Origin of the sequence: Sphingobacterium sp. BIGb0165, assembly GCF_024810095.1 — a bacterium.
Lineage (GTDB): Bacteria > Bacteroidota > Bacteroidia > Sphingobacteriales > Sphingobacteriaceae > Sphingobacterium > Sphingobacterium detergens.
This window is the reverse complement of the sequence record NZ_JANUEB010000001.1, coordinates 519045-576715: the sequence shown is the minus strand read 5'-3', so window position 1 is coordinate 576715 and position 57671 is coordinate 519045. Positions and strand designations below refer to the sequence as shown.

Annotated in this window: 45 protein-coding genes (1 of these 45 only partly in view); 24 read left to right on the top strand and 21 right to left on the bottom strand. The window is 40.1% G+C overall.

The window, feature by feature from the left end:
• Positions 1 to 205 precede the first annotated feature (205 nt).
• A complete protein-coding gene (locus M2408_RS02470) occupies positions 206 to 784 on the bottom strand; it encodes a hypothetical protein (protein WP_259178940.1) in 579 nt (192 codons plus the stop codon).
• 176 nt (positions 785 to 960) lie between these two features.
• Between M2408_RS02470 and M2408_RS02465 the strand changes: the two genes are divergently transcribed.
• On the top strand, positions 961 to 1311 hold the full coding sequence (locus M2408_RS02465; RefSeq protein ID WP_259178938.1) for a hypothetical protein: 351 nt from the start codon (positions 961 to 963) through the stop codon (positions 1309 to 1311).
• A gap of 136 nt (positions 1312 to 1447) precedes the next feature.
• Here the strand turns inward: M2408_RS02465 and M2408_RS02460 are convergent, their stop codons facing one another.
• The gene (locus tag M2408_RS02460; protein WP_259178936.1) at positions 1448 to 1693 is read right to left on the bottom strand and encodes a hypothetical protein; all 246 of its coding nucleotides are present in this window, start codon (positions 1691 to 1693) and stop codon (positions 1448 to 1450) included.
• A gap of 401 nt (positions 1694 to 2094) precedes the next feature.
• On the opposite strand from M2408_RS02460, the gene M2408_RS02455 reads away from it, so the two are divergent.
• From M2408_RS02455 to M2408_RS02440, 4 genes are all read left to right on the top strand, one after another.
• On the top strand, positions 2095 to 2595 hold the full coding sequence (locus M2408_RS02455; protein ID WP_223580154.1) for an RNA polymerase sigma factor: 501 nt from the start codon (positions 2095 to 2097) through the stop codon (positions 2593 to 2595).
• A gap of 77 nt (positions 2596 to 2672) precedes the next feature.
• Positions 2673 to 2864 (top strand): hypothetical protein, encoded by a 192-nt coding sequence (locus M2408_RS02450; protein ID WP_259178934.1) that lies wholly within the window; start codon positions 2673 to 2675, stop codon positions 2862 to 2864.
• Positions 2865 to 3074: 210 nt separating this feature from the next.
• Positions 3075 to 3542, top strand: coding sequence for a PA2169 family four-helix-bundle protein (locus tag M2408_RS02445; RefSeq protein ID WP_259178932.1), 468 nt, complete (start codon positions 3075 to 3077; stop codon positions 3540 to 3542).
• A 111-nt stretch (positions 3543 to 3653) separates the two neighbouring features.
• Positions 3654 to 4619 (top strand): DNA topoisomerase IB, encoded by a 966-nt coding sequence (locus tag M2408_RS02440; protein WP_259178930.1) that lies wholly within the window; start codon positions 3654 to 3656, stop codon positions 4617 to 4619.
• Between the two features lie 4 nt (positions 4620 to 4623).
• Here M2408_RS02440 and M2408_RS02435 read toward each other — a convergent pair whose 3' ends face one another.
• Entirely contained in the window at positions 4624 to 5826 is a 1203-nt protein-coding gene (locus M2408_RS02435) for an FAD-binding oxidoreductase (RefSeq protein WP_259178927.1), read from the bottom strand.
• 217 nt (positions 5827 to 6043) lie between these two features.
• Between M2408_RS02435 and M2408_RS02430 the strand changes: the two genes are divergently transcribed.
• The 3 genes from M2408_RS02430 (at position 6044) to M2408_RS02420 (ending at position 9754) form a co-directional block, all read left to right on the top strand.
• Positions 6044 to 6661 carry a hypothetical protein gene (locus M2408_RS02430; RefSeq protein ID WP_259178925.1) on the top strand — a complete coding sequence of 206 codons (618 nt, stop codon included), beginning with the start codon at positions 6044 to 6046 and terminating at the stop codon, positions 6659 to 6661.
• A gap of 165 nt (positions 6662 to 6826) precedes the next feature.
• Positions 6827 to 9001 (top strand): ATP-binding protein, encoded by a 2175-nt coding sequence (locus tag M2408_RS02425; protein ID WP_259178924.1) that lies wholly within the window; start codon positions 6827 to 6829, stop codon positions 8999 to 9001.
• A 447-nt stretch (positions 9002 to 9448) separates the two neighbouring features.
• Positions 9449 to 9754 (top strand): hypothetical protein, encoded by a 306-nt coding sequence (locus M2408_RS02420; RefSeq protein ID WP_259178923.1) that lies wholly within the window; start codon positions 9449 to 9451, stop codon positions 9752 to 9754.
• A 9-nt stretch (positions 9755 to 9763) separates the two neighbouring features.
• On the opposite strand, the gene M2408_RS02415 is transcribed toward M2408_RS02420, so the two are convergent.
• The 3 genes from M2408_RS02415 to M2408_RS02405 all read right to left on the bottom strand — a co-directional run bounded on the left by M2408_RS02415 (position 9764) and on the right by M2408_RS02405 (position 13268).
• A complete protein-coding gene (locus M2408_RS02415; RefSeq protein ID WP_259179412.1) occupies positions 9764 to 11782 on the bottom strand; it encodes a glycoside hydrolase family 43 protein in 2019 nt (672 codons plus the stop codon).
• Positions 11783 to 11897: 115 nt separating this feature from the next.
• The gene (locus tag M2408_RS02410) at positions 11898 to 12560 is read right to left on the bottom strand and encodes a response regulator transcription factor (RefSeq protein ID WP_259178922.1); all 663 of its coding nucleotides are present in this window, start codon (positions 12558 to 12560) and stop codon (positions 11898 to 11900) included.
• Between the two features lie 9 nt (positions 12561 to 12569).
• On the bottom strand, positions 12570 to 13268 hold the full coding sequence (locus M2408_RS02405; protein ID WP_147420332.1) for a hypothetical protein: 699 nt from the start codon (positions 13266 to 13268) through the stop codon (positions 12570 to 12572).
• 372 nt (positions 13269 to 13640) lie between these two features.
• Here M2408_RS02405 and M2408_RS02400 point away from each other — a divergent pair, with 372 nt between their 5' ends.
• Positions 13641 to 14147 (top strand): RNA polymerase sigma factor, encoded by a 507-nt coding sequence (locus tag M2408_RS02400; protein ID WP_259178920.1) that lies wholly within the window; start codon positions 13641 to 13643, stop codon positions 14145 to 14147.
• Between the two features lie 156 nt (positions 14148 to 14303).
• Entirely contained in the window at positions 14304 to 15026 is a 723-nt protein-coding gene (locus M2408_RS02395; protein ID WP_259178918.1) for an SIMPL domain-containing protein, read from the top strand.
• Between the two features lie 107 nt (positions 15027 to 15133).
• Here the strand turns inward: M2408_RS02395 and M2408_RS02390 are convergent, their stop codons facing one another.
• Together M2408_RS02390 and M2408_RS02385 are read right to left on the bottom strand one after the other, a co-directional pair.
• On the bottom strand, positions 15134 to 17542 hold the full coding sequence (locus M2408_RS02390) for a TonB-dependent receptor (RefSeq protein ID WP_259178916.1): 2409 nt from the start codon (positions 17540 to 17542) through the stop codon (positions 15134 to 15136).
• A gap of 355 nt (positions 17543 to 17897) precedes the next feature.
• Positions 17898 to 23786 carry an MG2 domain-containing protein gene (locus M2408_RS02385; RefSeq protein WP_259178915.1) on the bottom strand — a complete coding sequence of 1963 codons (5889 nt, stop codon included), beginning with the start codon at positions 23784 to 23786 and terminating at the stop codon, positions 17898 to 17900.
• A 167-nt stretch (positions 23787 to 23953) separates the two neighbouring features.
• Here M2408_RS02385 and M2408_RS02380 point away from each other — a divergent pair, with 167 nt between their 5' ends.
• The gene (locus M2408_RS02380) at positions 23954 to 24754 is read left to right on the top strand and encodes a hypothetical protein (RefSeq protein WP_259178913.1); all 801 of its coding nucleotides are present in this window, start codon (positions 23954 to 23956) and stop codon (positions 24752 to 24754) included.
• A gap of 6 nt (positions 24755 to 24760) precedes the next feature.
• Here the strand turns inward: M2408_RS02380 and M2408_RS02375 are convergent, their stop codons facing one another.
• Positions 24761 to 25750, bottom strand: a complete 990-nt coding sequence (locus M2408_RS02375; RefSeq protein ID WP_259178912.1) for a hypothetical protein — start codon at positions 25748 to 25750, stop codon at positions 24761 to 24763.
• Positions 25751 to 26126: 376 nt separating this feature from the next.
• On the opposite strand from M2408_RS02375, the gene M2408_RS02370 reads away from it, so the two are divergent.
• A complete protein-coding gene (locus M2408_RS02370) occupies positions 26127 to 27461 on the top strand; it encodes a GH1 family beta-glucosidase (protein WP_259178911.1) in 1335 nt (444 codons plus the stop codon).
• Between the two features lie 3 nt (positions 27462 to 27464).
• On the opposite strand, the gene M2408_RS02365 is transcribed toward M2408_RS02370, so the two are convergent.
• Positions 27465 to 28286, bottom strand: a complete 822-nt coding sequence (locus M2408_RS02365) for a hypothetical protein (protein ID WP_259178910.1) — start codon at positions 28284 to 28286, stop codon at positions 27465 to 27467.
• Between the two features lie 127 nt (positions 28287 to 28413).
• Between M2408_RS02365 and M2408_RS02360 the strand changes: the two genes are divergently transcribed.
• Complete coding sequence (locus M2408_RS02360) at positions 28414 to 28932, top strand: hypothetical protein (protein WP_259178909.1); 519 nt, start codon at positions 28414 to 28416, stop codon at positions 28930 to 28932.
• Positions 28933 to 29004: 72 nt separating this feature from the next.
• The gene (locus M2408_RS02355; protein ID WP_259178908.1) at positions 29005 to 29529 is read left to right on the top strand and encodes a hypothetical protein; all 525 of its coding nucleotides are present in this window, start codon (positions 29005 to 29007) and stop codon (positions 29527 to 29529) included.
• A gap of 32 nt (positions 29530 to 29561) precedes the next feature.
• Here the strand turns inward: M2408_RS02355 and M2408_RS02350 are convergent, their stop codons facing one another.
• On the bottom strand, positions 29562 to 30617 hold the full coding sequence (locus tag M2408_RS02350; RefSeq protein ID WP_259178906.1) for a carboxypeptidase-like regulatory domain-containing protein: 1056 nt from the start codon (positions 30615 to 30617) through the stop codon (positions 29562 to 29564).
• A gap of 240 nt (positions 30618 to 30857) precedes the next feature.
• On the opposite strand from M2408_RS02350, the gene M2408_RS02345 reads away from it, so the two are divergent.
• Positions 30858 to 31517, top strand: coding sequence for an Imm19 family immunity protein (locus tag M2408_RS02345; protein WP_259178905.1), 660 nt, complete (start codon positions 30858 to 30860; stop codon positions 31515 to 31517).
• A gap of 34 nt (positions 31518 to 31551) precedes the next feature.
• On the top strand, positions 31552 to 31929 hold the full coding sequence (locus M2408_RS26325) for a DUF2809 domain-containing protein (protein ID WP_409049479.1): 378 nt from the start codon (positions 31552 to 31554) through the stop codon (positions 31927 to 31929).
• 33 nt (positions 31930 to 31962) lie between these two features.
• On the opposite strand, the gene M2408_RS02340 is transcribed toward M2408_RS26325, so the two are convergent.
• Together M2408_RS02340 and M2408_RS02335 are read right to left on the bottom strand one after the other, a co-directional pair.
• Positions 31963 to 32481, bottom strand: a complete 519-nt coding sequence (locus M2408_RS02340; protein ID WP_259178903.1) for a VOC family protein — start codon at positions 32479 to 32481, stop codon at positions 31963 to 31965.
• 89 nt (positions 32482 to 32570) lie between these two features.
• Complete coding sequence (locus M2408_RS02335) at positions 32571 to 35465, bottom strand: triple tyrosine motif-containing protein (protein WP_259178901.1); 2895 nt, start codon at positions 35463 to 35465, stop codon at positions 32571 to 32573.
• Between the two features lie 178 nt (positions 35466 to 35643).
• Between M2408_RS02335 and M2408_RS02330 the strand changes: the two genes are divergently transcribed.
• The 4 genes from M2408_RS02330 (at position 35644) to M2408_RS02315 (ending at position 43640) form a co-directional block, all read left to right on the top strand.
• The gene (locus tag M2408_RS02330) at positions 35644 to 38697 is read left to right on the top strand and encodes a TonB-dependent receptor (protein WP_259178900.1); all 3054 of its coding nucleotides are present in this window, start codon (positions 35644 to 35646) and stop codon (positions 38695 to 38697) included.
• 25 nt (positions 38698 to 38722) lie between these two features.
• Positions 38723 to 40273 (top strand): RagB/SusD family nutrient uptake outer membrane protein, encoded by a 1551-nt coding sequence (locus tag M2408_RS02325; protein WP_259178899.1) that lies wholly within the window; start codon positions 38723 to 38725, stop codon positions 40271 to 40273.
• A complete protein-coding gene (locus M2408_RS02320) occupies positions 40274 to 42325 on the top strand; it encodes a family 16 glycosylhydrolase (RefSeq protein ID WP_259178897.1) in 2052 nt (683 codons plus the stop codon).
• Between the two features lie 289 nt (positions 42326 to 42614).
• Complete coding sequence (locus M2408_RS02315) at positions 42615 to 43640, top strand: low specificity L-threonine aldolase (RefSeq protein ID WP_259178894.1); 1026 nt, start codon at positions 42615 to 42617, stop codon at positions 43638 to 43640.
• 104 nt (positions 43641 to 43744) lie between these two features.
• On the opposite strand, the gene M2408_RS02310 is transcribed toward M2408_RS02315, so the two are convergent.
• A complete protein-coding gene (locus tag M2408_RS02310) occupies positions 43745 to 44461 on the bottom strand; it encodes an MIP family channel protein (RefSeq protein ID WP_223580086.1) in 717 nt (238 codons plus the stop codon).
• Positions 44462 to 44617: 156 nt separating this feature from the next.
• Entirely contained in the window at positions 44618 to 45685 is a 1068-nt protein-coding gene (locus M2408_RS02305; protein WP_259178892.1) for a nitronate monooxygenase family protein, read from the bottom strand.
• A gap of 168 nt (positions 45686 to 45853) precedes the next feature.
• Between M2408_RS02305 and M2408_RS02300 the strand changes: the two genes are divergently transcribed.
• Complete coding sequence (locus M2408_RS02300) at positions 45854 to 46846, top strand: 2-hydroxyacid dehydrogenase (RefSeq protein WP_259178890.1); 993 nt, start codon at positions 45854 to 45856, stop codon at positions 46844 to 46846.
• Between the two features lie 30 nt (positions 46847 to 46876).
• Positions 46877 to 47797, top strand: a complete 921-nt coding sequence (locus M2408_RS02295; RefSeq protein ID WP_259178888.1) for a DMT family transporter — start codon at positions 46877 to 46879, stop codon at positions 47795 to 47797.
• 31 nt (positions 47798 to 47828) lie between these two features.
• On the opposite strand, the gene M2408_RS02290 is transcribed toward M2408_RS02295, so the two are convergent.
• Entirely contained in the window at positions 47829 to 48167 is a 339-nt protein-coding gene (locus M2408_RS02290; protein ID WP_259178886.1) for a helix-turn-helix domain-containing protein, read from the bottom strand.
• Between the two features lie 118 nt (positions 48168 to 48285).
• Here M2408_RS02290 and M2408_RS02285 point away from each other — a divergent pair, with 118 nt between their 5' ends.
• Complete coding sequence (locus M2408_RS02285) at positions 48286 to 49734, top strand: MFS transporter (protein ID WP_259178884.1); 1449 nt, start codon at positions 48286 to 48288, stop codon at positions 49732 to 49734.
• Positions 49735 to 49770: 36 nt separating this feature from the next.
• On the opposite strand, the gene M2408_RS02280 is transcribed toward M2408_RS02285, so the two are convergent.
• Positions 49771 to 50904, bottom strand: coding sequence for a 2-isopropylmalate synthase (locus tag M2408_RS02280; RefSeq protein WP_259178882.1), 1134 nt, complete (start codon positions 50902 to 50904; stop codon positions 49771 to 49773).
• 187 nt (positions 50905 to 51091) lie between these two features.
• On the opposite strand from M2408_RS02280, the gene M2408_RS02275 reads away from it, so the two are divergent.
• Entirely contained in the window at positions 51092 to 51868 is a 777-nt protein-coding gene (locus M2408_RS02275) for an AraC family transcriptional regulator (protein ID WP_259178881.1), read from the top strand.
• 22 nt (positions 51869 to 51890) lie between these two features.
• Here M2408_RS02275 and M2408_RS02270 read toward each other — a convergent pair whose 3' ends face one another.
• From M2408_RS02270 to M2408_RS02255, 4 genes are all read right to left on the bottom strand, one after another.
• A complete protein-coding gene (locus M2408_RS02270) occupies positions 51891 to 52835 on the bottom strand; it encodes a hypothetical protein (RefSeq protein WP_259178879.1) in 945 nt (314 codons plus the stop codon).
• Between the two features lie 80 nt (positions 52836 to 52915).
• The gene (locus M2408_RS02265; RefSeq protein ID WP_310446156.1) at positions 52916 to 56059 is read right to left on the bottom strand and encodes an error-prone DNA polymerase; all 3144 of its coding nucleotides are present in this window, start codon (positions 56057 to 56059) and stop codon (positions 52916 to 52918) included.
• The gene (locus M2408_RS02260; protein WP_259178876.1) at positions 56059 to 57561 is read right to left on the bottom strand and encodes a DNA polymerase Y family protein; all 1503 of its coding nucleotides are present in this window, start codon (positions 57559 to 57561) and stop codon (positions 56059 to 56061) included. Before M2408_RS02260 ends, M2408_RS02265 begins: the two co-directional genes overlap by 1 nt.
• Positions 57558 to 57671: the 3' portion of an ImuA family protein gene (locus M2408_RS02255; protein WP_259178874.1), read on the bottom strand. 633 nt of this gene lie beyond the right edge of the window; only the last 114 of its 747 coding nucleotides appear in the window; its start codon lies off the right edge, out of view; the stop codon is at positions 57558 to 57560. The genes M2408_RS02260 and M2408_RS02255 overlap by 4 nt, the downstream gene beginning before the upstream one ends.

Below are 57671 nucleotides of genomic sequence, written 5' to 3'. Positions count from 1 at the left end.
TATTTATACGTCCGCTTATCTTTCCACTACTTAGCCCAACTATTGGTCAAGACAGGAGTCAGGCTATTATTCCCGGCCTACCTAGCGTTTCCGATTCCCTAATTTCATTGAGAATACCCCTGAGAAACATGGTCCGCTGAAAAAAAAAGTTTCCAAACCTTTCGGAATGGAAACTTGATGTTAAAGGTCTCCCATGGAGTAAGTTTTATTTTTTCCCTGGTAAGTAGATCTGGAACCCAACGCCGACACCCAAACCACTCGCTCCAGTACCGGTATTAATGCTGGCCTTGCTATAGTTGTAACCGAAAGTTGCTTCCAAGGCTACAGTTCTGGTAATAAAATGTGCATAACCAACATTTGCTCCTAATGCCAATGCAGCACTTTTTCCAACCGAGCTCCCAGAGATACCGACGTCACCCTGACCGAAAAACCGTCCTGTGGACGAGCCACCTTGAGGAAAATAGTATCGAACAAAGGGTGCTATACCATAGGTCCATTCGTTATCCGCGTCCTTCTTTGTTCGCAATCCAAGATTAGCCTGTGCGCCGATTGCTAAACCGTCTGACACAAAATAACCTGCGCGCGGTTGCAGTGCCGCATTAAATGACTTTCCTTCGAAACTATAACCCAAACTACCGATTGATCCGCCGACCATCCAGTTGCCTTGGCGGATAGGCTCAACGCCGACATCGGACGACATCTGTGGTGTAGTTTCGATCTTCTGCGCGTTTGCCTGTAAACAAATACCGCCTGTAACCAATAAAAGTAGTGCAAATTTTCTCATAGTATCTTTTTTAATAAATTACTTTAGTTTAATAACAAGCTCTATCGTTGAAAAGTTTTGTATTTATTATTAATTTCATTTTTATTGCAGAAACTATCTTATCCCATCCAATAGCAGACCCATCGCACAAAAAGACAACGATTCGATGCTGACAGCTGTTTAACCTATAAAAAGGAATGATGAGAACAACAATTCAATTTCGTAGTGGTGCGCCGATGACATTTGAAGATGCTTTTACACTACTAAACGAAATAGACCCGATCGGCAATAGTTCAGGTACAGATAATGGCACGCCCGTACGCAAAGCTCCAAAGGTTCCTGACTTGAAGGAAATAACACCGGATAACTATGATCCGGAAAGTGCTAAAGGCCCCGATCCGACAGAGGAAGAGCAACGTGACAGAGATGATCTGGACCATATCGATCCAGAACATGACAAACATCCGCAGAAACCGGATCATGAAGAAGAGGATATCTATACGCCCGATACTGACCAGGAGGAGGATGTGGAGGAAAAAGGCTTATAATGAATTAAAAATAAAACGATATGACTAAAAACCATGAAAAACAGATCTAAGATGATACAAACCGTTAATCAAAAAACTCTCTTCGTAAAGAGAGTTTTTTGATTAACGGTTCCCTATTGACGCGCTGATAACACGTCTAATGTTTGACATCCGTTGAACTATCCTTTTGTGTGGAGTCCAGTAAGGTCGTATCCTTCTGCATACTCATCTTTTGCTGCTCACTCAAGTTGTACCTTGTTTCATCGGCATCACTCGGGGCAATATTATCCGATTGTCCGCTTCCCTCCTTATTATTTTTGGAGGAATTTTTACAGGAAAATATGGTTGTACTACATAATAGCACAATTGCAATCATAGGTATTAATTTCTTAAATTCTTTCATATGTAATTATTTATGTTTGCTAATCTTTATAAAATAACCCTGTTCAAGAATCTTTAGTTCAATAAAAAATAAAAAACTGTTCCAATTGGCTACAAAGGCAGACAGTTTACCGGATAAATTTTCATTACCGAGACCCGTAATTAGGACATTTTTTAAGGGAATAAATACCCTATTGAACTGAGAGAAAAAAGTTTGGGCAGACATTCATTAAGACTTTATTTTTCGAATAAACTAGCCTCAATTGTAGCTTTTCGGCTACAATGTATCAAAATGCGGCTATACGTATTTTCCGCAGTTAGCTGTTTAAACAAACATTAACAGCTCAATTATAGCAAAACCTAGCACTCTAATTGTACCTGTTTGGCCAAGAAAATCAATCATTTTAATAAACGAAAGATATCATGAACAATTCCAATTTAAACTTGCTGGTCGAAGAAAAAAGAAGCTTATTGAAACATTTCGCGGGAAAATTCACCACCGATCCTGACGAAAAGGAGGACTTGATTCAGGAAACACTTATTCGCGCATTGAAGTCGATCGATGACTTTATTAAGCATCCCAAATTAATGTCCTGGCTGTACGTGATCATGAAGAATGTTTACATTAATCAGTATCGCAAAGCCAAGCGAACGAACGACATTCATGAAACCTACATTGGCCTCGAGGCTTACAATACAACTGAATCGAATAAAGGTGAAAACAAGTTCGTATCAGATGATATCGAAAAGGCAATGTGTAACCTTTCGGAGGAAAATTACCAAATTTTCCAGTTATTCCTCGAAGGTTACAAATATCACGAAATTGCCTCCTATTTTGGGATGCCAGAAGGAACAATAAAAACGCGAATACATATGACACGTAAGAAATTACAAAAGCAGCTAAAGGTATATCAACTTAAATAAAACCAAATATCATTTTTGCTGTTAACATAGTATAAGTCCGTTATAGAGATTTGTCAGTACACTAAAAAAATAGCCATATGAATCCTAAAATCATTAAATTCGATCGGCACTATATGTCGGTTTTGCTGATTATTTGTGGTGGTCCTATCGGAAAGGGAAATAATAAGACAATTGTTCTGTCAGCTACAACCACTCCAACAAATAAAAAACAAACTAAGGAGAATATTGAAGAGGAAAAGAAACCTGCTTCTTTAAATAAAACAAAGTAAAATACATACAAATAAAGAGATCACTTTATTTAGTTAAAGTGATCTCTTTTTGTCTGTGCAATAACCCAACCGACTGATAGATCTTAGCTCCGCATTTTACCCATTGATCAACAGGGTAGAAATACGTGTCCTTCTTTTTTTCTCAACCGAACAGTTTCCGCATCAGTTCTTAGATTGAGAAATAATTTAATCACATAAAAATCATACGACATGGAAACGATAACAATCAATGATAGTACATTAATCAATGACTTGATACAAATCAATAATGATCGTATTGCCGGGTATAAAAAAGCAATTGAAATCGCAACACGACTCCATATCGATAGTTTAAATGGCATCTTTGTTGAATATATGAGTCAATCTGAGTTATTTATTGAGGAGCTCAAACCGTATTTAGAGCAACAAGCTAAGGCGGCTACTGATGGCACAATGGTCAGTGGCAAACTCTTTAGGATATGGATGGATATCAAATCTGTCGTTTCAGGAAACGATGAAAAAAGTTTATTATCAAGTTGTGAACAAGGCGAAGATGCCTTTAAAAAGACCTATAAAGATGTTGTTGACAATCAAGATTGGGAAATTACACACGATCTATTACTTCTGATTGAAAAACAGCTCGCCATACAAATTGAAGCGCATGGATACATCAAAACATTACGGGATAATGCATCTTAATTAATCTTGCTTTTATCCGAAGACCTAAGATCCTTATTATCTCAATAAATGAGGGTCTTTTTTATGCCATTAAAAATAAAGTACAGCATATTAAGCTCTAAAGCAACCTTTATGAAGATAATAAATACCAAAGGATACAGCAGACGTAAAGTTAAACAGAACTTTAAATACTTTGATGGCTCAGGTAAAGAGATTACCGATACAAAGGTATTGGACAGAATAAATCATTTGGTTATTCCGCCAAATTGGAAAGCTGTTTGGATTTCAAAAAATGCGGGGAGTGATCTACAGGCTTATGGTTTTGACCAGAAGAACCGTAAACAATACATCTATCATCGCAAATTTGTTCAGCAAAAACAAACAGAGAAATTTAGACATATTCTTTATATGGGACAGTATCTGCAAGATCTCAGAAAAATAACCTCCCGTCATTTGAAACATCGGGACTGGGACATGGAAAAACTATGTGCAATTGCTTTTAAGATAATGGATAGTACGCTTGTACGGATTGGAAACAAACGTTATACATTAGAAAATAAGTCTTATGGGCTCAGCACACTAGAAAAAAGGCATGTAAAAATAGCAGATAATACGATCACATTAGCCTATAAGGGTAAAAAGGGTGTCTTTCAAGAAAAATCATGGAAAGACAAACAGCAAGCGAAATTACTTAGCGAACTACTCCAGTTTAAGGGAAAAAGCCTTTTCCAGCTTGATAAAACATCATGTGAAGGTATATTTTGCGGACGTATATTCAATGCTTATCTACGTGATCATTGTCCAGGCCAAATTAGTTGCAAAGATATCCGTATTTGGGGAGCCAGCCGGGAAGCTTTCAATCTATTATCCAAAACAAAGCAAGAGGAAGATTTAAATACGCGAAAAAAACAGCTCAATGCGGTTATAAAGACCGTCGCCAAGCAGCTGGGCAATACCAAAACAGTTTCTCAAAATTATTATATACATCCAGCTATACAGATAACATTTATGGAAGGAAGATTTCCATTTATCAAAGAAAAACTAACTCTCAACAAGTTAGAAAACAAACTGTTTCGTTTCCTGTTAAAATATAGCTGATCTATTATCGTCCAAACTTAAACCATTTGGACAGGGGGTGCTTTCTATTTTCTAACCAATAGGCCACCATTTCCATTGCCGTAACCGAAAATGTAATCCCATTGCCGCCAAAACCACAGACAAAATAACTGTCTTTAAACGCTTTATGTTCACCAATATAGGGCAGTCCATCTTTGGTTACCCCAAAAGTTCCAGCCCAGCTGAAATCTGTAAAAAAAGGTCTATTGAAAATATTCTGGAAAGACTTTCCTAGCTTATCCGACTTTTTGGCAATTAAGGCATCTCGCTTCTTTGGGTCGCGAAATTCCTCATCCTCCCCCCCGATCAAAAATCGACCGTCATCGGTCGTTCGCATATAAAGGTAAGGGTCGGAAGTGTTCCACATCAATAGGTCTTTGTACTGTTGATACAATGCAGAATCCACTTCGGAGACAATCGCGAATGTACTTAACAAGTCCACAAACTTATCGGGAATGACCGAAACGGTCTCATAGCCCATGCAATATATAATTTTTTTCGTTCGGATCATTGCGCCTGTAGATACTGTGACCACAGTGCTCTGCCCATCCCTTTTTACAGAGACAAGTTCTGTCTTATCAAATACCTCCAATCCCGCTTTCACATTATAAACCAATAGTTCATGAGTAAAGCAAAAAGCATCTATACTAGCGCCCTGTCTAGAAAGTATCCCACCATATGCATTCGCTAGCCCATATTGAGCTTGAATTTCGTCCGCAGATAGCCAGCTGACCACAAACCCTGCAGATTCCCGCGCATTAAATTCCTGTTTTAGCCATGGAATATCCTTTTTACGTGCGGCATAATATAAGGATTCCTTCGTACGAAAACCGGCTTTAGATTTGATTTTCCGCGTAAGTAAACCAATGTCGTCTATTGCTTTGCTACAGGCCTTATAACTAGCAATAGCGCCCTCTTCACCGATTAGTTTCTTTAATTCATAGAGTGGTGTATCAATCTCATATTGCAACATGGAAGTTGTTGCTGCTGAGCTTCCATTAGCGATCTCCCGTTTATCAATAAGCACACAGTTCTTTCCCATCGCCATACATTGATGAGCAATAAGTGCGCCGGTGATTCCGCCACCAACAATTAAAATATCACAGGTTTTATCCTGATGCAGGGAGGGGTAAGTCGCCAAAAGCCCATTTTTTATCAACCAAAAAGGTTCGTTAGATTTTATATCCATAATAAGTGACAAGCAAATGCCTTTATAACCAACTACGAAAGGAAAAGTTTGGTTTACTGTTTCCTGAAGTTCCATTTAGCTTACTCCAACGCGTCATTGCATACCTTAGGCATTTCGCAGATTTGGCCATGTCAGAAGAAGATCTTACCAATAGATAAATTTACAATTGTTGGCATCAAACCAAATTGAATCGAATAATGTTCTTTATTAAAAAGGCATGAAAAATATTATTCCTGAACAGAAAGAAGGAAAGAAACTGGATTGCTTCGAATCCATTGATTTTGAGAGTACGATAATGGCTGACCTGGCCTTTGATTCAGCATGTTCCAGTCTCTCGCATGTCAATCACTGGTATGAGCTAGCCACAATTCCAGCGACCACGTTTCAATTAACGGACAGTGTTGGGCTACCTATTGACCGTCCATTGATGCTACATGACTATATTAGGCTGAATATCCCTGGCCCTGGCCTTCCCAGTAGTGCCGGATATGATTGGGTCAATGTTGTTAACATCATCCAGGATTCAACGGCCGAATATAAATTATATGCCTTAACCCTAAAACCTTGCCCAGACCCGCAACATCCCGAAAATAAAGATACCGCCCATTTTTTTGAAGGGGTCTCCTCCTCTACCTTTCTTTTAGAACAACGACGCAACAGCATTTTAATTCAGTATGCCGGACGGAACGAGATTATCAATGTGGAAAACCATAGTCTTGGGGACAATATCAGAAACTTAATCATTGGGATGGCTGCTAAAATAGGTGCATCCTATCCGCAGTGGAAACTGCTCGTCAAAGGTCTTGCAAACCATATCCGCAGGGAGCAAAAATGAATATAGCAACGAACTGTCAGCCAGAACATGGTTTATTTAAAAGAAAATAGTTTTAAATATTGAAATCTAACCAATAAAAACATCCGATTTGCCACATATTACCATTCAAATTGTGTTAATTTTTCGTATATTTAAGCTATATCATAAGGAGTTTTTGGGTTACGTATGAATACTGCTTTTCAATCTAACAATCAAAATACGATCAATCTTCAGCATTTTGGTAGTCTTGTTGTTTTGGACGAACAATTTACTATTGTGGCTTTGAGCGAGTTTGCAGCTGAAAAAGCTGCCCTTTCTACTGCCACACTATTGGGAACTAACTTTTTCGAAAGTTTTGTTGTAGCTTTTGGTGATGCTATTCAAAAAATAGCGACTGCCTTGAGTGAGTTGCGGGAAAATGGACAATCACGTCATATTCTACCTATTAAAATATTCCAGGAACGTGTCTATTTTAAACTTAAAATATACAAGGGCCATTTTTATATTGAATGGGAGCAACAACACAAAAAATATATATCCGCAAGAAAGATAAATGAGTTCAACTTCTTACTTGATACCATCCAACCTAATAACTGGGATCGGGTCTGTTTGGCCATCAACAAGTTATTGAATTACGATCGTGTTTTTGTTCTTCAGGTTCAAGAAACAGGATATAGTGAAGTGATTGCCGAACATACTTCTGATGGCAAACCTTATTTTAAAGGGAAAGAATTTTCTAAAGACTTCATGCCTAAAGAGGCAATGGAATATTACAGTAACTATTCGTATCGTTATATTCCCAATGTTAAAAAAAATGACCAGAATTTTGTTTATATAGAAGACAGCATTGATACACTCTCCAGTTTGCTCTGCCCACTTCCCCATCTCCATCGTCTTTTTCTGGAAAAGATCAATGTTCAAAGTGCCTTATTTTTCCGCATTTGTATAGATGACGAATTTTGGGGGCTGGTTGTAGCCCAACACGCGGAAGAAAAAGTGATAGATCTGCAACAACGGAAGCTTTGTACTTTTGCTATTCAGGCCGCTACCAACAAATATGAAAGCCATGTTAAACAGAACCTACTTGAAAGAACAGAACTCCTTAATACCGCAGAAGTAGAACTAAAAAAAAGTCTATCTGAGAATAAAATGGTCAATTGTGCTTTGGTTCAGCACATAGATACCCTAACGCAATTGGTCAATGCGGACGGTCTGTCTATATTTAATCAGGGCGATGTATTTAACCATGGGCATACACCACATAAAACATTGTTTTATGAAATCATTCAATTCCTGCAAAAGCATAGTGATAAAGCTTTATTCAAGGATTACAATTTTACATTAAATCATCAGAATCATTTTAAAGAAAAATTGAATTTTGCGGGTCTGATGTACCTCAAGGTCGGCATAGAAAGTGATTATTACCTTGTATGGTTTAGAAAAGCAAGCCAAAGTCGTCTCATGCAAATCCGACAAGATCAAAATCACCGTCGAAAGCCTGATTATTTGGAGGTCTGGGAGGATGTTCGTTATGATGTTGCAAAACCATGGAATGATGCTGAAATCAATTTTGTCCTGCGATTGAACCAGATTATCAAAGAATCTATATTTAGAAAGCTCAAAGAAAGACAGTTACTCAACGAAGAACTGCTGAGCCTGAACAATGAATTAGAAATGTTTACTTATACCCTATCTCACGATCTGAAAAACCCCTTGTCAATCTTAAAAATGGGTATACAATTTCTACAGCAGCATTCCGACGACATTGATCTTTCAAAAACTAACAAATGGTATCAAAATTTCAGCAGGAGTATTTCCAATATTGAAGACATCATCAACAATATGGTTCAATTGAGTCAACACCGTGCGAGCGTTTTGGACAAAGAACCACTTCCCATGGCTTACACATTGCAGCGTATTTTCCAGGAAAACAAAACCCTTTATAATACACCTGATTGTCAGTCATATTTCGGACAACTACTACCGATCTGGGGCGAAAAGAGTGCCGTCTACCAGATCTTTACGAATCTTATTGTTAACGCGATCAAATATTCCGCTCAATCAGACAAACCTGCGATTAAAATTGAGAGTACAAATCAGGACGATATGACTTATTATTGCATCAAAGATAATGGCATAGGTATCCCTGAGGAGCATCTGCCACATATCTATGAAATGTTTTCCCGTGCTGACAACGTCTCTGGGATTCCAGGAACGGGGATCGGACTATCGCTTGTTAAACGCGTCATGGAACGTTTAGGAGGTACAATTGAGATCGAATCCAGAGTTGGTCTAGGAACAACAGTCCACCTATATTTCCCTATTGTGGCACCTTTTCCAGATCATATGCTCAATGATTGAATTATGTAGCTACCAGAGACTATGACTGATACAAACATCTCCCGATCTATTCATATCGCTGATGATTGAGGTTTCAGTTTCGCCCAAAAAGATCAATGCTAGTTCTTCTTCGTTAATTTTCGGTAAACAACCAGGGCTATCACAAAAATAAAAATGAGGATAAAGAGCCAAATGCCTGGTTCGGCATACCATTCATTTGAATTCCCCATATTTAACGCTTCCGTTTGTTCCGATGGTTGTGTTACTAGAGCTATTATTATAAAATTTAAAACATAAGGTACCTTCATCATAATTTGTTTCGTTGATCCAACATCTATAGAACCCTCGTCATGCAGAAGTCGTTTGAATTGCATTAGTTTAAACCAATTGCCCTTTGTAATTGTTCCTTTAATAAAGCTATAGTTATAGTTATAAATGATATAGCAATTGTATTCAATCATCAAAACAATGGAAAAGACATTACAGCATTCGATAGTGAAACAAGGTTTGATTATTTTATATTATTTCAGCAATAGATGGTATCGTAAATGTCTCTTTACGGAAAGCCATATTCCCGCTCTAAATGCTACTAGCACCATGAAAACGTCAGTACAGGACCTCGATAAAACGAATACACTTACCGAAGCAGAACTCAGTTGCAATCATAAAGATGAAAACAATGACGGCAGTGGCATGCTGCATCAAATTAGTAAAAAATCAGGTCAAGATAAGGATTTGAAAAAAACAGTTAACCCAAAAAAAAACACAGATTAACCTTAGCGGTTAATCTGTAAGAACTCGTAACTGATTGTTTTGGCTAAAATCGATGTCACGTATAAATACCATCCGTTTATCTCCGGTTTTTGTTGTTCGTCCATGGTAAACACATCGGAGTTTCCCCTCGCGGTCTCTAAAAATGCTGTTGTGTCCTGTACCTGACACGATCCCCCCTCTATCCGTATTTTTTTCAATAATCGGATTCGTTTGTGATTTTTCATAGCTTCCCAACGGAGATTTAGCGGTAGCATAACCAACGGCATAATTCGCACCCGCAAAGTAATTTGCAGAATACATCATATAATACTGTCCTTTTGCGTGGAGTAAGAAGGATCCTTCTGTCCACCTTCTGTTAATTTCGCCAGAAGACACCGACCGACTTTCCCATTCCGATTGTGCATCACTCATGCGCGCGGGAGGACGTATTAAAAGTACCGGTTGCCCAATAACGTGCTGCATACTACTGTCTAGCTCGATGCCATAAACCCAGCTTTCCTCAATAGCATTGTACCCCCATTTAGACTTGGCCCAATCGGCAATTTCGGAAGCAACTGGATGTTCATAGCAGCAACGCGAATAAAATAAATAATTTCTATTGTCGACATCCCGAAAGACATTCGCATCAATAATAGGATATCCAGGGTCAAATAATGGTTTACCTGTCAAATCTATAAATGGCCCCAAAGGATTATCAGCCACAGCGACACCAATACGATAATTCTCCAGCTTATTTCCAGGGTTTTCCTTCCAGTGCGCACTATAATACATATAGTATTTATTATTGATGGCGTACACCTCTGGCGCCCAAAAGTCTTTGATGCCCCATCCTTTGACTTGTTTGCCATCGTACACTTGCCCAGCTTTCTTCCAATGCCTTAGATCTTTAGAACTGTATGCTATAAACCCATTTTCTGTGCCTCCCGTTCCATACAGATAGTATAGGTCAGTAACTTGATCATACAGAATAAACGGGTCGCCAAAAGCGACATCAATAGGCTCGTCAGGTTTGTTGACAAGTTCAAGCAACCTGAACTTGGAACCGTCAAATTTGGGAATTGCAATACCACTTTGTCTAGCAGAAGCAAGATCAACAGGTACAATAGCTGTACGTCTTGGAGCAACTTGAGTGTCAGAATAATGTGTATGACATATGTAATACCATTGTTGTCCTTTTTGGAATAAATCACCATGGCCAGTACCTGCAAACCCACTTGTATGCTGGCTCAATAACGGATTTGTTTCAATTTTTTCCCAGGGACCATATACATTGTCCGCCACCGCAACACCTACGGCATAGTCTTTATTTCTAAAATCATTGGCTGAATAAAACATATAATAATGACTGCCTTGCTTTACAACAGTAGGTCCCTCACTGACTGACCATGTTGAACCGGCAGTATTCTCCCAAGCTTGTTCAGCATGAAGACATTCTTTTAATGTTTCTTTTTTGATTCCCGAATAGTCATCTTTTAATTCAGCAACGAAGATGCGATTTCCTTCAACCAGTCTTACATGAAACAAATATTTTTTACCATCGCTGTCCTTAAAAACATAGGGATCAATCTGCTTTCCATCATCAATAAGCGTTCTGGCAATGTCCTGTTTAAAAGGCCCAATCGGAGAATCACTGATAGCGATGGCAATTTGCTCATCAGCCGTATAAGCCATATAAAATTTGCCTTGCTCCGACCAGACTTGAGGTGCCCAAAAGCCTTTGGTTCCAAATACATCTTCTTTTACCAATGCAAATCCGGCTTTTGCACCAATGGGACCCTCCCATTGTTTCAAGTCCTCAGACCGATATACTTTAAAGCCTAACTGTTTATCGCCATCACCATTGGTACCATATAAATAGTAATAACCGTTATCGTAGAAAATGGTGGGATCCGCCTGAAAAAGACCATTTTCTAATATCAGTGACCTGGCCATGGAATCGGTTGGAGATGGTGTAAAAATACCATGCCCTGTTGCGTAGCTCAACGAATCTATCGCACTGAGAATAAAAAGCAATACATAAAATTTCATCTGTTTCACCTGAATACAATTTAAGTCCACACTAAAATTGAACAAATAATTTTTATATCACAGGTGTTATCGTATCAATGAAAGATCAATTTGTATCTTTTTCTTATTATCAGGGTTAATTCAATATCCCATTTTCGAAGGCAAACTTCACTAAATGTGCTGTATTTTTCACACCCGCTTTATCAATTAAATTTTGACGGTGGCCTTCCACTGTACGTTTACTCAAAAAGATCTTATCGGCAATTTCAATATTTGTATACCCTTCAGCGATAAGCCCCAAGACTTCAAGTTCACGTTCGGAAATTTCAAAATCCGCCCGTAACCCTATCGGATGCTGCGCGTAACGTTGTCCCGAACGTATATGCTCCAAAAGCAACATGGAGATCTCTTCACTCATATATCGGCCACCAGCTGCAATGTGGTTGAGCGCAAAAAGTAATTCGTTATACCCAATGTTTTTCACCAAATATCCCATAAGTCCATACTCAAACCCCTCGATGACATAATTAATCTGGTTCAACATCGACAGGATGACGACTTTTATATTTCCATATTGCTTATATAAGACCCGCAAAAGCGCTATACCATCCATTTCCTCCATGCTGATATCCGTCAAAATAATATCTGGAACTGAATCTGGATTCGATTGCAGGTAATCTAGCGCTTCCTTACCATTGGAAGCCTCCCCAACAACTTCAAAACTATCCTGGGATTCTAAAAGCAATTTAATACCATTGCGCACTACCATATGGTCTTCTACCAATAGGATTTTTATCATATCGTCTTTTTAAATAGTTAATTTAAGAATTATACCCTCTTCGAGGGTGTCACTAACAATTTGAGCACTGTAAAGCTCTGTTATTTTTATTAAACGCAATGGGCTATCCACACGTTTGGGTGTCTGTAATGAATTATCTTCTTTAAAATAAGGTAACACCTTAATAAAGATCGCAAAATCGATGAGCTGCACAGATATCGAAATTGCCTGAATAGGCATTTCCTCCTTCAAATATTCAAATAGTGCCGTAAGCAACTTAAAAAGGCGAACTTGAATATGACGCTGAAGTTCCTTTAAATTTGGATCGAGAATAATATCTATGGTAAAACTCAGCTTTTGTTTATAGGAAGCCACTACTTCATCAATCGCATGGAAAATCCCGAGATCATTCAAAATAGGGTTATAGAGCAAGGTCGCTTTATTACGCAACTCGATTACTAGAGAAGTCAATGAATCACGTAAACAACGTAGCTCTTCAAAATCACCGTGTCTATTGGTGAAATTCTGGAGCGAAATACGCATACCATACACTTCTTGCGCAAGTTCATCTCTAAAGTAACGCCCAATACGCCCGAAATCTTCTTGTTGACTCCGGATAATGGATTTGTAAAATTCTTCTTGGTTCCCACCCCAAATCTGATTTAGATCATGCCCCCCTTCGTTTCGCTGTGATTGATCTATATATAAATTTTCGTCTTCGTTCCCCATAGTATTCTCCTTTTTGTACCTATGATTAATAACCATTATCAAACTCGAACAGTTTTTAAAAACTGATAAAACGTTAAAAGATGGCTGTATAGTTTATAGTACTACGTATAAATACGTAGTACTACGGGATAAAGAATGGATTTAAACAAGGTAAACACTTGTTGTTAAAGTAAAAAACACCTTAATTTTCACTCCGAATCTGACAGTACAATCATTGAAATAAATGATAATTAACACTGATTTACAGCTAATTACAGTAGAAAGTAAATTACTCAACGCGATTTTAAATTTAAAAACGTTGACTTTTATCTTTTTTTTCTAGCACCCTAATTGCAGTAACCTTGGCACTGATAGACACTTAAAATTGATAATATGGAAAATACAACAATCGATCAACTGTTTAAGGAAAAGAGACCTACATTAAAATATTTGGCTGCTCAATTTACAAGTGATCCAGATGAAAGAGAAGACTTGGTGCAAGAAACTATGGTTAGATCATTGTCTTCCATAGAAAAGTTTATAAAGCATCCTAAGCTCATGTCCTGGTTATATATCATTATGAAGAATACGTATATTAATCAGTATACACGGAATAAGAGACTGGAAAATTACCGCAATGAATATATAAGCACCGGTTATGTCAATGAAATTACACGTAACCGTGGCGAAAATAACTTTGTGGCATCGGATATTCAGCAGGCGCTCAATAATTTACCCAAAGATTATTACAATGCTTTTGCGCTATTTTTGGAAGGGTTCAAATATTATGAAATTGCGGAACACTTGCAAATACCTGAAGGAACTGTAAAGACGCGTATCCATATGGCACGCAAGTCCTTACAAAAGCAACTTAAAACCTACTCGAAGACTATTTATTAAAAATAGCAATCCTTTATATAGTGAAGCAGGCGCTCATCGTGCCTGCTTTTTTGTTTGCTATTTCCGATTTGATTTTTTGGGTCAACAGCAGCTCTCCCATTAATTTAGTATATTAGACTAGGTACTAACTAAATACAGATTAATAATTATAGATATATGAGAAATAAAATAAAGTTATTGTCGCTATTTATCAGTAGTGGTTTCCTATTGATGATATCCTGCCAGTCTGTCTCCAATGACAATCAAAACCGGATACGGGTCAGCGGTGAAGGAAAAATTAGGATAATGCCGGACCAAGTTACACTCACCATAAATACGGCATTTACAAAACCCAGGATGGTGGATGCTGTAAGGGAAACACAAAATACCGTAGATAGTGTCATTGCTATACTTGGAAAATACGGGAATAAAAAGGAAGATATAAAGACAAGCAGTGTATCAGCCAATAAAGACTATCAATATATTGGAAATACGACTAAATTTGTCGGCTACCAAGCACAGCAGACTATCGATTTTGTCCTACATGATCTATCCAAATTCACTGAATTAACGGGAAAATTACTCGAGACAAAAATAAGCGGAATTGGTTCCATTTCATTTGCCCACTCCAAAGCCGACAGTATTCTACGGGAAGCTGACCTGATTGCCTATGATGACGCACTAAAATCCGCACAAAAGCTGGCTTCGAGAGCCGATGTAAAAATTGGTAAACTCTTGTTCCTGTCAAACGATGGCAGCCCTTCCAATGAAACTACTGGTAACAGAACCGGGATGGCTTTAGAAACATTTAGTAAAGCTTATGGCGGCGAAGGTTTTAAAATAGCACCTGAGGTACTTGAATTTAAAAGAACAATATACACCGAATTTGAAATAAAATAGCGTCCTCGCTATACAATACAATCGGTCCAACGCGTAATAAAATGTCCCCAAAAAGTTGCACACTTTTGGGGACATGATATTTTCAGTATTTTTTTATTGCAATTTTGCTAGAATTTGAGACTCAGCTCGGCAGCAAAATTCCTAGGCATTTGGGCGACAACCACCCCTTGTCCAGAAAAATAATGTGCATTACTGATGTTGTTCATCTTGACACCAAAACGATAGAAATCACGTTCAAGAGAGATCGAAGCATTAATCAACGTATACGCCGGAAATGTAAATTTCCCTGTTATAGAATTATCAGCCGAAACCTGCTTTCCAACGTGATTGACCCCAAATCCAAAACCCAGTCCCTGTAGTTTTGGAGTCTGTAACACATAGCTGATCCAGGAGTTAAAAACTTGTGCAGGACCTGCAGAAGCAGGACGGCGCCCTTCTACCGTAGAATCCGCCCGTTGATACCGGCTATCATTATAGGTATAGCCCGTAAGAATATTCAACCCTTTGATCGGATTGGTAATCAGTTCCAACTCAATACCTTTGCTGCGTTGTTCCCCATCCTGAAAAGTTATATTATATTTATCACCTTCATACACAATGGACTCCATACGGGTCATATTATTCACGACAATATCGTAATAAGAAGCCGTAAAATTAAAACGGTTATTCCAGAAATTGGTTTTGATACCAGCTTCCCATTGATTGGCCAACTGTGGCTTCATCTCATTAGGATATTGACTTAACTCATTATCAGCTGGAGGCACATAGCTAAAGCTATTCATATAATTACCATAGGCCGACAATTTATCTTTAAGAACTTGATATACAACCCCAAACTTGGGTGAAAGCGCCGTTTGCTTAAAGTTATCCTCTCTTACATTTGTATTTAAGTTCAATTGACCACGGCTGTTATAATGATCCAAGCGCAAGCTCAGGATAGTCGTTAAACGATCTGTCAGAGACAGTACATCGGATATATAAGCGCCATAGATGTTGCTGGAGGAGTAATTCCGAAGTAGCGGTTTAGTGGACAGCTGTATCTTTTGGGTAACGAGTTGATTGGAAATAGATTTATAACCCTTTTCTAAATCCAGCGCGTTGATCGTGTCAAAGACGATAATGGATGAATTATTATTCCTTAAGGTCTGGTTCAGGTAATCTAGCCCGATCAAAATTTTGTTTTTGACATTTCCGATCTGGAAACTTCCATTGAAATTTTGTTGTATACTCGTCGAGCTTCCTTCTGTATTCTGCCATTGAACATTTCTCTCGAGTAAAGCGTCACTTTCCTCACCTCGAATAAATTGGTATTGATAAATACCTTCTGTTTTTCTGAAATTTCTGGAGATCAACGTCTGTGAAGTCCAATTATCTGAAATCTTATAATTTACCTCACCTTTGATATTGATGGATGGCGCTTTCAACGTAATATCATTGTTCGAATAGGATTTATTCCAGTCAAATCCAAGTTCTTCAGGTCTCTTTGCAATAAATTGGCGTCTGCGTGTAAGAAAGATTATGGGGGTATTGGTTCCTTCGTAATTGTATATCTGGGCCCCCAGATTAAACGTTAACCTATCATTGACCTCATAGCTAAATGTTGGTGCAGCAAAAAATGATTTTCTAAATTCGGAATCACGGAAACCGTTTTGGTACTGATAGGCTGTATTTAAACGAAACAGCGTCTTACGGTTGCTGGTGATAGGTCCGAATACATCGGCTGTAAGGCGATTTAAGTTGTAGCTCCCAAATAAATAAGATACTTGGCCGCCATAATAGTCCTTAGGTTTCTTCGTGACGAGGTTCACCAATCCACCGAAAGAGGTGGCTGCTCCGCCATATAAAGTACCTGAAGGACCTTTTATAACCTCGATACGTTCCACATCCGCAGGATCAATTTCGCCATTTGTATTTGCGGGGAGACCGTCCACCAAGCCTATTTTAGTTGGGAATCCGCGCAAATTGTAATAAATAGCACCATCTGACCCACGGCCTGGACTTCCCTGCACTTTCACCATCCCCACAACGTTTTTAACTGCCTCCGACAAATCTGTGGTCAACTGTTCTTTCATCAATTCTTTGTTGACATTAGAATAGGACTGTGGATTTTCCATATAACCCAACTGCACCTTTGCCACTTTCGAACTATCGCGTTCCAAAAATTTATTGCGTCGATAACCATACACGGTCACCCCATCCAGATAATAATTGTTTTTAGTCCCGTAAATCGTCGGAAGGACAGTTGTCTGGTTGTCAACATGAATATTTTCCCGCAATAACTCAATATCATTTAGACTGACTTGTAGAATATAATCACCGGGAGGAACACGATCTAAATAAAATTCTCCAGTTGCATTTGTCCGCCCCTGGTAAGATGTATTTAATAGCCGGACAATGGCATCCTTGGCAACAACGGACTGGTCTACCATGATTTTGCCGGATATACGATCGGCCTTTTGGCCGAATGCTGTGAAAAACAGCAGGATTGAGACGATAAAAAGTATCGATCTTTTCATAAAAATTGTAATGGTTTTTAAATTCTATTGAAAATTTTATTTAGACAAATTCTAAACAAAAGTAATCTATATTTTTAAAATTCAAAACAAGCTTATAAATTCAGGGCAATAACAAACCTTTCGCTATTCATTTATAATATTTAGTACAATTAAATAAAAGCATCCAATGAATATAATTATTTCCTCATAATACTACTAAACAACAAAAATAGACTACTAGCACTTATTTATATTCAATAAATTTAAACCCAATTTCAACAAAAAAGATAAAAAAACATGGTATATTAATCGATAAAAAAGGCTACTCTCAGAAATTTCTAAGAGTAGCCAAAGTTTTAGATTTTTTCGTAAATAATTAGGGTACGATGCTCAATACTGTATTCGTGCTCCGTGCGTTAACCCCAGGATCATACATAGATTCTATTGTCGTGATTCCTGAATTAAAAGTCCCCAGGTTATTCGCTTTAACCTCATACTCGTAAATGGATCTTCCCTTAGACAAGCGATCCATAAAGTAATTTGTTGAGGCATCTTTCGAGCTGAAATAGTAATTCTTCCGCCATTGATATCCCGAAGGACTAAACACCGGTTCTACACCAGCTGGACGGCTATCTTTCAGATGAATGTATTGCATCGGCTCATCATTAATTACCGTGATCCTAACTTTGATACGTTCCCCCAGTTTAGCTTCCTTGGATTCTACCCATTGCCCTTTTCGTTCCACTAGATATACTTTCTGAACCGAAAGCGCATTTGTACTTGATTTTATCTGATCAAGATCAGCAAAATACTGATGAACAACAGCTCCATAAACCGTTCTTTCGTTATGATTTTGAACTTGAATATCGAGATCGGTCTTCAAATCGACTTTATCGAACTGCTTACTGACTTCGCCCAAAACAGTATTGCTCAATTCGGCCTTTTTGTTGTTAATCGAGATCTGTACCGTATTTTCAATAACAAAGTCTTTTGGATTGTTGGCCAATAACAGTGCATATATTGCATCTACAGTCATCCAGGTATTATACCAATGATTTACCTGTTTGTTATAATAGATCCATTGGGTGACTTGATTTAGCTTAGCCGGATTGTTTATTTTGTAAGCTTCCACAAGATAAGATTGCAAACTAATCTTATTGTACTGGTTTACATTACTTTTCCAGTACATTCCTTTCTGCACATCGATCACGGCCTCCTGATCAAGTCTATTCTTGATCTCCATGCTCTGCTTGCCCTGGCCAAAGATCTGGCTCACAATCCATGTTTTCGCTGCCATTCCTGCGCTCCGACCAGCGCTACTTAAAGAAGAATTGACCAATTTGCGTTGCAATAACTGGAGGGAATCCTTTGGTATAGGATTAAATTCAGTCCAATACCGTCGTGCAAACAAATAGTCTATCCCCATATCTGTGCTGGCCTTTGGCGAAAATATAGCGGGATCCCGGTCGAGATATTGCGTAAGTTTTGAAGCCATCGCACGGATATCACTATTGACCAAGCTTTTGTCCAAATAGAGTACCTTACCGATGATTTCCAGCATACGGATACTAATTTCAGTATTAGCCTGTCCCCCATCAAACCATGAAAAGGAACCATCTGCGGATTGATTATTACGTATTTTTTGTTCAACAGCGTTGATTTCCGCTTGTATATCCGATCCAAAGAACGTTGCAATTTTCTTCAATCGTTCGGCATCACCCTGTATGTCACGCAACCAAGGCATTTCTTCCATTTTGAACTCATTTAAACCACTATTCTCCTCCAATCGGCCTTTTTTTGTATCGACATCCAATTTCTTAAAGTAGTCTGTCACCACCGGATAATGCAACTGAATATATTGGGCGATCTTGAGACCAAACCACTTACTGCTCAACTGTTCGTTGCATTCGTAAGGATAATTTTTCAAATAGTCCAGTGCGGAGAGTATTTCCAAAATGGGATTGCTTTGTACCTGGATTCTCCCCATGAGATTGTCTTTCGCACTTCCCTTTACCGTAAAATTTTTGGATTCACCGGCTTTTAGGACAATCTTTTCTGTATCGCCAATCAGTATCTTATTTGGCAATATGGGTATTTCTACAATCTCACCATCCGAAAACTCACCACCTGCTGCGACGATGCGGATCTGTATCGTCGGATATTCTGCCGGAATCTTTAACGACCATCCCACTGTGCTGTTATTGGATGGCTCGACACTAAAGTTTTTTAGTACTGAATCGACCTGGAAAGCAGTTGAAACCACTTGATTATTTCGTGGATCGATAAGCTCTATTTTTGTATTTCCCTCAATACGTTCTTTGCTCAGGTTTTGAATCTGTGCCTTGATTGTTAACTGGTCATTCGTTCTAAAATAACGCGGGATATTCGGGCGCAACATTAACTGCTTTTGGGTTTGTGTAAAATAGGTTCCGCTAGCCGACGCCAGATGCTGATCATGAGCGAAAAGCAGCAATTTCCATTTCGTCAATGCTTCGGGACTATCAAATTCAAAACTGATATTCCCTGCTTCATCGGTATACAAATTGGGATAGAAGAAAGCTGTTTCCTGTAGGTTGGTGCGGGCTTTTATATGCTGTAATTGATTATCTGCGGATAAATCCAGCCCTCCATCAGCTGTCCGACCACTGCCCATCCCAAACTGAGCTACTTCCTCATTTACAACCATATATTCTGCGTTTGCTGCATCCCCCTCAACTGGAGGCTCATACATAATTGCCGAAGCCGATAAAGGACTTGACTGTTTTGCCACCACAGACACCCCTCTGGCACGTGTCTGGAGTACCTCACGTAAGAGACTCGGATCCCGTAATTCATCATACATGATCGCTGCCGCCCTATAAGCTTGCTCGTCGATCAACTCTTCGTATTTGGCATCCCGTTCCAAGGAATTTTCACCGTATCCCTGACGGGTTGACAAAAGATCATAGTTGTAAATTTCATCACGCCGATTATCCGCATAAACCCCATAGAAATTCGAAGTAAAAATGTTCCCTGAATAGGTCTGCTGTTGAAAAGCATTAATAATATAGTAGTTATTTGACCTCGGATAATATGGGTAACGAAATTGGAAAGAGCCAAAAGCGTGGCTAGCAAATGCGTCCAAAGATGCATCATACATTGTCGCTAATACCTCAGTGGCGGTGGGTTTATCCTCTTGTTTTACCGTAAAACTCCATTTTTCTTTTTGACCGGGCGTTATTTTATCCCTAAATGTCTTCGTCTGGATTGTTAGTTCCTTATTTTGTTGCGAAATAGGGATAACAATCTGGGATAGCGTCATTTTATTATCCACCAAAAATAATGCATTCAGTTGCAGTTGCCCTACAACATCCTGCTCAGTCAACACAAATTGATAGCTGATACGACCATCTTTCCAACTTAATACCTTTGTCTCCAATTTTTGCGAAGCCCGCTCGCGTAACAGCAGCAATTTCCTGGCATTTTTTACATCCGTCTGCATATTGATGGTAACCTGATCACCAATTTTGTATTTGACTTTATCCAACTGGTAGGAGAAAAACTGCTGGTCGCTTAGTTTCTTATCTTTCGACCGATATAGACTAGTGTAACTAATAGCGCGCACCGTATCCCCTTCCTGTATACTGATAGCTTCGATCTGATATCGTCCCCAATCAAACTGTAATGAGTCCAGTATAATCTTGCTCGTATCTGCGTTATCAAAATCATAACTGGCTATCTTCGTTTTTTTCTCTTCTTTTTCGAGCGAGGTCGGATCGAAATAAAGCGGAAAATACTTACTATAAAGATCTCTTGAAAGCAGGTGGTACTCTGCCCTTGCGAAACTTCCCCGATATTCATCTGTCAGCGGAAGGCTTGCCTGTTCCAATTTATAAATGTTGACCTTTCCGCTGAATTTTAATGGGAAACCATTTTGATTCTGCTTTAAGATGGTAATATCTCGCCATCTTTTTTCTTCCATCAGATTCGGCACCTGAATCTGGAGCTGCCATGGACGGGATGAATAGGCATAACCTCCAGAAGCCATCTGCATTTCCCCTGTCTGATTGATCACCTCAGCCTGGTATACCAATACATAATCTTTCAATCCTACAAATTGATGGTCCATCAATGGCACGCGAATCGTAAAGTTTCCCTTGGCATCAACGGTTGTAGTAGAATCGCTATGAACAATATCCTTTCCTTCCTTGGCATTATAAAACGAAACTTTATACTTCACTGCTGCGCCGATTAGCGAAACACCTGAAAGGCTCTCCGCCTTGCCAATGAATACTGCTGTGTCTTTCGGAGTATAGGTGAACTTGTTTGGCTCAAAAGTTACTTCAAATGTTGGACGTTTATATTCTTCAACCTGAAAATATTGCTGATCAAGCTGTTTAGAATCGTGAAAAACCAATAGATTATAATTTCCGTTCAATGCCTTTGATGGCAATTGGAAACTCGCATGGACAGACCCAAATAGATTCGTTATCAAACTGATCGAGTCAATCTTCTGACGATTGGCATCCTGAAGATAGATTTTCACATTTTGCTTTTCCAGGACTTTACCCTTTTGTACATGATCATCGTAACGAATAGTCTTAAAATAGACCTTTTGCCCAGGACGGTAGATAGCTCTATCCAGCAAAGTGAGCGCACGCATATTTGTTCTTTTATTGCTCTCCTCTATAGACGTAGTCCGATCTTCATAATAAACATTATTTTGCTGCTTATCCAAAGGAATCATCGCTTTTTCCCCATGAAGCAACAGCATGTGATTATGTAAGTAGGCTGCATTTTTGGGAGAATAGGTGGATTTGTAATTGAACTCGCCCGCAGCATTGGTCTTTAATTGCGTGATCAGTTTAGGCAGTGCTTTATTCCTCAATTGATAAAGTTCCACCATTTCATTTGCGTAGGGAGCGCCCGTTTTCCGGTTCAATAGCAAACCCGTATAGACAAATTCATTTTGAGGTTTTATACTTATACTTCCAGACAAAAATGCATCAGAAACAATCAGTTGAGAAACAGCTATATCCCGATCCTGACCGTTATCTTGAAATGATTTATTATTACCCATCAAAATCGTGTAGGTACCAGCTTTAAGGGGATTAATTTTATAAATTGTATTGTGCGTCGTATAATCTTTAAAGGCTTTCAATGCCACCTGTTCCTCATAGACCAATGGCGCATCTACTGTAGTCTGATAACTTGCGGAATCATATTTTACCGTAAAGTCCTTTACGCCCTTAGGCGTAGGACTTGTATTATAAATACGGATATATAAAGTATCCACATTCGTGTGGTTAACCTGGAAAGGAACATATTCGTCCGTCGGTGCCGTTCTTTTATAATTTAGCCTGATGAAAGCCTTTTTTATTTCCCTCGTCAAATTATCTACATTCGAAACCCAGGGCGATTTTGGATATTCTTTTAACGCTTGTTCAAGATATGTAATTGCCTTTGTCTTTTTTCCAATATCGTTGAAACTTGCCGCCAACCGATAGAGTAAAAATGCGTTGTAGTTACTTTTATAGGTTTTTATATGCTCCAGGTAGTCTCCTTCCCGCTCTTCGATATTATTCCATTTCCAATCATAAGACATGATATAGCTGCTGGCATCTGGATAATCATTCTTGGTGCTGATTGCCAACAATTGCTTTTTAAGTTTATCCTTATCAGCAGCGTTAGCAGCTTTTAATGTATTCAAAAAATCCAGATATTGATAACCTAAAAAATGGTAAAGAGTGGGATTCAGGCTCATATTTCGTGTTTCGACAAACAGCCCCTTCCAGCGCGCTATAGGTTCCGCACTTAAACTGTTTACATCCGAAATTGAGAGACGAAAAATAGAATCGATCATACCGATTTTACCTTTTGCATCTTTTGCTACAAATTTGTTCTGGCTTTTACTTGCATATCGGTTGATATTTGAAAATAAATAAAGTGCATAAAAGTTTTGGAGAACCGATTTATTCAGCTTTTCAGCAATCCGGATATTGTCTTCAAAATGTTTCTGGATACGCAAAAAAGCGGAATCTTCAGATTGGTTTACTTCCAAAACTTTCCCTTCCGCCAAAAATGCACGAACCCATTCCGCCTGGTTTCCAGAGCGTCGCGCTTCGGCTTTAATATCCGCCAATATGGGCAATGTCTGTGTGAAGTTTTTAATTGCAATGAGCCTTTCGACCTCATTCCACTTTGTCTCCACCTTGCCTGGCTTAAGCTCCTGCGAAAATCCCCAGATTGGGAGACATGTCAACAATAACCAAATGTATCTTTTCATATAATACGACGCTAAATATCTACTAAATATGAGCATTTTTTTTCTGAAAGGATGCAGTAAATAAATAGATTCCATAATCGTTTAAGAAAAAATTAAATAGCACCCTATTTAGCATCCCGAAAGCGTATTTTACTTCTTTTATTTATCTTTACGATAAAATACAGCATATGGGTTATTTAAAATTTACGAGCATCTCTTTCTTTCTGGTCCTAATCTTATCCGCATGTCAAAATAAGGCTACGAATTCAACGTCCACAAAACAAGAGGCTGCAATGGATACAACAATTCCTCCTCAGCAATCACAAGCTGAAAAAGCCCTTCCAGCTGCATCAGCACCAATGACCAATCCGACAGACTCCATGATAGATGGTCAGGTTTTAGTACCTTTTGCCTATCGGATCTGGGATGATAACAATGTATCCAAAGTGATTAACAACGGCTGGTTGGAACTTCATCGTAAAAACGGAAAATATAACGTTGCACCAGCGAAATATACCATTACTTATGAGAAAGAAGAACCTTGTTCGGGCTTACCCACAGAAACCATAAATCCGCAAAATGATGTGTTGGTATTTTTTAACATATCCGCTATACAGAATGGTTCAGTAGACAGTATAGCGCTCCCCAATAAGATTATTCCACCCAATAAACCGGTTGAATTTACCTACAAAAATGACCGCTATGAGTTGCGTGCTACTGGCATTGAATTCTATAAGGATGAGGAGCAGAAACCCAATGCAAGATATGCATTAAAGCTTTTTGTCAACGGTCAATATCAACGGACGCTGATCGACCAGACCGCCTATCATGACACAGCGACAACGCTTGAATTTATTGGCGACCTCGATCGGGATGGTAAATTAGACTTTGTTATCTCCAGTCCCCGTGATTACGAAGAATCGAGAACAATCATCATTCTATCCACAGCAGCATATCCATTTGTTGGTACGGTACAGTTTGATTGTTAGCTGGTCTTAAATTGTTTTGATTGTCAGGAACTTGTTTTTGCTTTCCTCCTCACTTTCCATGAATGCGAATAAACGATGCTTCATATCAAAGGTGACCACTGATTCGTATTTCGGTAAGGTATAGATAATCCGGTTTGTATTGGTATCGAAAATAACATAGTCCATTCCATCGGGCACATCGACATACCACGCATCAAGATCTTCCTTGTCAGGTTTTTCGCGATGGATTAACAGATAACGTCCATCACCCGAGACTTGTGTGTGCAGATAATTATGGACAGATCTAAAACCAAGATCTTCCCAAGTGATATGATGTTTTTCAATTTTTGATCTCAGATCAAAGTAACTAAAACCCAAACCTTTTCTAAATACCACTAGGGTGTCATCATCGGTAAACTGGAGCTTGCACATAAATAACTGATGATGGGATTTTTTATACGGCAGCGCAAGAGCTGTACTTGACATAGTTTTCAGATCAATAATAGACAGGCTATCCTTCAATGAATCATTCCAGCTTTTGTACGCGATCAGATCATCAGTCTGGTTGATGGCTAGCTCATTCGTCAGTCCAGCCTGCTCCGATAATGCGATATCAACTGATTCCGCTGTCTCAAAATTATAGATCACCAGTTTTTTCCCATTTGGATAAACAAGACTATTTTGCCTATTGAAAAAGCTAAAACTGACGGAAGCCTGTAATTCAAGGTCCTTTGCATAGTCAAATTCCTTTACAATCTCCTTTTGCTGAAGATCTATAACAAAAATCTTAAATAAACAGCTAAAGGCAAAATAACGATTGTCAAAACTAATCGCACAATAATGGATTGGTAGATCATGTTTCGGCCCTTTTAACCGGACTTTAAACAGTACTTTATCCTGTTGTAGATTAAAAATCTGAACGCCACCTTCATAAGTCCCAACCATAATATAGTTCCCATCGGCGGAGAAGCGGAGCATACTTGGATATCCAGTTATTTTAAATTTTCTCAGTATCATTTTCAGAATCTATTATCAATTTTAAATATGTCATTTCCCTATTGTAACCTTAAAGATAATAATTTACCAAAAATACGAGATCAAAAATCAAACAATTCCACTGTCTAAAAACGATCAAAATAAAATAGTTATTTTTTTATATATTTAATAAATAATTCATATTCAGTTAATATCAGTTTCGTTCCTTTATAATAGAATAATTAATGCAGTTAACACTTTAATGTATCAATTATGAAAACGATCAACTATTTTTTCCAACGGATTATATTTAGAATCTTTTTAGGTCGATTCAGTTCATTCTATTCACCACTAAGATTCCACAAAAATTAATTCATATTCAGGTCGGATGACACATCCGATAGCTATATTTCGATAAATGCATTTAACCAAAGATGCCTTTGGCAAAGATTTTATTTGGGGAGTATCTACCGCCGCTTATCAAATCGAGGGGGCACATGATCAACATGGCAAAGGCCCTTCTATATGGGATATCTTTGTAAAGAAAAGAAACCGTATATTTCAAAATCAACATGGCGACCATGCCTGTGATTTCTACAACCGTTACATGCAGGATCTGGCATTAATGAAAGGTATGCACATTCCTAACTATCGTTTTTCCTTATCCTGGAGCCGTATCCTGCCGAATGGTATTGGGCAGCCCAATCTGTCAGGTATGGATTTTTATGATCGTCTGATCGACCTCTCACTGGAATTAGGGATTACACCCTGGGTTACTCTATATCACTGGGACCTCCCCCATGCGCTGGAAAAAAAGGGTGGCTGGGTCAACCGTGATGTCAAGGATTGGTTCGGTGAATTTGTATCCACATGTGTTGCCCGTTATGGAGATCGTGTCAAAAATTGGATGGTGCTTAATGAGCCTACCGTATTTACTGCTGCAGGGTACTTCTTTGGTGTACATGCTCCGGAAAGAAAAGGTTTGGGCAACTTTCTTGCGGCGGCTCACCATGCTGCATTAGCACAAGCCTATGGCGCCAGGATCATAAAATCTTTACAACCGGACAGCCAGGTGGGCACGACTTTTTCCTGTTCCCATGTAGAACCATTCACAGCAAGGGAAAAAGATGTGATTGCCGCAAAAAAAGCCGATGTATTACTCAATAGATTGTTCATCGAGCCACTACTGGGCATGGGCTACCCTACACAGGAGATCAAAATTCTCAATCGAATTGAAAAATACATAAAACAAGGTGATGAGAACGATTTAAAGTTTGATATGGACTTTATCGGTATTCAAAATTATACCCGTGAGATGATTCGCTATGCCATGTTTGTTCCCTATCTTCAGGCAAAGATCGTGACGGCCAAGGAACGTAAAGTTGAAATGACCGAAATGAACTGGGAAGTATACCCCAGCTCCATTTACCAAATGCTGAAAAAATTCAGTAACTACCCCAATATGCCGCCACTCATTGTCACCGAAAATGGTGCTGCTTTTAAGGATCAAATTGAGCATGGACAGGTACATGATCCCAGACGGTTGAACTATCTGCAAGAAGCCATACAACATGTCTATCAGGCAAAAGAAGAAGGCGTAAATGTGAAAGGCTACTTCGTCTGGACTTTTTTAGACAATTTTGAATGGGCGGAAGGATATCGGCCACGATTCGGGTTGGTGTATGTTGATTTTCAAAACCAGCAGCGTATTATAAAATCCTCCGGCCATTGGTATGCCAATTTCTTAAAATAAACCTTACTTATTTTCCGGACGGTGTTTCCGTCTATTGACCAGTTTCAACAACAAGGGAACCAATAGAATGGCCAGTAAGATACTGATCATACTAACGACTGTATTTCGTCCGTTATCGCCCAGGAAGTAAATCGAAAGACCAGCTAACAGACATGGAACCCCAAAGATCAGAATTTTCACCCATGCTAATTCGGTCTCGGCCTGACGAGTATCGCGAAGGGGAATAGCCTCGACCACTTTAAGCTCTCCTGCATTGAAATAAGCTAAAATTTGTGTTATTTCAGATACTGTTAATTCCCGCGGTCGCAAAATTTCTCCTTTTACAACAATGAGCAATCCACGCTCGTCCTGTTGAATGCTATCAATATCCTTTGTTTTAAAGTATTTCCTATACCCCATTGGGTTAAGAGCGTACCCTTTATAATCACTTCCGGGACAGAGACAGGAGAAGTTATCCGCATTCAGTGAAAAAATAATATCGGTATGATCATCCCGAATAGCCGCTATAAAAGCTATCACAGCGTGAATACAACTTAGTGCCAGAAATTGAATTATAAATATCCAAAACGACAGCTGTAATAACCAGGATATAAGCAGCGCTAAAAGAACCAAAGCAATGGAAAACCACTTCAGGTGTAGGATCAGATTTATTTTACGGTTCAGAAAATAGCTAGCAATCACGCAGACGACAGAAACTATACCTGATTTCCACTCCCAAAAGATGGAAAGAAAACCTATGAAGAAAATAAGGCTATACAATACCAATGTGAAATAATTCCCACTTTTACCTAAATTTTTCCGTTCAATTTGGATACTATTTCCCAACTTTCAGCGCTTTTAAAATAATGATTGCTTTCTTGTTCGCTTATATAGCAATAATTAGATAAAGATATTTATATTTATCCAATTAATGAATATTTAAATAGAGAGATAAGCAGGGTAAATTTGACTTATGAAGACTTTTCAGTTTAAATCACACAATGTTAAAAAGGGCTTAATCTTTGGATTCAGCTATTTGATTATAGTTTTTACTATTTTCTACCTTATCTATGGTGGCATCAATGGGATGGCCGATGCTGTCAATAACTTTGGACCAGCCAAAGCGCTGGGCTTCTTGGTCGCAATCATCGTTATTGGTCCATTTGTTGTGATCCTGCAGCTAATTAACCCCAAAATAGAGGTACTTATTGATCATCAACATATCCTGATCAAACAACAGAAGAAACCGGAGCAGGACATCCTTCTAGACGATATTTATAGCATGAAGATAAACCATTCATTGGTTAATCAGCTTCAGCTTTTCGATCAGCAAGGACAGTTACTCATAACGATCCATCCCCAACAGGATATGCAAGTCATTTACAGGATTGCTACTGAAATAGCGCAGCATAAATCCTTCACCCAACAAAAAGGAAGCAAGAAGATCTTTGGTAACCCTATTGAGACCATGTCTTACACAAGGAAGCTTTGAAGCTAAAACAGATTAACATTCCTGACTTCATTCAAAACAACACCAAGATTTTGAATAAAATAAAAATAATACATGAAGGTATACTATCCCAATAATCAATGGACATTTTATATGATAGCCCCCCTCATTGGCTGGGTGGGGATTTGCTATTTAATCTTTGTCGAGCGAAATTTTTCCTTGGTTCTTATGGGCTTGGCTTTATTTTCTTTCCTTGCTTTTTGCTATTGCCTTTACGAAAGATTTGGAACCAAATTAATCATCTATAGAGATCGGCTGGAACTCCGCCAAAACTTTCAACAGCTCCAATCATTTTACTATACAGATCATGAATTTGTCGTTGGCCCAACCTATGATACCTATACCCGACAGGTTTTTTCAAAAAAATACGCAGGTCGAGCACGTTATTTTTTTATCTATCCATTGGATGAAGGTGGCAATCGTGTGAAAATGCTTTCTACTGCGCTTGAACTAAGTATTACCAAGGGTCGATATCGAAAAATCCAAAAAGATTTGTCAGAAAGCTTGGAAAAGCTGGATCTTCTAGCACATTTGCGTTATAATAACAACAATGATACTCTTATTGTTAGAAATAGATAATCCTGTTTATAATAGCTGTACCGTATTCAAATTTATTTTAGCTCCAGCAATTCCTTGCCGAATTTTTTCTCAATAAAAGGATTCATCGATGGGATGCCAAATTTAGTATTGTCCAACCAAAATTTGCTTGTATACCGGCTTTTCAATTCGAGCCAAAGACCTGAAGTAACCTCTTTCTTTACACTCTTGAATTCTTCTTTCGTCATGAATCGACGTTCTTGCGTATAAAACTCACTCAAAAAATCAAAAGGAACAAATTCCGATTTACGACCTCTTTTGATAGCACCGACGTTCATTACCACCCTGCTGACCAACTTACCCTGTTCAGGTTGATCGAGATTTGTCGGCGAATAATTTTCCATGGTTACGCCGGTATATTGCTGCCCTTTGACCTTAAAGAAGCTTACTTCTTTTTGGCTATTGGGTGGAATAATGTCAAAATATACCTGTACATCACCACGGACTGTTTTTTGGATATATCCGGTATTCAGATTACCCATCCGAATGATTCTCCGCCCTTTATCCTGAACCATAACAAATTTTGACGGAAGATCATTGGCAACAGACTGCGCTTTCATGCGCATCACATGTGGCTTCCATTGCCAAAAATTGCCCATCACCTCTCTAAAATTCTGAGTAGCGATGGAATCCTCAAAAATCCGGTAATCCAAAATACGGTGATAGACTTTCCCATTTTTGTTTTTCAACGGAATATAATATTCAATAATTCCGTCGTAGAAATAACGTGTACGCTTATTGAAAAAAGTAGTATTTCTAAAATACCCTTTCAAAATCAGATAATCATACTGACTCTTATCTTCGATAGCGATCTCATCTATTTTAATGCTACGCGGAATCAATTTGATCAGCTTCTCTTTTCGCAGCTTCGAACTCGATTCATAATAATTATTATAGGAAATATGCTGCAATATGATCTTTGTATTTGCATGCTGCTTCAGCGAATCCATAGCGAACTCCCCTTTCGCATTTGCTACACCTAATAATGTTCCATCTTCAGCGTAAATATTCACTAAAGGCACAGGTTCACCACTCAAACTATCAACGATATGGATTTGAGCAAATAGCATGTTGCAACTAAAAAAAACACACAGGGAAAATAATATTTTTGCCATAAATCAAATTATTGATCTAAAATATAAAATAGTCATTAAAATAACTGTCAAAAATAGTTAAAGAACAGCCGCAACGAAAATCCACTACAGCAAATATAGTCTACTAGCTCTCCTTTTATTAAGAGCTTTTTTGCCCTGTATCGTCGTTCTCTATAAACTTCTTTTTATATTTAGCCATTAATCTAATGGTATAATATGGATAAACGCATTTCAATAAAGGAGCTTGGGAGAAACGTAATCTTTTGGTATTATTATTTATGCTGGTTCCGTGGTTATGATACTGAAAACGAATTAAATATTGATGAAGCACTGGATGTTCTAAAAATTGATGCGGAAGATTTAGCCAATTGGGAACAACTTTTCTTCCCTCCTAATACAGATGATGAAGTACTTCGATATATCGCTGAAGACCTGACAGAGGAATTGTCCATTTATATCCAATTCCGTTCAAATGCAATCGTTTTCTTTCTCAATGATAACTATATCGGTAATCTAGGCGGCCATTTTGAGGCCTGGTTTCTGACCTTAGAAGAATTGAAATCTTTTGTGAAGTATCCGTTTGTATTTTTGTTACTTCTACCGATGCTCGGCATTCCGGCAGCACAGGCACAAGAAACCAGATCATTGATAGCAAAACACTTGAAAATTATTCCAATTCTTGCAGATCATGCTTCATATATCGCAAGCTGTATCACAAACGGGTTAGTTATGACAAACGGTTTTGTACAGCAAAATGCACTAGGCCTAACCAATGATCAAAATCACAGTGTCAGAAATATAAATCAATATCCGAGCGATAAAGATGACATCATCACACTGAATAAAATATTGGAACAGTTTGTCCAAAAAGACTAACCTCTAACAACTTTATTTGATAAGCATAATCACGATGATAAAATTAAAGAGAGTCCACTACCTGGTTTTAATGTGCGCAACAATAGTCTTCGGATTATTATCGCGGAAAATTACAGGAATCCCTTTATTTGTGGGCGATGGTTTATATGCTGTGATGATATACTGGTTATGTAGGTTTATTTTTTTTCAGCGATCCCTCAGCTTTTGCTTTGTAAGTTCACTGTTATTTTGCTTTGCAATTGAGTTTTTACAGTTGGTACAACATCCGCTATTAATCAGCGTCAGAAGCCATCCGCTATTACGACTGCTATTTGGCCAAGGCTTTCTCTGGTCGGACCTGATAGCCTACATTGCTGGATCTGCTATCGCTTTTCTCTTAGATCGAACTTTTCACCGATCCAAGACAAGATAGAAAAGATTCCAATCGCTTATTAGGGAGTATTTTTTACTTTGTCGTTTTCGCTCCAATACTTTTTCCAAGATTTTCATACACCACATCATTGGGTTGCCATAGTTCGATTTTATTCCCTTCAATATCCATGATATGAACGAATTTTCCATAATCAAATGTTTCTATTTCATCCAGTACATTTACCCCTTCTTTTTTCAATTCAGCAACTAAATATTCGAGGTTTTCGACACGATAGTTGATCATGAAATCTTTTTCGGATGGTTGAAAATAGCTAGTTTTCTCGTTAAAAGGGCTCCATTGAGAAAAACCTTTCTTGGTACTGTCCGCTCCCTGGTACCATTCAAATACTGCACCATATTCATTTGTATTCAGCCCGAGATGGGTAGCATACCAAGCCCGCATTTTTTTAGGGTCTTTACACTTAAAAAAGATTCCACCAATCCCTGTCACCCTTTTTATTGGAGGTTCTATCGTATCATTCTTCACTGCGTTAAAAGCATAGCCCATGCAAAACGCCGATAATATACTGACAATAAAAAAGAATCTTTTCATATTTTGATCGTTTGTCGTCCCTAACGAATGTAGTGATTAAGCCTTATATAAATTAATTACAGGTGCTTTATTTTACAGGTATAATTTCCTCAAATCATATTCAGATAGTCATTTAATGACAGCTCCGTTTCGACCTGTAATTTTTTCCGTAATCTATAGCGGTGGATTTCAACTCCTCTGACGGTAATATTCTGCAATTGCGCAATTTGTTTGGATGTAAAATGAAGTTTCAAATAAGCACATACTTTAAGATCATTGCGGGATAATCCCGGATGTTTTTCCTTTAACTTATTCAAAAAACCATCGTTAAGCTCATCAAAATGACTGGCAAATTGATTCCAGTTAGCGCTGTTTTTTTCAATATCTTTTAATAGGTTATTAATGCGCTTTAGATTGGAATCTTCATCGTCACCCGTATCCAGCTTAGCCAATTCATCCCTTACTTTGATCAATGCTCCCGAATTTTCCAGCAGCTGCATACTAGTACTCGCCAATTCTTTTGTTTTGGTGATGACCTCATCTGCCAACTTCTCATTGTTCAGCTTCACAATTTCTTTTTCATTTTTTTCAATTTCCAGCTGATGGATGTAACGCAATTGCTCCAATTGTTTTTCATGTTTTAGCTGCTGTTTGTGCTGTTCAATTTTTCGCAGACGAATCAGACCCAATACACCAAGTGTAGCGAGTAGAAAATAGCCGATTTTTGCCAACAAGGTTTTATACCAAGGTGGCAAAACGACAAAACTGTATTCCGCTACATTGGACTCTTGATTTAGGTTGTTCCGAACCTTAACTAAGAACGTATACTGACCGTCCTGCAAGTTGGTATACGACTTTTCGGACTGCTGTGTCCAAGAAGACCAATTCTCATCATACCCCGACAATTTATAGCTAAACTCAAGATGTTGATGTATGCCATAACTTGGTGAAGAGAAGCTAAATCGGAAAGAATTGAACACAGCCGGCAACTGCAAGATACTATCCTTTCCAGACGCTTCTTTTAGTTTTGACATATTTGAAAAAAAACCAGCAAAAATAAGACTATCCCCCTTCCCTGTTGCGATGACTTGCGAGAGCATAGCGACCGGTTTAAAGCTTTGTTTCAGGTATTTGTCATAATTGATATGAAGCACTCCTTTTTCTGCGCCTACATAGATATTATTTTTATCGAAACTATAGATATGCTCAAAACCGGAGGTACTCATGCCTTCTATTTCTGGAAAATTAACCAAATGATAGGTTCCCTTTTTCGCGTCAAACTGTCCAAGGCCAACTGTTTTCTTTGTACAAAACCAGATATTGCCATCTTGGTCATCCTTTAGATAGCGGATGGTCAGATCCTTAAAAGCAGCAAACTGTTTGCTTGGCACAAATCGCTTGCTATTATAATCATAATTATAAAGCCCTTTTTCCGTTGCAAATACCACTTGATTTTTTATTCTAAACACATAATTTTGATAATCCGCGGGTAGTCCATTCTTTTGAGTATAGAGCTCAGCCTGATAAGACTTCTTATCTTTTGACAGTGTTATTCGATATATTCCTCTGTAGGGATGTGAGGCCCATATTGTTCCATTTTCATCCTGTTCAAGAAAGCGAAAAGAATCAGATGGTCCATTGAGCAGGCCTTTGGACGAGAAAACACCGTTATGAAAATGCAATAGCTCCAAGCCCTGATAGGTACCAACTAAACTCTCTTCAATAGGATATACCATATTTAATGGAAGCAATTTCCATGTCCCTATACCCTGTGTTAGTGGTTTGATGGAATGATCCGTGATCTGAAACAAACCCTTATTGTGCCCCAATAACACGTGGCCATTGAGTTGTTCTAAGCGCCAGGCTTCTCCAGCATCACTCCCCTGAAGCAGTGAAAACACGGCCGGCGAACGGCTTTGATCTATTAGATTACTTTTTATATTGGCATAATATACTCCATTGGATGAAGAAAGATAAAGTGTATTATTAAAGATAACTGAGGAATATCCGGTAACATCATTGTCCATATTTGGTCTCAGGTAGCGAATAGCGCTTCCATAGCTGATGACCGAAATTACATTATCAGTACCGATCCATATATTCTTTTGCTTATCAACGAAAACGGCGGTGACGTTCTTATTTTGCAAACCTTCCCTGACGCCGATCCGCTGTATTGTATTTCCGGCCATATCACGTATGTGACAACCTTCTTTTGCATTACCCACAACAAATGTTAACTCGTCGATCTGTGCTAAGGATGGGGTATAGCTACCATCGTTATCCTGCTTATTCAATCGCGTCATTTTTCTGCCTTGCAGGGCATAATTTTCATTATTTAAAGTGGATAATAATATACGATCCTTGCCAAAAGGCATTATAGTAGCAATCTTAACATCTTTAAAGGGTAAGTCTGTGATATAAGGAGTCCATTTATTATCGCGGAATTCTAATAAACCATTCTTCCGATCCTGTGCATATAATATTCCCCCCGATTGTCCCATAAAATACCATTCCACAGCAGCAGGGTGCACCTGGATCTTTTGCCCTTTTAACTCAAATATAACATCAGTTCCTCGAAAAAAAACTGATTGTCCTAACCCAACAGTATTCCAGATATCCGCAAAGTTTCGATATTTTGGAGGAATTAACTCTTTCAATGACCTGTAGGTCAATCCCGATTGTGAAGAGCGTTCAAAATAGCCAAAGTCCCCTTGACCACCCACATATATACGATCATTAGCATCAATCCATATGGAGCGGATATTGGTATGGTTGGGCAAGGAGAATGTTTTCCAATATCGTCCATCAAATGTCAATAACCCTTCACTATTGCCAAAATACATAATCCCATGGCTATCCTGTTTGATATCCCAAGTTCGGCTCCCACCCTGATATATCGATTTGCTATAATTATACACCAGTGGTAAGCCAAGCAAATCCTGTCCTATCAGCCGATTTGAAAAAACAGAAAGTAGCATAAAAAATAGGATGACAAAACACTTCATAATAATTCCCTTCAATTGGCTGACGTAAACTTGACGTAGCCCAAATATATTGAATTTTAGCCGAAAAACACAACATGACGTAGTGTTGTAGTATCTCTAAAATTCATCAATCCCATTTGTAAGACTAATTTTGATACTTGATAATTATAAACAATTCCTAAATTTTAATTCATTACACATGAGAAATAATATCAGTATTATTGCCAGTGTTGCACTGTTCTCTTGCTTGACAAATACAGTCATGGCACAGAACAAAACCATCAGTGGAAGGATCACCAACCAAGCGGGAAATCCTATTGTGGCGAGCGTCTTTTTGCAGGGCAATTCCAAGATCGGCACCAGCAGCAACGAAAACGGAGATTTTAGTCTTTCAATTCCGCAAAATTCGACCGATTTGGTGATCTCCTCTTTAGGGTATGAAACACAAACCGTTTCTATAAATGGGAATCTCTTAAATATTCAGCTCAAACCCAAAGGTGACTTCAATCTGGACGAAGTAGTTGTTGTCGGCTATGGTACACAACGAAAAGGAGACCTAACAGCTCCTATTGGAAAAGTAGATATGGGAGAAATGGTCAAACGGACTGTGGCCAACCCAATGGATGCCCTACAGGGTGCTGTCACCGGCGTGCAGGTCGTCAGTTCCGGCGCACCGGGATCAACGCCATCCGTCCGTGTCCGTGGTGTAGGCTCTTTTAATAATGAAAGTCCCCTATATGTTGTGGATGGAATGTTCATGGATAATATTGACTTTCTAAATCCAAATGATATAGCCGACATTTCCATTTTAAAGGATGCTTCTGGAGCAGCAATCTATGGGGTACGTGCCGCAAATGGTGTCATTCTGGTGACTACAAAAAAAGGAAGCTTAAACATGAAATCAAAAATTACTTATAATGGTTTCGCAGGTTTCCAGACACCAACAAATGTTTTAAAAATGGCCAATGCGCAGCAATATGCGGCCTATGCAACGGCTATTGGTAATGACGCATTTGTAAAGAGTTCTGTACAGAAATTTGGTGGTACCGAAACCAATCCCGCGATGGATACCGATTGGTTCAAAGAACTGTTACGTTCCAAGGCCCTGATCACAAACCATAACTTGGATATGATGGGTGGAGGTGAAAAAATAACCTATGCGATGGGACTTAATTACGTCAAACAGGATGGGATTATGGACGCCAGCAATATGAACCAAAAATACAATATCCGAATGCAGGTGGATGCTAAAGTAACAGACTGGTTAAAAGCAGGTTTTAGTGCGCATTTCAATAACTTCAAAACCTACTCACCTAACAACGCAGCATTCAGACAGGCCTATTTTGCTTCACCACTTTATCCAGTCTATGATCCTTCATTGGAACTTGCCAAACGTGAAAAATTTGGATCCAGTACCGCTATTGGCATGCAATCCGGATTTTGGTACAATAATCCGATTGCAACGGCATTCTACAATACCAATCAAACAAAAGGTTTTCAGATTTTACCAACAATCTATTTAGAAGCAGAGCTTTGGAAGGATAAGATCACTTTTCGCTCACAGCTTAGCCAGCGGTATCAATCTACCCACAACATAAACTATAATCCTGTTTATTATATTGATAATGACCAACGCAATGACCGCTCTTTTTTACGATCAGCGCAAGCACGTAACACCAATTATATCTTAGATAACCTCTTAACATATAAAGATCAGGCCGACAAACATCACTGGTCGGTCCTACTAGGCCAGTCTTCGCGTGAAGAACGCTGGCGTGAGACCTGGGTTCAAGCTAATGATGTACCTGCGTCCGAAGAATTTTGGTATGTAGGTGTAGATGCTCAAGGTACTGGTTCGGCTACTGGTTACGGTGAGAGAGGGTCAAGAAATGCTGGGATTTCCTATTTCACGAGAGGCACCTATGACTATGACAACAAGTATCTATTGACCGCAACATTCCGTGCAGATGGAAGCTCCAAATACCAGACAAAGTGGGGTTATTTTCCATCCATAGGCTTAGGTTGGGTATTGACCCGTGAAAAGTTTATGGAAAACCAAAAACTCTTCAATCAATTAAAGCTCCGTGGAAGCTGGGGTAAATTGGGGAACGACGGTATTCAACCCAATGCTGGATACGCGACAGTGTATTCGGGTAATAACTATTCGGGAATATTCGGCAGTGAAGGTGCAACAAATGGAACACGTGTGCCAGGATATCGTGTCGGTCGGTTTTTCACCCAGGTCCGCTGGGAAGTTGTTGAAGAATGGGATGGTGGTCTCGATTTCGCTTTGTTGAACAATCGCTTAACAGGTACAGTAGACTACTATCACCGTACAACAAACGATCTCGCTTTTAGCAGACCTATTCCCTTTTCCTGGGATCGTGTCTACGGCAATTGGGGCAGCGTAACGAACAGTGGCTGGGAGATCGGATTGCAATGGAAAGACAAGGTTGGTGACTTCGGCTATGCGATCGGCGGGAACCTGACCACATTAAAAAATAGTGTAAAGAACCTCGGTGGACTGGAGAATATCATGAATGGTTATCCCGAATGGTCAGCAGAATTTCCAGCGAGGATTGAGCTCAATCAACCCATCAACTTCTATTATGGTTATGAAGTCGCAGGTGTGTACCAGAATCAAGCGCAGATTGATGCAGATCCCATTGCGAAAAGATACAACCAACAAAATCCAAATACACCGATTTTACCGGGATATCTTCAATACAAAGATCAGAACAACAATGGCGAACTTGATGAAAAAGACCGCGTCAACCTCGGGAACTATCTTCCAACTATCGCCTACGGGTTTAACCTAGCATTTGATTACAAAAAGTTTGATCTAAGTATCGCCTTTCAAGGTGTAGCGGGCAACAAAATCCATAATCTTAATCGTGCAATGCGTCGAAAATACAATCAGATGAATGCAGACGCTGCTTTCATCGAAAATCTCTGGACCGGAGAAGGTAGCAGCAACACCCACCCTTCTGCAAAAGGATCTGTAGCCCCATGGAATCTACAAGCAAGCTCGTTTTTTGTCGAGAGTGGTGCCTATCTGCGGATACAGAATATTCAGCTGGGCTATAATTTTGATCTGAACAAAATACCAGTACGTGTTTTTGCAACGGCTGACAGACCTTTTATGTTCACGAAGTACAATGGTTTTACGCCAGAAATAGCTGGAATGGGATTCGATGCCAACGTCTATCCAATTGCTTCGTCCTATAGTCTAGGTGTCAAAGTATCGTTCTAACTGTTAACCTTTTAATTTAAACTGCATGAAAACTTTAAAATATATTCTGATTGCAAGCTGCTTAGGCCTCTCTTTTACCATATCCAGCTGTAGTAAGTTTTTGGACAAACCCTTAGAAAACCAGCAGCGTTCCGAGGAAATAGATTACAGCAATACTGCATTGATGTACGGCCCTGTATCCGGCGTGTACCGTTCGGCTGCAGATGATAATCTGGTTCATTGGATCGACCTTTCCATTCGTTGTATGCGCGATGACGACTACCAACAAGCTGCCCCAAATCCAAATGACAATCCCGAATTAATGAGCATCAAAAATTTTCAAAATGATGTTACAATTCAATCCTATTGGGGACTAAATCAATCTTGGATTAGTTATTACAGTCTCGTTATCGCAGCAAACAATGCCTTGATCGAGCTGGATAATTTTGCGGCGAAAATTCCGACATCCAATATGGCTGACATAAAGCTCAACAAACAATACAAGGCTGAAGTCAAAGTCTTAAGGGCATACGCCCATCTGATGGCATCACGTCTATTTGGCAACGTACCTATTCTAATTGATAGTGATAATATCGGCCGATTAGCTACGATCAATAAAAGCACAGCGGCGGAAGTCCGACAATTTATTATAGATGAAATGAATGCCTGTTCAGAGGATCTTGAAGATGCACGTCCAAACCAGTCTAAACACATTGGTGCTGTGACAAAATACACCGCCCTCCTGTTAAAAGCAAAAGCAGCAGCAGATCTCGCAGGAAATGACAATGCAAGCACGCATTGGAATGAAGTGCTTGATGCCACCAACAAAATTATAGCCAGTGGTCGGTTTTCTTTATACCCTAACTATTACGAGCTTTTTAAAATTCCTGGCAAGCTAGCCAATGAGTCTATCTTTGAATTACAATATTCCGATTTTGGATTAGGCACGGGTGATATCGTTCGACCAGGTGTTGACTGGGGGACTTTCTTCAAATGGCAAGGCCCTTCAGGTGATCAGAAAGGAAGTCCTATTTCCGGTGCTGGATGGGTTCCACCTTCACAAAATATTGTTGATTTCCTTACCAATAGAGGTGAAACCGAACGCTTAAAAACGACGATCCAATATTGTGGAATCAATGGCAATCCGGCTACAACAACTACAACGCCAAGCGGCGACGTGGTCTATGGTAATCCTTTTGGTGTCAAATATTTCAACGGTAAAGCCTATCTTCCGAAATCCCAGATGACGGCAGGTCGAATGGAGTATGGTGCGAATAATAATGTTCGTATATTACGTTATGCAGATGTGCTTTTGTTAAATGCGGAAGCAAAGGTCAGAAAGGGACAAAATGGGGATGAACCTTTTCGTCTGATTCGCGAACGCGCAAAACTAACAGCAATTGCAAATGTCACCTTAAATCAGATACTTGATGAGCGTCGTGCTGAATTTGCCTGTGAATGGTGGGGCGAACGTTTCAATGACTTGGTTCGTACGGGGCGTGCAAAAGATGTCTTTGGTTCAAAATTCATTCCGGGCGTAAGCGAGTTTCTCCCTATACCACAGACCCAAATAGATGCAAATCCTAACTTTAGATAAATGAAGACAGCAGGAAGACTAATAACATTATTATTGCTAAACCTTCTCTTCCTTCCTATTGTATGGGGACAAAAAGGGAAAGTCATAAAAACAGCAATCGCCAAAGTTGACGGTGGCTTTACAATCATGCGTGATGGAAAACCCTACTTTATCAAGGGAGCGGGCGGAACAAGCAATATGGAACAATTAAAAGCGTATGGAGGCAACTCCATACGCACTTGGAGTCCACAAGGTGCTGATGAAATCCTAAATAAAGCACAGCGGTTGGGTCTTACGGTCACCTTAGGGCTGGATGTGAAAACAGAAAGACACGGTTTCGATTATAACGATCAAACAGCAGTTGCCAAACAGAAAGAATACCTTCGCACAGTTATCCTGAAATACAAAGATCATCCAGCCTTATTGGCCTGGGGCATCGGCAATGAGCTCAACCTTCATTACAGCAATCCCAAAGTCTGGGATGCCGTCAATGATATTGCAAAAATGATCCATGAATTAGACCCCAATCACTTGGTAACGACCATGCTTGCGGGTGTAAATCAAAAAGAGATTAATTATATCAAGGTAAAGTGTCCGGCTCTGGATCTTATTGCGGTGCAGGTATACGGTGGACTCGCCGCTGTTCCCCAAGAATTAAAAAAAGTGGGCTGGAATAAAGCTTATATCGTCACGGAATGGGGGCCTACGGGTCATTGGGAAAGTCTACAGACTCCGTGGAGAGCCTCCATTGAGGAGAGCAGTAGTCAGAAGGCAGCCGTCTATAGATCCAGGTACGAAGCTTCGATCGGTCAGGACAAAAACTGCCTGGGTTCTTATGTCTTTCTGTGGGGACAAAAACAAGAACGCACACCAACCTGGTATGGTTTGTTTACCGAAGCGGGAGAAGAAAATGAAGTCATCGATGTGATGCATTATCTCTGGTCGGGCAAATGGCCTAACAATCGAGCTCCGCAGCTGGACACCCTTTTGTTGGACAACAGGCAGGCAAAAGATTTTATCTATCTTGAATCAGGTAAGGAATATCCCATTGAAGTCTTTGTAAAGGATCCCGATGGGGATAAATTACAGATCCGCTGGGAACTCCTCCATGAGAGTACAGATCTTAAAGAGGGTGGTGACCGTGAAGAAAGACCTCAAGCGCTATCCGGATATATCAAAAGTAATTCCGATACCAAGGGCTCTATCACCGCACCCATCAAAGCAGGTGCCTATCGCCTATTTGTTTATGCAAGCGATGGAAACAATAATGTCGCGACAGCGAATATTCCATTTTATGTGAATTCAGATTCGGCTAAAACAGGAGACATCACCTATCATTTTTCCCCTTCACCGACCTGGTCTGATGAATTTAACTATTCGGGTCTACCGGATAGGAACAAATGGTCCTATGATGTCGGTTCTTTAGACGACGGCTGGGGTAACAACGAACTGCAATATTATATGGACGCATCATTAGCGAATTCCAAGGTAGAAGATGGCCTGTTAAAGATTACGGTAAAAAAAGAAAATAAAGGTGGCAAATCCTATACTTCGGCTCGATTAGTCAGCAAGAATAAAGGCGATTTTACTTATGGAAGGTTTGAAGCCCGTGCCAAATTACCTAAAGGTCGTGGCACCTGGCCTGCTATCTGGATGCTTCCGACCGATTGGAAATATGGAGGATGGCCCGCCTCAGGTGAAATAGATATTCTCGAACATGTCGGGTATGATCAAGATGTCGTTCATATTTCGACGCATACCGAAGCTTACAATCATGGTATAAATACACAAAAAACAAGTAAAAGACAGATTACAGGCGTTTCCGATGAGTTTCACAACTATCGGGTTGACTGGACTCCCTCCTACATCAAAGGTTTTGTGGATGACCATGAAATCTTTCATGTTGACAATGAGCACAAGAGTTTTAAAGAATGGCCCTTTGACCAAAACTTCCATTGGCTCATCAATTTGGCCGTGGGTGGCAACTGGGGTGGCAAGGAAGGCGTCGATGACAGCATATTCCCTGTGACATTTGAAGTTGACTATGTACGTGTCTATGATTTACTAAATTAGAAGTTCATTCGATGTTCCCGTTTTAAAACGAAACCGCTTGTCATTATTGCTTGACAAGCGGTTTTACTTTTTAGGATTGCTTCATTGCAGATTTAGCGAAAGACGAATTAATTAATGATCCCGAACATGTTTTTTTGCTCAAAATCAGGAAAAAGTAAGAACGTATTTATACTTTTGAAAACGCAAGCGGCGATTGACTTTTCTCTGTTCATCGTTTTGGTATGAAAGATTGAAAAAACTGCAACAGTCATTGGTTAATTAGAAAGACACCTGAGCTAAAACACTTACTATGTACAACTTTAAAAACGACTATTCGGAAGGGGCCCACCCCCGTATTTTAGATAAACTTATTGAGACCAATCTCGTGCAGCAATCCGGATATGGAGAGGATGAATATGCACAACAGGCAAAAGCAATTTTAAAAGAAAAATTAAACAACCCAGATGCAGGTATCTATTTCGTATCTGGAGGAACGCAAACAAATTTATTGGTCATATCGTTCTTGTTGCGTGTCCATGAGGCTGTTATAAGTGCAAAAACGGGACATATTGCAGCAAATGAAACAGGTGCAATCGAAGCCACCGGGCACAAAGTTATCACAACCGAAACAGCAGATGGGAAATTAAGGCCTGAAGATATTGCCAACGTTCTGGAGGCCTATGCGTTGGCTCCCCATGTCGTAAAACCACGTATAGTCTATATCTCCAATTCAACAGAAATTGGCACAATTTACACACGTGATGAACTCAAGGCACTCTTTCAATTCTGTCAATCCCATCATTTGCTACTGTATCTCGATGGTGCCAGGTTGGGACATGCACTTACCGCTGAAAATAGTGATTTGACACTCGCTGCCATCAGCGAATATACCGATGTCTTTTATATTGGTGGCACCAAAAATGGAGCGCTTTTGGGAGAAGCCATTATCTTTAATAAACCTGAATTGGCTATAGATTTTGAATATGCAATCAAACAAAAAGGTGCTATGTTGGCCAAAGGGCGTATTCTTTCAATTCAGTTTCTAGAACTATTTAAAGATGATCTCTATTTCGATCTGGCTCGGCAGGCAAATGCCCTAGCCATGCGTATTGCATCAGCAGTTCGTGAAAAGGGCTATACTTTTCTAACAGAATCCACCACAAATCAGTTATTCCCTATTCTTCCAAAGAAGATCATTGAACGATTGAGCCAGCATTACCAATTCTATAACTGGAAAAATATCGATGCTGAGCATACCGCGATTCGACTCATCACCTCTTGGGCGACTGATGAGGAAAAAGTTGAAGCTTTTATTCGGGATCTGCAGGAAGCCTAAAGGAAAAGACGATTATTTGCTGAGCGATAACTACTCTATATAAGCAAAAAAAGCGCGCAAGGAAATAATAGAATCCTTGCGCGCTTCAGTTTTATAACAAAAAATTAATCTTTAGGTTCCAGTGCTCTCCATACACCAGCTGCGGCAGCTGCACCAACTAATGGCGCGACGATAAATAACCACAATTGCGATAATGCATTGCCTCCAGCAAGGATCGCAGGACCGAATGAACGCGCAGGGTTAACCGAAGTACCCGTCACTGGGATCGCTACCAAGTGGATCAAAAGCAATGTAAATCCGATTGCTAAGCCTGCCATAGTACCATTACCTACCTTTGAGGTTGTAGCCAATATGACGAAAAGAAAGAGAAAAGTTAAAACTGCTTCGATTAGGAAGGCTGAAGTTTGACCATATTCATTTTGATAACCTTTCCCCCATCCATTGGACCCGTAAGCCCACTCTCCTGCCGAAAAGCCGGCTAATTGTCCGCTCAAAATCTGTTGCAATACAAAGGCACCCAAAAGTGCACCGATAAACTGCGCAATGATATAGACAATCGCGTCCTTAGCGGACATTTTTCCGGCCAGTAGCACGCCTACTGTCACCGCTGGGTTAATATGACAGCCCGAAATCCCTCCAATGGCGTAGGCAAAAACCACTACCGAAAGACCAAACGCTACAGCAATACCCAAGAGGCCTAGCCCTGAAAGTCCCCCCATGGTATTGGCCCCAGCAATCGCGGCCGCACCACAACCAAACAGTACCAAACCAAATGTTCCAATTAGTTCGGCAACAAACTTTGAAGATGTTTTAATTTCCATATGAATCTGTTTATAACTTAGTTAACTCTAATTTAATCATTTTTTATATAAAACAAGAATAACGAATAAATTATTGTAGAACAATATCTACATCCTCCGTAAATCAAAGCAATCCTATATTTCTAGTTATATTCGATATTGCTTCGCTATTTCATTTCAACCTACCAGCGCTTCAACTTCCTGGATCAGCGCCTTGAGTATATCCCCCGTCGAATCATCCCGATAGAAATGAATAGATTGCCCTAGCCAAATACCAACAAAATCTATATTTTTATTCGCTTTGGCAGCCTTTCTCAACGCATTCGTCAGCTTATTTTGATAGGGATAAGGTAAAATATAATCAGTCCCATCCAAGGTATCAATAAAAATGTTCTTTATCGCCCTAGTAAACCGTCCCGAAAAACTCCTGGTCAAGACAATATCTGATTCTTTCACATGGCCTAAATGTTGTTTTTCAAAATCCAACAACGCACTTTCCTCGGATTTAAGCAATAAACTGCCAACCTGAAAACCAGCAGCTCCCAATTGTCTCGCCGCCAGCAAAGTATTGGCATTGTATATCCCGCCTGCATAGATCAAGGGTTTACTTATATGATCGTGTACTTGCGACAACAATGCCAGTCCGCCAATCTGTGGAATAGCAATATCATTGAAGCTTCCGCGATGGCCACCAGCCTCTAGCCCCTGTACACAAATAATATCAACACCTGACTTTTCCAATATCAGGGCCTCCTCAACGGATGTGCAGGTACCGATCAGGATAATCTTATTTTCCTTTAAAAGACCTATGCTCTCATCGTCTAAATTGCCAAAAATAAAACTGACGATTTTGCACTGGCTTGCGATAATAGCAGCTACTTGTTCTCGATAATCCGTCAAATGAATTTCCTCAAACTTCGGCAGCACGACCGCCAGTCCATGTTGACGAGCTAATGCTGTTACAAAGGAACTCACCTTATCATAGTGGGATCTCAGACTTTCTGACAGCTCAGGCATGCTATTGACAAAAATATTGACTGCAAAAGGCCGTGTCGTCAGCTTTTTCGTCTCAGCAATGGCATCCATACATTTTTCGTAGGATAAATCTCCAAGGGCCAATGTGCCTAAAGCGCCAATTCCTGAAGCTGCTGCGACCATTTCGGGGGTTGTAACACCAAACATAGGCGCCTGTACGATCGGATATATTGTACCTAATAGCTGTGTAATTTGAGTTGACCAGTTCATGATGAAGTGATTTTTATCGTCAAAAGTTAAATCGGATAACTTGATTGTGATTTTAAACTAATTTACTGCTTTTATTGGGCATTTTGCAAGCATCAACCGCATTTATTCGACAAACTTTAAACCGGATAAAAAATTAATACTGTATATTTACCTAGGAAATACAATTTTATGAAAATAGCTTTCTTTTCAACCAAACCATACGATAAAATATTTTTTGAACGGGAAAACGAAACCTACGGTTTTCAATTCAATTTTTATGAAACCCATCTCGGACCTCATATTGTCAATGCAATTGACAATGAAGAGGTTGTTTGTGTTTTTGTCAATGACAAGTTGGACCGCAAGGTGATAGAAATCCTTGCTCAAAAAGGCGTAAAATTAATCGCCTTGCGATGTGCAGGTTTCAATAATGTAGATTTGGATGCTGCGAAAGAATTTGGTATCCAAGTCTGTCGTGTACCCGCATATTCTCCTGAAGCCGTTGCCGAACACACGATGGCTATGCTATTGACACTCAACCGAAAAACACATAAAGCCTATAATCGCGTCCGTGAGCAAAACTTTGCCCTAAATGGCTTGTTGGGCTTCAATATCCATCAAAAGAAGATTGGCGTTATCGGAACAGGGAAAATCGGTAAAGCGTTTATCCGAATTGCTCTCGGGTTTGGAGCACAGGTCATCGCGTATGATCTGTATCCTGATCAAAATTTGATCACAGCCGGTGTTCAGTATACAACTCTTGATCAATTATTTAAGGACTCCGATATCATCTCATTGCATTGCCCCCTTACACCAGACAACCATTACCTCATCAATAAAGAATCACTAGCAAAAATGAAGGATGGAGTCACCATTATCAATACGAGTCGCGGTAATCTTATTCATACCAATGATGCCATTAGCGCATTGAAAGAGCGAAAAATAGGTTTGTTAGGAATTGATGTTTATGAACAGGAAGAGAAACTATTTTTTAAAGATCTTTCCACCGTCATTATAGAAGATGACACCATTCAGTTGTTGATGAGTTTTCCAAATGTTTTGGTTACAGCGCATCAGGCCTTTTTCACAACGGAAGCGCTAACCCAAATTTCTCAACGCACATTAAAAAGTATTGCTGATATATTGACCACCGGCACAACCGACAATGAGGTGATTTTATAGCAGTACATCCAAAGATCATTAATTTTTAACATGAATAATACAGAGAGCAATAAAGTTTTGAAAGGCTTTTTATTGGCCGTTTGCGCGGCCATACTTTGGGGCGTTTCCGGAACTTTTGGTCAATTTCTTTTTCAAAAACGTGCAGTAAATGTTGAATGGCTGATTACCATTAGAATGTTGGTAACGGGTGCTGTCCTCTTAATTTTAGCAGGAGCAAATAACCGCAGGGATTTATGGTCTATCTGGAGCAACCGCAAAGATGCTATTGATCTGCTCTTATTTAGTATTGTTGGCGTACTTGCTGTTCAATATTCCTATTTTGCGGCAATCAATTATTCCAATGCTGCCACAGCAACCGTCATGCAATACACTGGCCCGGTTATGATCGCGATCTATATTGCGTTAAAAGAGCGAAAATTTCCCAATGGCAAAACTTGCCTGGCAATTTTACTGGCCATATTAGGTACGTTTCTGTTGGTCACCCATGGTAAAATAGGAACATTGTCGATCTCTGGAATTGCGCTGTTCTTTGGATTAGTTTCGGCAGTAACACTGGCCTTTTATACCTTACAACCTGTTCATCTCCTCAATAAGTATAAATCAACAGTTGTCATTGGCTGGGGTATGCTCATCGGTGGAATTGCATTTTGTTTTGTCAGGGCTCCCTGGGATGTTGCAGGTGTTTGGGATATGCAGACCTATACCTATACTTCGTTTATCGTTATTTTTGGAACCCTCATCCCTTTTTACGCCTACCTCACAGCAGTCAAATTAATTGGCGGTCAAAAAACCAGCCTTCTCGCTTCCGCAGAACCTTTATCAGCGGCATTACTGGCGGTATTATGGCTTAACACACCTTTTGCCTTTACCGACTGGATGGGTACTGCATGTATTATCCTGACTATTGTTTTATTGGGAACATCGAAAAAAGAAGAAATGCATACTGTGTAGGCAACTACCAGGATGCATTTCCAAATCCTTCCTATACACGCTCACTTTTATAGCTTAACCACCACTCATCGAGCTGCTCAATAATCGGCAATAATGTTTTTCCTAAATCGCTGAGTTTATATTCTACCCGTGGTGGTGATTCTGCATAAATCTGTCGGCACAGAATACCATCACGCTCCAGTTCACGTAATTGTACCGTCAATGTTGTCTGTGCCATATCATCCATTTCCCTACGCAATTCTCCAAACCGCTTAGGACACTCCCTTGCAATGGCCTTGATCAGTAAAACCTTCCATTTTCCACCTATAATCTTGAAAATACCATTGACATCGCAACAACTTCCAAAAAACTCATTTTTTTTTTCGTCCATAATCACCTCATACTGACCATTAGTTCATAAAACCATACCAAGTACATAATTTATAACTACTTGATCATAAAAAATTTCCAAACTACTTTTGACTATAAAATTATCAAAAACTTTCTATATGCGCTTCCAAATTAAAGATTTGCTTCATATTTCTATCCTATCCATTGGCATCTTTTTGTTTGTCATCGATCTATTCATTATCAATGTTTCTTTACCTACCATACAGCATGCCTTGAATCTGAGTAATAGTGCGACACAATGGATCATTATCCTATATATCATTGGGTATGCTAGCCTGCTGATCAATGCAGGAAATGCCGGAGATTATTTTGGCAAAAAGAAATTATACCTACTGGGTATGGCCGGTTTTACTTTTGCATCGATCTTATGTGGACTGTCAACCAATATCTATTTCTTATTACTCGGCAGGCTGCTCCAGGGAATTAGTTCAGGTATGATGGTGCCACAGGGCATCGCATTAATTACTTTACTTTTTGAAGATGCGACAAAACGATCAATGGCATTGGGGATATATGGCAGTATCGCAGGCGTTGCCTCCGTCATTGGCCAGCTACTCGGTGGTCTGCTTCCGGATCAATCCTGGATACAGGAAAGCTGGCGTCTTATTTTCCTCATTAATATCCCTATTGGTGTCCTTGCCTGTATTGCCGCTTATCGTTATGTCCCCAGTGATCAGGCAAACCCCAAATCCACGATCTCATTTATACCGATGCTGACTTTATTTATACTCATGATAGGCATGATATACCCCTTGATCATGGGACCTGAACTGCATTGGCCGATCTGGTGTATCCTACTGTTGGGGACCGCACTCATCTTAACGCTTTTATTCCTGAAAAAGCAGAGGAGGCTATACCAAACCGGACAACAGGCGCTTTTTAACTTCTCACTCTTCCGCAGCAAGGTCTTCAACCTTGGGCTGGTAGCTGCACTAGCCTACTACATGGTCCAAGATGCTTATTTTATTATTAATTCCAATTATCTACAGAATCACAAGAGCTACACTGCTACGATGACTGGTGTCGCTTTCGTTTACCAGGGTATTGGGTATGTCGTTGCAAGCCTTATGGTCAACAAGTTGATTCAACGTTATGGGAAAGCAGTGATACTAGCCGGATTGGGCACAATGGTTATAGGTCTGTTCTTTCATCTGCTCGTTCTCAACAAAGAGACTATCGCGACTGATCAGCTTCATCTGCTCTTTTTCATTTATGGGCTTGGATGTGGTAGTGTACTCCCCTCCTTGATGACACTCGCATTAAAAGATGTCAACAAGGAATTAATTGGTGTAGGATCAGCCATCTACCTCACGATACAACAGCTGTCTATCTGTCTCGGTATTGCTTTTGTTGTCGGACTTTTCCTACATGAAAAGGGAAACACCTTCTTCCTTCTGAATAATATTACTGCTGCTTATGGTTATGCGACGACAGTATCGATGTTGTTACTCATCCTGGTTGCCTGCTGTATTGCATACCTCCCCACAATTGGGAAAAAGAAAGGCAACTGTATTACCCCTCAGCAAAATCATGACTGTGAAGTATAATCATGATTATAAAGCATTTGAACAAAGACGAGAAGACTACACTAGCCTTCTCAAATCCTGATCGTCTACATAAGACTGTTGATCTGCTGTCCGCAAAAATTTGGTATATATATTTTCAAAATCTTCCGGGGGATAGGTTAATGCCAATGCATTGAGACGATCCTTTAACGCAGCCCGCCCGCTTCTGGCGGAGAGTACCAATGCAGGAAGCGTCCCTCCGATAATCTGAGGATCAATAATTTCGTAATTTCTCCGGTCTTTTAGTACTCCATCTTGGTGGATCCCCGAAGAATGAGCAAAAGCATTTTTACCAACAATGGCTTTGTTAGCCTGAATAGGATTGGACATGGCTTTGGCCACCATAGCACTGAGCTCAACGATATATTTTGGATCAACACCACTTTTTAACCCTAGACTTTCTTTAATAAGGAGTGTCAATATGATTTCTTCCATAGCGGCATTTCCCGCACGTTCCCCCACGCCGTTTATTGTCCCCTCCACCTGCTCTGCGCCAGCCATTAATCCCGCAATACTATTAGCAGTAGCCATACCCAAGTCATTGTGACAATGGACAGATAAGATGGCTTTTTCTTTATATTTCCTATTCTTGTTGACATAGGATATCTTTTCGAAATACTCAAAAGGGGTACAAAATCCATTGGTATCCGGTAGGTTGACAACTTTTGCGCCTGCCTCAACCACTGTATCTGTCATCTGTACCAAAAAATCGTCCTTTGCTCTCCCCGCATCCTCCGCAAAAAATTGCACCTCATCACATCGGCCAGACGCATAAGTGACCATATCAAATGCCTGCTGCAAAATAGCTTCCCGGCTGCTATTGAATTTATGTTTGATATGGATATCTGATGAACCGATACCAAGTTGGATACGTGCAATCTTAGCTCCCCGCAGTGCTTCAGATGCGGTATCAATATCTTTCCTCTGCGCCCTGGCCAAAGCACAGACTGTTGCATTTTTCACCATGTGACATAATTCTTTCACCGCCTTAAAATCACCCGGTGAACTGATCGGAAATCCAGCTTCGATCACATCCACCCCCATAGCATCCAGCTTCTCGGCTATTTCCAGTTTACTTCTTAACGACAGTTGGCAACCCGGCCCCTGTTCACCATCACGTAGTGTGGTGTCAAAAATCTTTACTTGCTTCATCAATATACAATTTATGTTGTCTAAGAGGATGCTTTCATGAGCCACTGATTCCTTTCGGCAGCTGCAAATTCTACCGGTAAGCTGATTCATGCTCATGATCGTTTCATTTAGACTTGTTTCTATGATCCAAATCTAATGGAACGATAAAATTTTCTATATTTGAAAATAAAACAAATGTTATTGAATAATGCCAAAATCAGCAATATCAGTTTTTCCCTGTGCCAAGACCTTCCGAGATGGAACAATTGAGTTGAGTGAGTATGGTCAATTTAATACTGAAATGCATTTCCATGAACAAGTACAGCTCCTGAGTCCAACAAATGGAACTCTATTTGTTTATACAGAAGGAAATAGTGTATGTGTGCCAAATAATTTTTATGTGCTTATTCCAGCGCGAGTCCCCCATAAATTAATTTCCCGGTCTCCCCGTATGGTGCTAAAAACTATTTTTTTGGATATGGGGCTTTTTAATGATACACTGACGGTATACCCCCCACAGGAATTATTGGATCATTTTCTACGTTTTGGTCAACAACACTGGAATCTAAATACGAATGATTCAATGACACAAACAAGCATTGAAGCATTTAAATCTATGCTTCCATTATTATTGGCCAAACCCTTTCAATTACAAATTAGTGCAGCGCAGAGTGATAAAATGATGGCTATCTGTACATTTATCTTGGAGAATCTCACCAATAAATTATCCATTACTCAACTTGCCCAAAAGTTTAACCTTTCGGAGCGATCGCTGTTTAGACAGTTCAAAGAAGAACTGCAAATGACCATATTTCAATTTATAAAACAACATCGGTTATTGAAGGCACTGCATCTCCTGGAAAACAAAGACCTACAGATCGCCCAGATTGTCTATGCCATCGGTTATGACAGTGTTTCCAATTTTTCAAATCTATTTAAAGAGTATTTTGGCATTTCGCCACAGCATTACCGTACCAACCTCTGATGTCCATTGTTGTTTAGACTGATTAATCTTTCCCTTCGTATTTTTTGAATAAAGCGTAATCAAAAGGTATGTGCATACTGAGGGACTTTGCTTCCCAAGTATCTCCACCTTCAGGGAGATAGAAATCATAGGCGTTGTCCAGGAAATTCTCTCCATCGGGTGCTTCCTGCCAATCTTTCTTCTCGCGGTTATAGAGTAATATCATGCAGCTTACACAGTGTTGGTTTCCCTCTTTCTTGGGATTTTCATAACATTGGCCAATTTTGATGTTTAACTTCTGTTGAATAATAACATCTGTCAATCGCTTGTTCGTGAAGTAGATTAATGCCAATTGTGCATCTTCATCCGTAGGAGACTTCTTTGCAGGAATAAGTTTATCAAATTGAGCATTTTTAATCTTTGCCATCTCAGCCGATTTGAATTCAGGAGCAAGAAGATTGGTATCTACAGGACGAAAGTCCTCCACATCAGCTACACGGGTGATACCGGGTTCTAAAGAAGATCCCCGCACTGCTGTATCAGCATCCAATGCAGCCGCGCCCCCATCATTTTTCCCAAATACCTGAGCTAGTTCCGACAAATGATGTCCGATATGGTTAAAACCAACAACATAACGTAAAAAAACAAAACCTATCACAAGTACAGATAGTCCTATTATCAGACCTTTTTTACTCCCTGAGCGGTTGCTTTTTTCTATTTCCAAAAAAGAAGATGGCTCAGGTTCTCCTCTGTTTATAGCTTGGCTATTAGACACTTCGTCGTAATCAAATAAAAACAAGTCTTTACCATCGAAAAGATCAATATCACCTTCCTCAAACATTTGGACAATATCGCGGGCCGTTTTCAATTTTACATTTGCGCGATTGGCGATTAGTTTAATTGCGCCATCGTAATTGCCTTGTTTAATTAAATCTATAATTATTTCTTTATCAATTTCGATCTTGTTGACGAGAATAGTTTTGTTCATCTGCTTGTATCTTCTTTCAGTTGATTCCTGTTATACTATGTTCTTTACGATATTCAAAAATGAGATTAATAAATGGAAGATCAATGAAAATTTCTTCCTTTATAAAAAACATCATTCACCTGCTCATCCTCTTCTGCCAGATTTTTTAATAAACCTGACATATCAAAACAGCGTTCGGCAATGATATGGATCACCTCTCCCTCTACCTGTATTTTTCCTGCAACCATAAACAATTTAGCTCGAAGGATCTCCTTTCGGTATTTTTCGAATACTTTACTCCAGATAACCACGTTTGCAAATCCAGTATCATCTTCAATGGTCACAAATAGCACGCCTTTGGATGTTCCAGGCTGCTGCCGCACTGTAATTAATCCGCATACCTTTACGGGCATATTATTTTTGATCAGATTTAATTTTTCAGTTGGTACAATATGCAGAAGATCCAATTTGTCACGTAGGAAACTTACGGGATGCGCTTTGATGGACAACCCGGTTCTTGCATAATCCGCTACGACATGTTGGCTGGGGCGCAACAAAGGTAGCTCAATCTGCCCTTCTATGCTTTGTGGTGAAGGTTTCCCTTCAAATAATCCAATGGGACGATCTCCTAAAGCAGTGATTTCCCACAATGCCCTCCGGCGATCGATGCCCAGTGAACGGAAAGCATCCGCCTCAGCCAACCTTTCCAGTCCAGACAGGGACAGCCCAACTTCCATCATCGTTGTAATCGCCGAATATCCATGTTGGCGCGCCGAGGTCAGCAATAGCGCTTCTTCTTCCGAAAATCCCTTGATCTGACGTAAGCCCAAGCGGAGCGCATGCTGGCTCCCTATTTCACCTTCAAGGGTATTATTCCAGTGGGAATGGTTGATATCGATGGGGAGAACTTTCACCCCATGGCGCTCCGCATCAATAACGATCTGCGCAGGCTGATAGAATCCCATAGGCTGACTATTGAGCAAAGATGCTGCAAAAATATCGGGATAATGGCATTTGATCCATGATGAAACATAGACCAACAATGCAAAAGATGCCGCATGGCTTTCCGGAAAGCCATAACTCCCAAATCCTTCCAGTTGCCGAAAAACCCGTTCAGCAAATTCTAGGGTATAATCTTTCTTCACCATACCGTCTATCATCTTTTGCTTAAACACCGACACCTGCCCTTTTGCTTTAAAGGTCGCCATACTACGGCGCAGTTCATCTGCCTCTGCGGGTGTGAATCCGGCCGCAACGATCGCAATCTCCATGGCCTGTTCCTGAAACAGCGGAACACCCAGCGTTTTTTCCAAAATCGCCCTAATTTCTTCTTTAGGATAGTCCACACCCTCTTCTTTATTACGACGGCGCAGGTACGGATGCACCATATCCCCCTGTATCGGCCCCGGACGTACAATGGCCACCTCAATAACCAGATCATAAAATTCCCTTGGCCTTAGTCGTGGCAACATAGACATCTGCGCCCGGCTCTCAATCTGAAATACCCCCAGTGTATCGGCATGACAAATCATATCATATACCTTTGGATCTTCAACTTCACCAATCTTGGCCAACGTCAGATCCAGCCCATAATGCCTTTTGGCAAGATCAAAAGCCTTCCGGATACAGGTCAGCATCCCCAATGCCAGTACATCTACTTTGAGGAAACCCAGTGCCTCCAGATCATCTTTGTTCCACTCCAGGTTGGTTCGGTTATCCATGCGGGCATTTACCAAGGGACAGAGTTCATGCAGATTACCCTGTGTAATAACAAAACCACCGGTATGCTGCCCCAGCTGTCTTGGAAACCCGATATACTGATGCGTCAATTCGAGGACCTTACGTAAATGCGGATCGTCGGGATTAAAGCCTTGTTCCTTCAAGCGCTCCAGATCAATATAATCATCCCAATGGCTGCTGACCACACCAGACAGACGGCCGACAGTATCCATGGATAGTCCCATTGCTTTCCCTACATCACGTACAGCTCCTTTGGCACGTACCTGCGTCACCGTCGCCACAATAGCCGCACGATTGCGACCATATTTCTCATAGATGTACTGAATAACCTCTTCGCGGCGTTCATGTTCAAAATCGACATCGATATCGGGTGGTTCATCCCGCGCATCGGACATAAACCGTGCAAAGAGCAAGCGGAATTCAGCAGGATTGACTGAGGTAATGCCTAGGCAATAACAAATCGTCGAATTGGCAGCCGAGCCACGTCCTTGACATAAAATGCCCCTTTCTTTTGCAAAATGCACATAATCATAGACGGTCAGAAAATAAGAAGCGTAGTTTTTCCGTTCGATAAAATCAAGTTCCATCTGGATGGTACCCCGGATAGCATCAGGGATCTGATCACCAAACCTATCTTTCGCCCCTTTCCATGTCAAATAGACCAACTCTTCCTGCGCGGTACGCCCATTAGAAGACAGTTCATCTGGATAAACATATTTTAAATCATCTAAGGAGAAGCTGCATGCTGCTGCTATTTCCATTGTCCGTGCGATGGCTTCAGGATAAGGTCTAAACAGGCGCTCCATCTCCGCGATAGGTTTCAGATAACGTTCGGCATTGGGATACAATTTAAATCCTGCATTCTGAATGGTGCATTTCTCCCGGATGCAGGTTAAAACATCCTGTAGTTCCCGCCTTTCGGGTACATGATAATATACATCACCCAAAGCAACAAGGGGAATTGCAAGGTTGTCGCCCAATTGTTGCATACGGAACAAGAGCTTGGCATCGTCACCACGGTATAGCCGTTTGACGCCTAAATACAGGGCAGCGCCCAGTTGCTGCTTATATTCCGTTACAAAAGTGAGAAAACCGGCTTCCAGTTCAAATGTGGCCGTTAACCGAGCGGGTGGACAAATGATAAATCGAATTCCTTCCTTATACTGATAAACATCCGATCGATAGAGATGACATTTTCCTTTTTCAGCGCGCAGATTGCCTACAGTCAATAAGGATGATAACCGGCCATAAGCTTCTTTATCGGTTGGATAAGCCAATAAACTTGGACCATCCTGTAAGTCCAAGCGACAAGCTGGAATAAGTGTAACACCGTGCTTCTTCGCGGCAATATGGGCGCGAACAATACCAGCAAAACTATTCCGGTCAGTAACCGCTATTTTGCGGTACCCCAATTGTGCTGCACGTTCCATCAGTTCTTCCGGATGGGAAGCTCCTTCCAGAAAACTAAAATTGCTCGTTACCTGTAATTCACAATACCCCATCATTATGCAAAAAAACCATGTAAAAACCATTGATTGAGCAAACTGTCGTCGTAATGCCCTGAACGGTAAAGCCAAAATCGCTGGCCTTTCTCATCCTCAACGGCATAATAATCGCGATGTTCACCTTTATCTATCCACCATTCCCGTTCAATGCGCTCCGGCCCATCCGCCTTTTTAACGGTATAGACTTCCCCTTTATAGCGAAATAACAATGGTGGATAATCGGGAATAGGTGCTGTAACCAAAATAGGTTCTGGTATGCTTAACAAACGCGTGGGCCGGGGTCTTTCAGTTTGCCAGTCAACAGTGGCTACTTCCTGGACTGAATTGGCAGTTTTCATGGAGCGCTCAGGCCAATAATGCGCTGCGGGCAAATAACGTGAAATATCACAGCTGGGATCTCTGCTTTTTAGACGATCCAATAATTCGGTCACCATGGGATTATCAAGTCCAATGCGATTGCCCCATAAATTCTCCTGCACAGGATCGGCCTCTTCAACCTTGGGTACCTCCAAGATAAACAGTTCAATACCCAATGCAGGTTCTATCTGTGCGATCTTCAAGGCAAATAACTGAAACAAGTGATGTTCATGCGCTGTCGCCCGATTGGTTCCGATGTTGATCTGTTCGATTTTTCCGTCAATACGGTGACATTGCAATACAGCCTCCCGTACACCTTTACCTTCCCCGATCAGGCGTTTACAGATTGCATGTAAAAGCTGCTGGAGGGCGAGCTCAATACCTTCGGCTGTACGGATCGGTTCCAGACTGGGCAAACGTTCTTCATAGGGAAAGATTGGCTTTATGGAAACGATAAATTCATCTTCATGCCCAATAGCCTGATCCAAGCGGAGAAGCAAATGATTTCCGAAACGTCGGCGCAATGCTGTACGTGGCATGGCCGCAAAACTTCCAATTGTTTTCAAGCCAAGGCTTTGTAATCGTGCTAATACAGCGGCTTCCAGTCGAAGTGCCTGGGCTGGCAAAGTCAATAATGCATCAAAGTGCATATCCGCCTTTAAAATACTGCTTTCCTTGCCGAAACGGGCTATTGCCCAAGCAGCACCGACGGTATCTGCAATACACATCTGCACATCATAGCCATGTTGCTTAAACCTGGAAACGATATGCTGTACATAAGATTCTTCTCCACCCCAGAGGTGGGAACAACCACTGATATCCAAAATAATTCCTTCGGGCAGGTCTATCGCTACGATAGGTGTATACCTGATACACCAATGTGCAATGTTATGGAGCAATTTTTCCTTTAATCCCGGACGTTCATTAATCACTTTTAAGGAGGGGAAAAATGCCTTTGCATCGGCAATGGCCAAACCGGGATATATACCTTCCTCTTCAGCCAAAGGATTACTGGCACTGACGATCAGCTTTCCATGGGTGGAAATCGCCAATACAAAAGGTATTCCCCTGAGCTGGGGATGCCCAACAGCCATCCAGTCTGTTTTTAGATGGCGAAACCACAAGGAGGCAAATCGCTTTTTCATGCCAATCCCTGGTTATGATAAGATGGTGCCCAACCTTCAGTCTCTTGCCTTGTTTTAGCAACAGGCGCAAAGCCGCTGGCAGTCCATGTCATCTGCCATCGCCCCGGATT

What these genes read in the sequence shown, in the direction of transcription:
- M2408_RS02470 (WP_259178940.1), bottom strand. Translation starts at nt 784, where the DNA reads ATGAGAAAATTTGCACTACTTTTATTGGTTACAGGCGGTATTTGTTTA.
- M2408_RS02465 (WP_259178938.1), top strand. Translation starts at nt 961, where the DNA reads ATGATGAGAACAACAATTCAATTTCGTAGTGGTGCGCCGATGACATTT.
- M2408_RS02460 (WP_259178936.1), bottom strand. Translation starts at nt 1,693, where the DNA reads ATGAAAGAATTTAAGAAATTAATACCTATGATTGCAATTGTGCTATTA.
- M2408_RS02455 (WP_223580154.1), top strand. Translation starts at nt 2,095, where the DNA reads ATGAACAATTCCAATTTAAACTTGCTGGTCGAAGAAAAAAGAAGCTTA.
- M2408_RS02450 (WP_259178934.1), top strand. Translation starts at nt 2,673, where the DNA reads ATGAATCCTAAAATCATTAAATTCGATCGGCACTATATGTCGGTTTTG.
- M2408_RS02445 (WP_259178932.1), top strand. Translation starts at nt 3,075, where the DNA reads ATGGAAACGATAACAATCAATGATAGTACATTAATCAATGACTTGATA.
- M2408_RS02440 (WP_259178930.1), top strand. Translation starts at nt 3,654, where the DNA reads ATGAAGATAATAAATACCAAAGGATACAGCAGACGTAAAGTTAAACAG.
- M2408_RS02435 (WP_259178927.1), bottom strand. Translation starts at nt 5,826, where the DNA reads ATGGATATAAAATCTAACGAACCTTTTTGGTTGATAAAAAATGGGCTT.
- M2408_RS02430 (WP_259178925.1), top strand. Translation starts at nt 6,044, where the DNA reads ATGAAAAATATTATTCCTGAACAGAAAGAAGGAAAGAAACTGGATTGC.
- M2408_RS02425 (WP_259178924.1), top strand. Translation starts at nt 6,827, where the DNA reads ATGAATACTGCTTTTCAATCTAACAATCAAAATACGATCAATCTTCAG.
- M2408_RS02420 (WP_259178923.1), top strand. Translation starts at nt 9,449, where the DNA reads ATGGAAAAGACATTACAGCATTCGATAGTGAAACAAGGTTTGATTATT.
- M2408_RS02415 (WP_259179412.1), bottom strand. Translation starts at nt 11,782, where the DNA reads ATGAAATTTTATGTATTGCTTTTTATTCTCAGTGCGATAGATTCGTTG.
- M2408_RS02410 (WP_259178922.1), bottom strand. Translation starts at nt 12,560, where the DNA reads ATGATAAAAATCCTATTGGTAGAAGACCATATGGTAGTGCGCAATGGT.
- M2408_RS02405 (WP_147420332.1), bottom strand. Translation starts at nt 13,268, where the DNA reads ATGGGGAACGAAGACGAAAATTTATATATAGATCAATCACAGCGAAAC.
- M2408_RS02400 (WP_259178920.1), top strand. Translation starts at nt 13,641, where the DNA reads ATGGAAAATACAACAATCGATCAACTGTTTAAGGAAAAGAGACCTACA.
- M2408_RS02395 (WP_259178918.1), top strand. Translation starts at nt 14,304, where the DNA reads ATGAGAAATAAAATAAAGTTATTGTCGCTATTTATCAGTAGTGGTTTC.
- M2408_RS02390 (WP_259178916.1), bottom strand. Translation starts at nt 17,542, where the DNA reads ATGAAAAGATCGATACTTTTTATCGTCTCAATCCTGCTGTTTTTCACA.
- M2408_RS02385 (WP_259178915.1), bottom strand. Translation starts at nt 23,786, where the DNA reads ATGAAAAGATACATTTGGTTATTGTTGACATGTCTCCCAATCTGGGGA.
- M2408_RS02380 (WP_259178913.1), top strand. Translation starts at nt 23,954, where the DNA reads ATGGGTTATTTAAAATTTACGAGCATCTCTTTCTTTCTGGTCCTAATC.
- M2408_RS02375 (WP_259178912.1), bottom strand. Translation starts at nt 25,750, where the DNA reads ATGATACTGAGAAAATTTAAAATAACTGGATATCCAAGTATGCTCCGC.
- M2408_RS02370 (WP_259178911.1), top strand. Translation starts at nt 26,127, where the DNA reads ATGCATTTAACCAAAGATGCCTTTGGCAAAGATTTTATTTGGGGAGTA.
- M2408_RS02360 (WP_259178909.1), top strand. Translation starts at nt 28,414, where the DNA reads ATGAAGACTTTTCAGTTTAAATCACACAATGTTAAAAAGGGCTTAATC.
- M2408_RS02355 (WP_259178908.1), top strand. Translation starts at nt 29,005, where the DNA reads ATGAAGGTATACTATCCCAATAATCAATGGACATTTTATATGATAGCC.
- M2408_RS02350 (WP_259178906.1), bottom strand. Translation starts at nt 30,617, where the DNA reads ATGCTATTTGCTCAAATCCATATCGTTGATAGTTTGAGTGGTGAACCT.
- M2408_RS02345 (WP_259178905.1), top strand. Translation starts at nt 30,858, where the DNA reads ATGGATAAACGCATTTCAATAAAGGAGCTTGGGAGAAACGTAATCTTT.
- M2408_RS26325 (WP_409049479.1), top strand. Translation starts at nt 31,552, where the DNA reads ATGATAAAATTAAAGAGAGTCCACTACCTGGTTTTAATGTGCGCAACA.
- M2408_RS02340 (WP_259178903.1), bottom strand. Translation starts at nt 32,481, where the DNA reads ATGAAAAGATTCTTTTTTATTGTCAGTATATTATCGGCGTTTTGCATG.
- M2408_RS02335 (WP_259178901.1), bottom strand. Translation starts at nt 35,465, where the DNA reads ATGAAGTGTTTTGTCATCCTATTTTTTATGCTACTTTCTGTTTTTTCA.
- M2408_RS02330 (WP_259178900.1), top strand. Translation starts at nt 35,644, where the DNA reads ATGAGAAATAATATCAGTATTATTGCCAGTGTTGCACTGTTCTCTTGC.
- M2408_RS02325 (WP_259178899.1), top strand. Translation starts at nt 38,723, where the DNA reads ATGAAAACTTTAAAATATATTCTGATTGCAAGCTGCTTAGGCCTCTCT.
- M2408_RS02320 (WP_259178897.1), top strand. Translation starts at nt 40,274, where the DNA reads ATGAAGACAGCAGGAAGACTAATAACATTATTATTGCTAAACCTTCTC.
- M2408_RS02315 (WP_259178894.1), top strand. Translation starts at nt 42,615, where the DNA reads ATGTACAACTTTAAAAACGACTATTCGGAAGGGGCCCACCCCCGTATT.
- M2408_RS02310 (WP_223580086.1), bottom strand. Translation starts at nt 44,461, where the DNA reads ATGGAAATTAAAACATCTTCAAAGTTTGTTGCCGAACTAATTGGAACA.
- M2408_RS02305 (WP_259178892.1), bottom strand. Translation starts at nt 45,685, where the DNA reads ATGAACTGGTCAACTCAAATTACACAGCTATTAGGTACAATATATCCG.
- M2408_RS02300 (WP_259178890.1), top strand. Translation starts at nt 45,854, where the DNA reads ATGAAAATAGCTTTCTTTTCAACCAAACCATACGATAAAATATTTTTT.
- M2408_RS02295 (WP_259178888.1), top strand. Translation starts at nt 46,877, where the DNA reads ATGAATAATACAGAGAGCAATAAAGTTTTGAAAGGCTTTTTATTGGCC.
- M2408_RS02290 (WP_259178886.1), bottom strand. Translation starts at nt 48,167, where the DNA reads ATGGACGAAAAAAAAAATGAGTTTTTTGGAAGTTGTTGCGATGTCAAT.
- M2408_RS02285 (WP_259178884.1), top strand. Translation starts at nt 48,286, where the DNA reads ATGCGCTTCCAAATTAAAGATTTGCTTCATATTTCTATCCTATCCATT.
- M2408_RS02280 (WP_259178882.1), bottom strand. Translation starts at nt 50,904, where the DNA reads ATGAAGCAAGTAAAGATTTTTGACACCACACTACGTGATGGTGAACAG.
- M2408_RS02275 (WP_259178881.1), top strand. Translation starts at nt 51,092, where the DNA reads ATGCCAAAATCAGCAATATCAGTTTTTCCCTGTGCCAAGACCTTCCGA.
- M2408_RS02270 (WP_259178879.1), bottom strand. Translation starts at nt 52,835, where the DNA reads ATGAACAAAACTATTCTCGTCAACAAGATCGAAATTGATAAAGAAATA.
- M2408_RS02265 (WP_310446156.1), bottom strand. Translation starts at nt 56,059, where the DNA reads ATGATGGGGTATTGTGAATTACAGGTAACGAGCAATTTTAGTTTTCTG.
- M2408_RS02260 (WP_259178876.1), bottom strand. Translation starts at nt 57,561, where the DNA reads ATGAAAAAGCGATTTGCCTCCTTGTGGTTTCGCCATCTAAAAACAGAC.